50 protein-coding genes (1 of these 50 running past the window's edge) are annotated in these 57,671 nt (G+C 68.4%); 17 read left to right on the forward strand and 33 right to left on the reverse strand.

What is annotated here, in order from left to right; translation table 11 throughout:
• The 7 genes from EQ874_RS17665 to EQ874_RS17700 all read right to left on the reverse strand — a co-directional run.
• Positions 1-881, reverse strand: an 881-nt coding sequence (locus EQ874_RS17665; RefSeq protein WP_207213575.1) for a cbb3-type cytochrome c oxidase subunit I, incomplete at its 3' end; no start/stop codon positions are given.
• Between the two features lie 422 nt (positions 882-1,303).
• Positions 1,304-2,287: a TauD/TfdA family dioxygenase gene (locus EQ874_RS17675; RefSeq protein WP_129977600.1), complete on the reverse strand. Its 984-nt coding sequence runs from the start codon at positions 2,285-2,287 to the stop codon at positions 1,304-1,306.
• Between the two features lie 136 nt (positions 2,288-2,423).
• On the reverse strand, positions 2,424-3,149 hold the full coding sequence (locus tag EQ874_RS17680; RefSeq protein WP_129977601.1) for a hypothetical protein: 726 nt from the start codon (positions 3,147-3,149) through the stop codon (positions 2,424-2,426).
• A 145-nt stretch (positions 3,150-3,294) separates the two neighbouring features.
• Positions 3,295-3,807 carry a hypothetical protein gene (locus tag EQ874_RS17685; protein ID WP_064063153.1) on the reverse strand — a complete coding sequence of 171 codons (513 nt, stop codon included), beginning with the start codon at positions 3,805-3,807 and terminating at the stop codon, positions 3,295-3,297.
• A complete protein-coding gene (locus tag EQ874_RS17690) occupies positions 3,804-4,661 on the reverse strand; it encodes a ParA family protein (RefSeq protein ID WP_064063152.1) in 858 nt (285 codons plus the stop codon). The genes EQ874_RS17685 and EQ874_RS17690 overlap by 4 nt, the downstream gene beginning before the upstream one ends.
• Before the next feature lie 96 nt (positions 4,662-4,757).
• Positions 4,758-5,183 carry a hypothetical protein gene (locus EQ874_RS17695; RefSeq protein ID WP_242496796.1) on the reverse strand — a complete coding sequence of 142 codons (426 nt, stop codon included), beginning with the start codon at positions 5,181-5,183 and terminating at the stop codon, positions 4,758-4,760.
• A gap of 185 nt (positions 5,184-5,368) precedes the next feature.
• Complete coding sequence (locus tag EQ874_RS17700) at positions 5,369-6,565, reverse strand: hypothetical protein (protein WP_242496797.1); 1,197 nt, start codon at positions 6,563-6,565, stop codon at positions 5,369-5,371.
• 818 nt (positions 6,566-7,383) lie between these two features.
• Here EQ874_RS17700 and EQ874_RS17705 point away from each other — a divergent pair.
• On the forward strand, positions 7,384-12,861 hold the full coding sequence (locus EQ874_RS17705) for a carboxyl transferase domain-containing protein (RefSeq protein ID WP_129977701.1): 5,478 nt from the start codon (positions 7,384-7,386) through the stop codon (positions 12,859-12,861).
• An 84-nt stretch (positions 12,862-12,945) separates the two neighbouring features.
• On the opposite strand, the gene EQ874_RS17710 is transcribed toward EQ874_RS17705, so the two are convergent.
• Complete coding sequence (locus EQ874_RS17710) at positions 12,946-13,725, reverse strand: alpha/beta hydrolase (RefSeq protein WP_064063150.1); 780 nt, start codon at positions 13,723-13,725, stop codon at positions 12,946-12,948.
• A gap of 674 nt (positions 13,726-14,399) precedes the next feature.
• On the opposite strand from EQ874_RS17710, the gene EQ874_RS17715 reads away from it, so the two are divergent.
• The 3 genes from EQ874_RS17715 (at position 14,400) to EQ874_RS17725 (ending at position 17,739) form a co-directional block, all read left to right on the forward strand.
• A complete protein-coding gene (locus EQ874_RS17715; protein ID WP_129977602.1) occupies positions 14,400-15,233 on the forward strand; it encodes a 3-oxoacyl-ACP reductase family protein in 834 nt (277 codons plus the stop codon).
• Positions 15,234-15,279: 46 nt separating this feature from the next.
• Positions 15,280-17,163, forward strand: a complete 1,884-nt coding sequence (locus EQ874_RS17720) for a ketoacyl-ACP synthase III (protein ID WP_129977603.1) — start codon at positions 15,280-15,282, stop codon at positions 17,161-17,163.
• A gap of 189 nt (positions 17,164-17,352) precedes the next feature.
• Positions 17,353-17,739, forward strand: coding sequence for an excalibur calcium-binding domain-containing protein (locus EQ874_RS17725; protein ID WP_016694206.1), 387 nt, complete (start codon positions 17,353-17,355; stop codon positions 17,737-17,739).
• A gap of 83 nt (positions 17,740-17,822) precedes the next feature.
• Here the strand turns inward: EQ874_RS17725 and EQ874_RS17730 are convergent, their stop codons facing one another.
• From EQ874_RS17730 to EQ874_RS17745, 4 genes are read right to left on the reverse strand one after another with little or no spacing between them, the layout of a single operon-like run.
• Positions 17,823-18,536 (reverse strand): maleylpyruvate isomerase family mycothiol-dependent enzyme, encoded by a 714-nt coding sequence (locus EQ874_RS17730; protein WP_129977604.1) that lies wholly within the window; start codon positions 18,534-18,536, stop codon positions 17,823-17,825.
• A gap of 12 nt (positions 18,537-18,548) precedes the next feature.
• Positions 18,549-19,370, reverse strand: coding sequence for a fumarylacetoacetate hydrolase family protein (locus EQ874_RS17735; protein WP_016695623.1), 822 nt, complete (start codon positions 19,368-19,370; stop codon positions 18,549-18,551).
• 5 nt (positions 19,371-19,375) lie between these two features.
• On the reverse strand, positions 19,376-20,446 hold the full coding sequence (locus EQ874_RS17740) for a cupin domain-containing protein (RefSeq protein ID WP_016695624.1): 1,071 nt from the start codon (positions 20,444-20,446) through the stop codon (positions 19,376-19,378).
• Between the two features lie 58 nt (positions 20,447-20,504).
• Complete coding sequence (locus EQ874_RS17745; protein ID WP_129977605.1) at positions 20,505-21,362, reverse strand: IclR family transcriptional regulator; 858 nt, start codon at positions 21,360-21,362, stop codon at positions 20,505-20,507.
• A gap of 117 nt (positions 21,363-21,479) precedes the next feature.
• On the opposite strand from EQ874_RS17745, the gene EQ874_RS17750 reads away from it, so the two are divergent.
• The 4 genes from EQ874_RS17750 to EQ874_RS17765 all read left to right on the forward strand — a co-directional run bounded on the left by EQ874_RS17750 (position 21,480) and on the right by EQ874_RS17765 (position 26,384).
• The gene (locus EQ874_RS17750; RefSeq protein ID WP_129977702.1) at positions 21,480-22,667 is read left to right on the forward strand and encodes an aromatic acid/H+ symport family MFS transporter; all 1,188 of its coding nucleotides are present in this window, start codon (positions 21,480-21,482) and stop codon (positions 22,665-22,667) included.
• A gap of 84 nt (positions 22,668-22,751) precedes the next feature.
• Positions 22,752-23,948: an FAD-dependent monooxygenase gene (locus EQ874_RS17755; RefSeq protein WP_129977606.1), complete on the forward strand. Its 1,197-nt coding sequence runs from the start codon at positions 22,752-22,754 to the stop codon at positions 23,946-23,948.
• 171 nt (positions 23,949-24,119) lie between these two features.
• The gene (locus tag EQ874_RS17760) at positions 24,120-25,277 is read left to right on the forward strand and encodes a helix-turn-helix transcriptional regulator (RefSeq protein WP_129977607.1); all 1,158 of its coding nucleotides are present in this window, start codon (positions 24,120-24,122) and stop codon (positions 25,275-25,277) included.
• Between the two features lie 3 nt (positions 25,278-25,280).
• Positions 25,281-26,384 carry a glycosyltransferase gene (locus EQ874_RS17765; protein ID WP_129977608.1) on the forward strand — a complete coding sequence of 368 codons (1,104 nt, stop codon included), beginning with the start codon at positions 25,281-25,283 and terminating at the stop codon, positions 26,382-26,384.
• A 70-nt stretch (positions 26,385-26,454) separates the two neighbouring features.
• On the opposite strand, the gene EQ874_RS17770 is transcribed toward EQ874_RS17765, so the two are convergent.
• The gene (locus tag EQ874_RS17770) at positions 26,455-26,910 is read right to left on the reverse strand and encodes an SRPBCC family protein (protein ID WP_129977609.1); all 456 of its coding nucleotides are present in this window, start codon (positions 26,908-26,910) and stop codon (positions 26,455-26,457) included.
• A 74-nt stretch (positions 26,911-26,984) separates the two neighbouring features.
• Positions 26,985-27,785: a DUF5602 domain-containing protein gene (locus tag EQ874_RS17775; RefSeq protein WP_129977610.1), complete on the reverse strand. Its 801-nt coding sequence runs from the start codon at positions 27,783-27,785 to the stop codon at positions 26,985-26,987.
• 246 nt (positions 27,786-28,031) lie between these two features.
• Between EQ874_RS17775 and lhgO the strand changes: the two genes are divergently transcribed.
• Both lhgO and EQ874_RS17785 read left to right on the forward strand, forming a co-directional pair.
• Positions 28,032-29,228, forward strand: a complete 1,197-nt coding sequence (gene lhgO, locus EQ874_RS17780) for an L-2-hydroxyglutarate oxidase (RefSeq protein WP_129977611.1) — start codon at positions 28,032-28,034, stop codon at positions 29,226-29,228.
• 87 nt (positions 29,229-29,315) lie between these two features.
• Positions 29,316-29,975, forward strand: a complete 660-nt coding sequence (locus EQ874_RS17785) for an SDR family oxidoreductase (protein ID WP_064065110.1) — start codon at positions 29,316-29,318, stop codon at positions 29,973-29,975.
• Between the two features lie 70 nt (positions 29,976-30,045).
• Here the strand turns inward: EQ874_RS17785 and EQ874_RS17790 are convergent, their stop codons facing one another.
• From EQ874_RS17790 to EQ874_RS17825, 8 genes are all read right to left on the reverse strand, one after another.
• Complete coding sequence (locus tag EQ874_RS17790) at positions 30,046-31,944, reverse strand: FAD-dependent monooxygenase (RefSeq protein ID WP_129977612.1); 1,899 nt, start codon at positions 31,942-31,944, stop codon at positions 30,046-30,048.
• Positions 31,945-31,946: 2 nt separating this feature from the next.
• Positions 31,947-33,287, reverse strand: coding sequence for an MFS transporter (locus EQ874_RS17795; RefSeq protein WP_129977613.1), 1,341 nt, complete (start codon positions 33,285-33,287; stop codon positions 31,947-31,949).
• A 152-nt stretch (positions 33,288-33,439) separates the two neighbouring features.
• Complete coding sequence (locus EQ874_RS17800) at positions 33,440-34,372, reverse strand: LysR family transcriptional regulator (protein WP_129977614.1); 933 nt, start codon at positions 34,370-34,372, stop codon at positions 33,440-33,442.
• Between the two features lie 30 nt (positions 34,373-34,402).
• Entirely contained in the window at positions 34,403-35,752 is a 1,350-nt protein-coding gene (locus tag EQ874_RS17805) for a permease prefix domain 1-containing protein (RefSeq protein ID WP_129977615.1), read from the reverse strand.
• A complete protein-coding gene (locus EQ874_RS17810; protein ID WP_064065106.1) occupies positions 35,752-36,114 on the reverse strand; it encodes a PadR family transcriptional regulator in 363 nt (120 codons plus the stop codon). Before EQ874_RS17810 ends, EQ874_RS17805 begins: the two co-directional genes overlap by 1 nt.
• A 110-nt stretch (positions 36,115-36,224) precedes the next feature.
• Positions 36,225-37,118 carry a hypothetical protein gene (locus tag EQ874_RS17815; RefSeq protein WP_129977616.1) on the reverse strand — a complete coding sequence of 298 codons (894 nt, stop codon included), beginning with the start codon at positions 37,116-37,118 and terminating at the stop codon, positions 36,225-36,227.
• Between the two features lie 47 nt (positions 37,119-37,165).
• Positions 37,166-39,241: a hypothetical protein gene (locus tag EQ874_RS17820; RefSeq protein ID WP_129977617.1), complete on the reverse strand. Its 2,076-nt coding sequence runs from the start codon at positions 39,239-39,241 to the stop codon at positions 37,166-37,168.
• 221 nt (positions 39,242-39,462) lie between these two features.
• Positions 39,463-39,660 carry a hypothetical protein gene (locus EQ874_RS17825; RefSeq protein WP_016934832.1) on the reverse strand — a complete coding sequence of 66 codons (198 nt, stop codon included), beginning with the start codon at positions 39,658-39,660 and terminating at the stop codon, positions 39,463-39,465.
• Positions 39,661-39,869: 209 nt separating this feature from the next.
• Between EQ874_RS17825 and EQ874_RS17830 the strand changes: the two genes are divergently transcribed.
• Both EQ874_RS17830 and EQ874_RS17835 read left to right on the forward strand, forming a co-directional pair.
• Positions 39,870-40,775, forward strand: coding sequence for a hydroxymethylglutaryl-CoA lyase (locus EQ874_RS17830; RefSeq protein WP_129977618.1), 906 nt, complete (start codon positions 39,870-39,872; stop codon positions 40,773-40,775).
• The gene (locus tag EQ874_RS17835) at positions 40,772-41,731 is read left to right on the forward strand and encodes a glycerate kinase (protein WP_172506090.1); all 960 of its coding nucleotides are present in this window, start codon (positions 40,772-40,774) and stop codon (positions 41,729-41,731) included. Before EQ874_RS17830 ends, EQ874_RS17835 begins: the two co-directional genes overlap by 4 nt.
• A gap of 58 nt (positions 41,732-41,789) precedes the next feature.
• Here EQ874_RS17835 and EQ874_RS17840 read toward each other — a convergent pair whose 3' ends face one another.
• The 6 genes from EQ874_RS17840 to EQ874_RS17865 form a co-directional block, all read right to left on the reverse strand.
• Positions 41,790-42,797, reverse strand: coding sequence for a hypothetical protein (locus EQ874_RS17840; RefSeq protein ID WP_129977619.1), 1,008 nt, complete (start codon positions 42,795-42,797; stop codon positions 41,790-41,792).
• Between the two features lie 83 nt (positions 42,798-42,880).
• A complete protein-coding gene (locus EQ874_RS17845; protein ID WP_242496798.1) occupies positions 42,881-43,375 on the reverse strand; it encodes an LppA family lipoprotein in 495 nt (164 codons plus the stop codon).
• Complete coding sequence (locus tag EQ874_RS17850; protein WP_129977620.1) at positions 43,372-44,937, reverse strand: alpha/beta hydrolase; 1,566 nt, start codon at positions 44,935-44,937, stop codon at positions 43,372-43,374. Before EQ874_RS17850 ends, EQ874_RS17845 begins: the two co-directional genes overlap by 4 nt.
• 138 nt (positions 44,938-45,075) lie before the next feature.
• The gene (locus EQ874_RS17855; RefSeq protein ID WP_129977621.1) at positions 45,076-47,595 is read right to left on the reverse strand and encodes an FtsX-like permease family protein; all 2,520 of its coding nucleotides are present in this window, start codon (positions 47,593-47,595) and stop codon (positions 45,076-45,078) included.
• A gap of 11 nt (positions 47,596-47,606) precedes the next feature.
• The gene (locus EQ874_RS17860) at positions 47,607-48,368 is read right to left on the reverse strand and encodes an ABC transporter ATP-binding protein (protein ID WP_064064380.1); all 762 of its coding nucleotides are present in this window, start codon (positions 48,366-48,368) and stop codon (positions 47,607-47,609) included.
• A gap of 90 nt (positions 48,369-48,458) precedes the next feature.
• A complete protein-coding gene (locus EQ874_RS17865) occupies positions 48,459-49,220 on the reverse strand; it encodes an SDR family oxidoreductase (protein WP_064064381.1) in 762 nt (253 codons plus the stop codon).
• 115 nt (positions 49,221-49,335) lie between these two features.
• On the opposite strand from EQ874_RS17865, the gene EQ874_RS17870 reads away from it, so the two are divergent.
• Positions 49,336-50,103 carry a deoxyribonuclease IV gene (locus EQ874_RS17870; protein WP_064064382.1) on the forward strand — a complete coding sequence of 256 codons (768 nt, stop codon included), beginning with the start codon at positions 49,336-49,338 and terminating at the stop codon, positions 50,101-50,103.
• 102 nt (positions 50,104-50,205) lie between these two features.
• On the opposite strand, the gene EQ874_RS17875 is transcribed toward EQ874_RS17870, so the two are convergent.
• From EQ874_RS17875 to EQ874_RS17885, 3 genes are read right to left on the reverse strand one after another with little or no spacing between them, the layout of a single operon-like run.
• Complete coding sequence (locus EQ874_RS17875; RefSeq protein ID WP_064064383.1) at positions 50,206-50,817, reverse strand: TetR family transcriptional regulator; 612 nt, start codon at positions 50,815-50,817, stop codon at positions 50,206-50,208.
• Positions 50,814-51,569 (reverse strand): ABC transporter permease, encoded by a 756-nt coding sequence (locus EQ874_RS17880; RefSeq protein ID WP_129977622.1) that lies wholly within the window; start codon positions 51,567-51,569, stop codon positions 50,814-50,816. Before EQ874_RS17880 ends, EQ874_RS17875 begins: the two co-directional genes overlap by 4 nt.
• The gene (locus EQ874_RS17885; RefSeq protein WP_129977623.1) at positions 51,566-52,303 is read right to left on the reverse strand and encodes an ABC transporter ATP-binding protein; all 738 of its coding nucleotides are present in this window, start codon (positions 52,301-52,303) and stop codon (positions 51,566-51,568) included. Before EQ874_RS17885 ends, EQ874_RS17880 begins: the two co-directional genes overlap by 4 nt.
• A gap of 124 nt (positions 52,304-52,427) precedes the next feature.
• Between EQ874_RS17885 and EQ874_RS17890 the strand changes: the two genes are divergently transcribed.
• Positions 52,428-53,018, forward strand: a complete 591-nt coding sequence (locus EQ874_RS17890; RefSeq protein WP_129977624.1) for a hypothetical protein — start codon at positions 52,428-52,430, stop codon at positions 53,016-53,018.
• Between the two features lie 60 nt (positions 53,019-53,078).
• On the opposite strand, the gene EQ874_RS17895 is transcribed toward EQ874_RS17890, so the two are convergent.
• On the reverse strand, positions 53,079-53,822 hold the full coding sequence (locus EQ874_RS17895; RefSeq protein WP_051017539.1) for a helix-turn-helix domain-containing protein: 744 nt from the start codon (positions 53,820-53,822) through the stop codon (positions 53,079-53,081).
• A gap of 120 nt (positions 53,823-53,942) precedes the next feature.
• Here EQ874_RS17895 and EQ874_RS17900 point away from each other — a divergent pair, with 120 nt between their 5' ends.
• Together EQ874_RS17900 and EQ874_RS17905 are read left to right on the forward strand one after the other, a co-directional pair.
• The gene (locus EQ874_RS17900) at positions 53,943-54,758 is read left to right on the forward strand and encodes an SDR family oxidoreductase (protein ID WP_129977625.1); all 816 of its coding nucleotides are present in this window, start codon (positions 53,943-53,945) and stop codon (positions 54,756-54,758) included.
• Between the two features lie 30 nt (positions 54,759-54,788).
• A complete protein-coding gene (locus EQ874_RS17905) occupies positions 54,789-55,703 on the forward strand; it encodes an NAD-dependent epimerase/dehydratase family protein (RefSeq protein ID WP_129977626.1) in 915 nt (304 codons plus the stop codon).
• A 62-nt stretch (positions 55,704-55,765) separates the two neighbouring features.
• On the opposite strand, the gene EQ874_RS17910 is transcribed toward EQ874_RS17905, so the two are convergent.
• Positions 55,766-56,200 (reverse strand): nuclear transport factor 2 family protein, encoded by a 435-nt coding sequence (locus EQ874_RS17910; protein WP_129977627.1) that lies wholly within the window; start codon positions 56,198-56,200, stop codon positions 55,766-55,768.
• Positions 56,201-56,362: 162 nt separating this feature from the next.
• Here EQ874_RS17910 and EQ874_RS17915 point away from each other — a divergent pair, with 162 nt between their 5' ends.
• Positions 56,363-57,671: the 5' portion of an ABC transporter ATP-binding protein gene (locus EQ874_RS17915; protein ID WP_129977628.1), read on the forward strand. The gene runs 593 nt beyond the window's last position; 1,309 of the gene's 1,902 nt are visible here — the first part of the coding sequence; it begins with the start codon at positions 56,363-56,365; its stop codon lies beyond the right edge, outside the window.

The raw sequence follows: 57,671 nt of genomic DNA on the forward strand, positions 1-57,671 counted from the left end.
ACCAGGCCGCTGTATCCGAAGATCGGCTTGCGGGAGAAGACCGGGAAGATCTCCGAGACGATGCCGAAGAACGGCAGTGCGATGATGTACACCTCGGGGTGACCGAAGAACCAGAACAAGTGTTGGTAGAGGAGCACGCCGCCGGTGGCGGGGTCGTAGATGTTGCCACCGATCACGCGGTCGACGAAAGCCCCCATGAACGCCGCGGCGAGGAGGGGGAAGACGAGGAGCACGAGGATCATCGTGATGAAGATGTTCCACGTGAAGATGGGCATGCGGAACATGGTCATCCCCGGTGCACGCATACAGACCACGGTGGTGATCATGTTGACGCCGCCGAGGATGGTGCCCAGACCCATCACCGCCAGACCCAGGAACCACAGGTTGCCGCCGATACCGGGTGAGTGGATCTCGTCGGCGAGCGGCATGTAGGACGTCCAGCCGAAGTCCGCGGCACCACCGGGAGTGATGAACCCGAATGCCACGGTGAGCGCGCCGAACAGGTACAGCCAATAGCTGAAGGCGTTCAGGCGCGGGAAGGCGACGTCGGGAGCGCCGATCTGCAGCGGCAGGATGTAGTTCGCGAAACCGAAGACGACCGGCGTCGCATACATCAGCAGCATGATGCCGCCGTGGTTGGTGAACAGCTGGTTGTACTGCTCGTTCGACAGGAACTGCAGGCCGGGGACCGCGAGCTCCGCGCGCATCAACAGGGCGAGCAGACCACCGAACAGGAAGAACGCGAACGATGTGAAGATGTACATCAGTCCGAGCTTCTTCGGGTCCGTCGTGGTGATCAGGTCGTGAAGGACCGCCCCCTTGGAGTGCGCTCGCGGCGGATACGGCCGCGTGGGCTTGACGGGAGCGACAACCGCGTTCATCGGGCCTCCTCGAGCCGCCGTGCGGCGGCAACGGTGCGGCGCGGACGGGATCGGCGCGCGCGACGATCACCACCCGCGATGCTGCAGGTGCACCCAGAGTATGCGTTCCGTCACACATACGCACCGGGTTCGCGGACGGAAGTGCGACTCGGATATCCGCACGGGAACGGACCGCCGGAACTCCTCCCGTGTCCGGACGAGAACGTGTTCTACCACGTGATCGTCGTCGACGTCGCGAGTCCCGAGTGGCGGGCACTCGTCGACGGCGCCGGCCCGCTCGAGCCGTACCGGGAAAAGGGGCCGACCGATCCGTTCATGCCGATCTTCACCTCGACGACGCGACACAGCCGGCGCGAGGGGCGCGACACGGTCGTGGACGCGGGATGCTTCGCGCTCCGACGACCGTGTCGCGTTCCGGTGGCTCAGCGCTCGCCGAAACCGGGCAACCGCGACGGCTCCTCCACCACGGAGTACTCGCGCGCGTCGCCCTGCACGACCCGAGCCTGCGTGCCGTCGACGCCGACGGGGATGTCGCCGGCGAGAGTGATGCGCTGCAGCCGCCGGGTGTGGTCGCCGAAATCGGCGATGCCGTAGTGCTGTGTGGCACGGTTGTCCCAGATCGCGACATCGCCACTCTCCCACGACCACCGGAAGGTGTTCTCCAACTTCGTGATCCGGCTCTGGAGGAGCTGGAACAGCGCCGCGGTCTCCGACGGCTTCAGGCCGACGAACTCCTTCACGAAGTGACCGAGCAGCAGGGTGCGCTCACCGGTTTCCGGATGAATCCGCACGACCGGGTGGATCGTCTCGTAGGTGGTGCGGCGGAACTCGTCCTGATAGAGACGGCGTTCCTCGGTCAGTGCCGGATCCGAACTGCCCACGTCGAGCTTCTCGGCGTAGTCGTAGAGGTTGGTGTGCAGGGCCCACAGGTTGTCGACGAGCGCTTTCAATGCGCCCGGCAACTGCTCGTAGGCGGCGGTCGTGGACGCCCACGTCGTCGCACCACCGTACGGCGGCAGGGTCACCGCACGCAGGATCGACGCCTTCGGAATGCGGTCGACGAAGCTGACATCGGTGTGCCAGCTGTTGGCGGCACCCTCGATGGGCAACAACCGCGTGCCCTTCGAATGGACCGTGGGGTGCGACTGGGTCTGTGTTCCGAGCAGACCCGCGAAGGCCCACTGCTCCTCGTCGCCGAGATGATGCTGACCGCGGAAGACGATCGCCTTGTGCACGGCGAGCGCGTAGCGGACGGCCTCGACCGTCTCGGGCGACAACGACCCGGACAAGCGCACTCCGTCGATGCGAGCACCGATGTGCTGCCCCAGCCGGGTGACCGCGATACCCCCGGCCGCATAGACGGATTCGGCGGTGGTCGTGTCGCGATCGAGTTCGGTGATGGTCATGCGATCTCCCCTTCGGTGAGCTGAACCGGGCGTCGTGTACTGCGCCGGACCAGTTCACCGCCATCCGTCGTCCGAGTCGACGGTTGTGGTCACCGAGATCGAAACGAATCGCCCCCGTTGCCGGGAGCGCGCACTCTCACTTGAGGACCTCGCTGCGCCAGAAGGTGTCTCCGTCGGGCAGCGTCTCGTGGTCGTCGAAGAAGGCGACGAGCGCCCGTGCCGCGGCCGTGGCGTCGGGGAAGCGACGCCCCTCCATCGGCCCCCGGGTGATCTCGAGCGTCCCCGACGCCGGATCGACGCGCCCCTGGACGCGGTAACCCCCGATGTCGGCCACCACCGCGAGCCGCCCGTCGTCGGCCTCGGGTTCCGCGACCGCCGGTGCGGCCGGACGTTCCACGCGGGCGCCCGTTTCGGGCGCGGGCGCCGGGTCGTGCCCGGGATCCCTGGTCTTCGCGAGACCGAGCAGATCCCAGTGATCGCGACCGTGAAGGACGTTGCTGCGCTGGATCGGATGGCTACCGGTGGGTGTCCGGCCGGGACGGTCGGCGAGCCAGAGAGCGACCTCCTCCTCGATTCCCGCTTCGATATCGTCCGCGTCCACCACGAAGAACTCGGGTGCGGGAGGCGCGAGGTCGACGAACACCCAGTGCGACACCCCGGAGCCGTCGGCGGCGGGAACTCCGTCCCGGCGTCGCGCGAGCCACGGATCGCTCGCCGTCGAGCACACCCGCACCACTCGTTCGGAGCCGTCCGTCCCGCGCACGCGGACGTCCCGTTGCCCGGAAATCGGCTCGGCCCGGCCGCCGCGCGCCGATACCTCGGCGACGAAGGCCGTGACTCCCTGTCGGACGATGTCCCCCATGTAGGCTCCTCTTCTCGGTGCGCACATCGAGCGGTCGAGCGAGATCCGCGACTCGATGCACCCACGTCCTGCGGTCTCTGTCGAGACCGGAGGTCTCGACCGACCATACGTGGCTATGAACAGAACAAGAACCGTCTGTGACCTGTCACCGGAACACATCACCCTTCGTGGTGAGCGCCTTGACCCGTTCGACGACGCGGTCCTGGAGTTTGGACGGCGTGCGCCAACGCATCGCGAGCTTGTCGTAGTCCATGGCGTGCTCGGCGATGATGTCCTTGAGCTGCTCGACGCCGAGGGACGACAGCCTCTCCCGCAGAATCGCCTCTCCGTTCTCGCGGTACACCGCGAACGGATCGAATGCTCCGGGTGCACGCCGACTGCGGCGTGCGGGCGTCCTGGCTGCAGCGGCAGGAGCAGCAAGGGCGGGAACAGACACCGGGACCGCCGCGTCGGTGGTGACCGAGAGCGCCGTTGCCAGCGCCTTCGCGAAGCGCGGCGTGCGCGCCGCCTCGTCGGCGATCACCTGCACGAGGGCGACCAGTGCGCCCGCTGTTCCGGGGGCCGTCTCGTCGAGGCGGAGCAGCGCCGAACTCGCCTCGCCGATGCGCACCCGCAGACGCGCCTGTGCCATGTCGGTATCGGTGCCGGGATTCGTCACAGGTACACCTGCGCATTCATCATGATCGTCTCGGTGAGGATACGCAGGGCATCGTACTGGCCGGTGTTGCCGTACTTGCGCTTGAGCGTGCCGTAGGGCACGTACTCGGCGGACGCCGCGATCTGGTTGGCTTCGGGCACCCAGGCGGGAACGACGTTCGCGATGCGATCGTCGCGCTGGAGTTGTTCGATGATGGTGCGGTGCAGATTCGACGCACTGCGATATTTCGTGATGACGAGACCGATCTCCCGCACCGAGTGCCCGGTCCGCTTCGCAAGCTCCCGAATCTTGTTCTGCAACTGTGGAATTCCATAGGTGGACAGGATGTCGGGGATCGTGGGGATCAGATACCCGTCGGCGAGACGCAACCCGTTGAGCGTGAGGATGCCGAGATTCGGCGGACAGTCGACGAGGATGTAGTCGTATCGATCGGCGATGGGCCGCACTGCCGACAGCAGGATCTCGACGGGACGATGCGAGCCGGGATCGGCGTACTGCTGATGGGTGAGACCTTCCTGGATGTCCATGAGGTCCAGGGACGACGCGAGCAGGTCGAGATCACGCACCGTACGCACGGGCGAGACACCACGCTGGACGGCCTTCTCGATGTCGAACTCGTCGGCATCGGGATCGATCGCCTTCCGGAAGAGCGTCGCGAGGGTCCGCCCGAGTTCGTTCAGTTCCTGCCAACGCTCCTCCCCCACCATCATCGTGGTGAGGTTGGTCTGCGGGTCGAGGTCGATCAGGAGCACTCGCTGCCCGAACTCCGCCGCCATGAACTCGCCGAGCGCTGCTGTCGTCGTGGTCTTGCCGACGCCACCTTTCAGGTTGATCGTCGCGATTACCCGTGCCACCCCACACCTCTTCGGGAAAGTAAAGTCTTCACTCGTTGTTGCGAGAAAAACTACCCGAGAGCGGACATACAGGGCAGCCGGGTGCCGCCTACCGGATCAGCGCCCCCTGGACTCGACGGCGAGACGAGGAATTCCGGCGAGCGCATCGGGCGTGACGCTCGAATCGGAGGTCCCGAAGCCGCTCAGGTACAGCGACGGCTCGCGGTCGACGACCGCGCGCACGACCTGCTCCTGCGAGACGAAGACGATCAACCCTTCGGCATCGGCCCCCGGCAGGTTGCGCCAGGTCACGCCCGGCGTGTGCATCATCCGGTTGAGCTCGCTCATGAGCACCGGCACCCGGAAGTAGTACATCCGGTCCCACGACTCGATGCCCGCGGCGGCCGTGATCTCCCCGAGCGTGCGGGTCTGCCCCGAGACGAGGACGGATTCGAACTCGGCCTCGAGCCTCGGGTCGTCGACGACCGACACACTCGTCGACCCCGAACATCCCGAGACACTCAGCGCCACAGCGACAGCCAACGCAGAACCTGTACGCACGAACCGCGACGCCACCGCGCCCCCTTGTGGATCGACCCCCGACCGGACCCGAGGAAGCTACCACCGGTTCGGACAAATACACCAGTGAGGCGGGTCACGTCCCGCGACTTCGGGTATCCGCCCCGACCTGCAGCCGAATCGGTGTGAGCGGTGACAGTGACTCCGGGTCACTCCTTCCCGGTGAGCTCCGCGATGTCCGTTCGCAGGGCACTGCGGAGGGCGACCATCGACCCGGCCGCCGCCCCGAGCTGGTCGACCACGAAATCGGTGTTCTCCGCAGATAACTCGCGCACACCCGACCTTCCGATCAGATCGTCGATCCGCTCGTCGAGATTCGCGGTGCGCTGCGCGATGTGCGCGAGGTGCAGGTGGTCCTCGGCCCGCGTGAGGAGGTCTCCGATACGCGCAAGGGCTGTGACGCGCGCGAGAATCTGATCCCATACCGGCGCGAGCGCGGCCACCCGCGATTCGAGCCCGGAACGCGCTTCCGGCGCCGATCGGACGGCGGCCCGCAGCTCGTCGAGCAGATCGCGCAGGGCGACGGTGTCCACCGCGATCTGGGTGAGTTCCTCGGCGAGATCGAGCTGGGCTCGTTGAACCTCGAAATAATCCGAACGCCACGCCGCCGAGGCCTCGATGCGGTCGTACAGCGACCCGGCGAGGAACAGCAGAGTGTCGTAGCGGTCGACGAAGCGATCGTCGCCGGCGGGTCTCTCCTGCCCGAGCCGTTCGGCCACGCGGCGTCCGGCCTCGGCCAGCGGGGTGTGCTCGGACCAGCGGCTCACACGATCGACAGCGACACCGAGCACCATTTCGCGCGCCTGCTCCACCGGAGCGACCGGCAGGGGTGCGGGGGTGCGCTGCAGGGCGGCGAACAGCGCTTCGCGTTGCTCGATCTCGAGGTGCAGTCCGTCGCGCCGGTCGCGGCGCACGGCGCGGACCCCCTGGGCGTAGTGCAACGGCGAGTGCACGACGGTCTGCCGCGCCATCCGGATGCGCTTGCCGAGTTCGTTGGCCCGGTACTCGAGCGCGAGCCGCGCGGCGCCGGGCCGCTGACCGGCGATGCGCGCGCGGATACGAGCGTGGTCGTCGGAGAGACGGCGCAGTTCCCCGAAGCCGTCGAGCGCGGGCAGGCGGCGTCCGGCCCGCCGGCGGTTCGCCACTATCGCGCGTGCAGATTCGTCGAGGTGGCCGGCGGCCAGCGCGACGGCTGCGGCATCCGACAGCGGCGCGTGCCGGCCCTCGATGCTGCCGCTCTCGCACCATCGGCGGACCTGCCCGGCGATCCGGGCGCGCCGGTCCACCGGCGTGCCGTCGTGGTCCGGCGCGTCGTCGCGGTCGGGGATGTGGGGTCGATCGGGCACGGATCCTCCTCGCGGGCTCGTCCGCCGTACACGCTCCTGCGACTCGGGTCGCAGGCGCACACTTCCACTGTTCCAGATTCCGCAAGGACTCGGAGGGATGCCCGGAACCGGCCCGGAACCCGGACCGCCGACGCTCCCGATTCGGGGCATCGCCACGCGCGTCCCGGTTCGGTTGAAAGCTGCACGTTTTCGCATCTCGTGACGGATGTCACAGGACTTCCGGCCGAGTGCGGCACGATGTGCCCGGCCCCGGATCGCAGACCGGTTCAGGGCACCCGAAAAACTCTGCGTACCAGCGCAAACGAGGAGTCGTTCGAGGCGGGCCACGAACGGTCCCGCAAGTTACCGATGGGTGTTACTGCACAGTACCGGCCGCGCCCTCACGCGCGATGCCCCCTCCCGCGCCCCGCTCCCGACCGAAAGTCCCTGCGCCCGAGAGGCAGTGGGAGACTGCGGCCGAGGAGGCGCAGCGAGACCTCCCACCGGGAGGCGAAACGTGACAAACCCTCATGTTTCCTCCATGCTGTTATCCGAACGGAGCCTTCGCCCTGGGGGACGTGACCGCCGCAACCGGTGGCCGTAGCTGCGAAGATCTGTTCGAAACGGTCCTTCGGACACCGCGGATGCTGCCCGGTGGATCGACGACGAACACGCATGCCCATGCCAACCACGAGGAGCCGACCGCTACATGTTCCCGCTCGCGCCGCCAACACGAGACGTGGAACGTAGGACCGGTTAGTTTGTCCTCCTCATTGGGGTGGAGCTTCGAGACGCGCGCCCGATGCGTGCACAAACCATGGAGAACGGTGGCAACGAGTATGTTCAAGCGGATCGCAGTGGTCAATCGCGGTGAGGCGGCCGTACGCCTCATCCGGGCAGTCCGGGAGCTCAACTCCGAGCACGGCTACGACATCAGGACGATCGCTCTGCACACCGACGCCGAACGACGGGCGATGTTCGTCCGTCAGGCCGACGAAGGAGTGACCCTCCGCCCGTCGACCACGGCGGCGACCCCCTACCTCGATCACACCGAACTCGAGCGCGCTCTGCTCGAGGCGAAAGCCGACGCCGTCTGGGTCGGCTGGGGCTTCGTCGCCGAGGACCCTGCCTTCGCCGAGCTCTGCGCCCGCCTCGGCATCACCTTCATCGGCCCCTCGGCCGACGCCATGCGTCTGCTCGGCGACAAGGTCGAGGCGAAGATCCTCGCCGAGAAGGTCGGCGTTCCCGTCGCACCGTGGTCCGGGGGACCGGTCGAGTCCCGCGCCGACGCCCGCCGCCACGCGCAGGCCATCGGCTATCCGCTGATCATCAAGGCCCGCTCCGGCGGCGGCGGCCGCGGCATCCGCAAGGTCTATGCGGAGGACGAGCTCGAACTCGCCCTCGAACGCACCCAGGGTGAGGCCGAGCGTTCCTTCGGTGACCCCGTCGTGTTCATCGAGCGTCTCGTCACCGACGCGCGCCACGTCGAGGTCCAGGTCATCGCCGACAAGCACGGCAACGTGTGGGCCCCGGGGGTGCGCGACTGCTCGATCCAGCGCAAGAACCAGAAGGTCATCGAGGAGTCGGCCTCTCCCCTGCTCACCAAGGAGCAGTCGGACCACCTGCGCGCGGTCTCCGCGGATCTCGTCCGCGCGGCCGGATACGCCGGTGCCGGCACCGTCGAGTACCTCTACCAGCCCGACCTGAAGATCTTCACCTTCCTCGAGGTCAACACCCGCCTCCAGGTCGAGCACCCCATCACCGAGGCCACGACCGGCATCGACCTCGTCAAGCTGCAGATCCTCGTCGCCTCCGGCGAGAAGCTGCCCGGCGAGTGCCCCGGCGAGTTCGGGCACGCCGTCGAAGCCCGTCTGAACGCCGAGGACGCTGCCAACGGCTTCGCACCCGCTCCCGGCACCGTGCAGTTGCTCAAGTTCCCGCTCGGGTCCGGCCTGCGCGTCGATACCGGCATCGCCCAGGGCGACGTCATCCCGCCCGACTACGACTCGATGGTCGCCAAGATCATCGCGTGGGGCCGCGACCGTGACGAGGCGCTCGCCCGCCTGCGCACCGCTCTGCGCGAGACCACCGTCGTCCTCGACGGCGGCACGACGACCAAGTCGTTCCTGCTCGATCTGCTCGATCGCCCCGAGGTGATCGACGCCTCCGCCGACACCGGCTGGCTCGACCGCACCGGCGCCGGCACCGAGACCGGACCGTCCAAGGTCGCCGACGTCGCACTCATCGCGACCGCTGTCGACGTCTACGACACCGACGAGGCCCGCGAACGCGCCGCCTTCCTCGCCTCCGCCCGCGGTGGCCGCCCGCGCGCCGGCCACACCGTCGGACGCAAGGTCGAACTGAGCTACCAGGGACAGGCCTACGAACTCGTCGTCGGACAGGTCGGTCCGCACCGCTACCGGGTCGACACCGGCACCTCCGAGTTCGACGTCGACGTCGAGCGGCTCGGCGCCTACGAGTCGCGTCTGACCGTCGGCGGCCACCGCCACAACGTGGTGTCGATCGCCGGTCCCGCCCACTTCCTCGTCGAGGTCGACGGCATCAGCCACCAGATCAGCCAGGACGAGGCCGGTGTGGTGCGCACACCCGCCCCCGCCGTGGTGGTCGCGGTCCCCGTCGCCGTCGGTGACGAGGTCGAGGCCGGTCAGACCCTCGTCGTGCTCGAGTCGATGAAGATGGAGACCGCGGTCCGCGCCCCCTTCGCCGGGAAGGTCCGCGAAATCCTGGCCGTCGTCAACGCCCAGGTCGACGCGGGTGCACCGCTCCTGCGGGTCGACCAGATCGTCGAGGAGGTCGTCACCGAAGCCGTCGAGCGGGTGGAGTTCGCCGCACCGGCGCCCTCGCTGAGCGACGACGTCGCCGCCGACGCCCTTGCCCGCCTCGACTCGCTGGCCGCGCTGGTCACCGGATACGACGTGTCCGCCAAGCGCACCGCGGCCCTGATCGCCGACTACGAGCAGCTCTCCGGCGCCGTCGACTCGTGCGATATCGTCCGCGCCGAACTGGCGCTGCTCACGACGTTCGCCGACGTGTGCGAACTGTCGCGCAACCGCCCGACCGAGGACGAGAAGAACAGCGACGATCGGGTGCACAGCCCCCGCGAGTTCTTCCACGGTTACCTGCAGTCGCTCGACGTCGAGGTCGGAGGGCTGCCCGACAGCTTCCGTGCTCGCCTCGCACGGGCCCTGCGGCACTACGACGTCCTCGAACTCGATCGCACCCCGGATCTCGAGGAGGCCGTCTACCGGCTGTTCCTCGCACTCGAGCGCATCGAAGCCCATGTTCCCGTGGTCACTGCGCTGCTCGACCGCTGGATCGAACGCGACGACACCGAGGTGGGCATCTCCCACGAACTCAACGAGGTCCTCGACCGTCTGATCGTCGCGACCCAGGTCCGGTTCCCCGTCATCGGTGACACCGCCCGCAACCTGCGATACCGCTACTTCGAGGAACCCGTGATCCGCAAGGCCCGCGAGCAGGTCTACGACGGGGTCCGCGGTTCGCTCGCGTACCTGGCCGAGCATGCGCAGGCGGCGGACTACGCGCAGCGCATCGAGTCGCTGGTCGCTACCCCCGAGCCGCTGATCGACCTTCTCGCACAGCAGATCACGCGTCCCGAGACCGTTCCGGGTCCGTTGCTCGAGGTCATCACCCGACGGGCGTACAAGATCCGCACCCTCGAGGACGTCTGCTCGTGCACGGTCGCCGGGCACCAGTTCGTCACCGGCAACTTCGATCTGCGCGGCACCCGTCTGTACCTGATCTCCGCGGAGGCACCGCACGCCGAGTTCGCCTCGCTGCTCGCCGCCGTCGAGGAGTCGGCGGCATCGGTTCCCGACACGAAGAACCTGGTGATCGACCTGTATCTCGCGTGGGACGACGCTCCGGCCGATGCCGACGCCCAGGCGGACGCGCTGCGCACCGAACTCGCCGCCCGCACGGTGACGGGTGCGGCCCGACGCGTGACCGTGACCGTCTGCCACACCGACACCGCCGAAGAGCACGTGTTCACCTTCCGCCCCTACGAGACCGGATACGCGGAGGAGACCAACATCCGCGACATCCACCCGCTCACGGGTCAGCGTCTGGATCTGTGGCGTCTGAAGAACTTCGACGGCACCCGCCTGCCCGCCAATCCGGACACCTACCTGTATCACCTGGTGTCGCAGGACAATCCGTCCGACGAGCGATTCATCGCGCTGGCCGAGGTGCGCGACCTGACGCCACAGCGCGACGAGACCGGCAGGATCGTCGGACTTCCGGCCTTCGAACGCGCACTGGCCGGTTCGCTCGACGGCATGCGCCGCGCCCAGGCGAACCGCGGTGGGCGACGTCTCGACGCGAACCGCGTGGTGCTCTACGTGTGGCCCGTCGTCGATCTCGACATGGAGGACCTGCGCCGCATCGGCAACAACGCCGCGCCGCTGACCGTGGGTGCCGGCCTGGAGGAGATCACCGTCATCGGTTCGTGGCGCGAGCGCCACGACGAGCCGGTACGTGAGGTCGCTCTGCGCTTCTCGTACCGGTCCGGCGCCGGCGTCATCGTGCGGGTCACCGAGCCTCCGAAGGAGCCGCTGCAGCCGCTCGACGAGTACACCCAGAAGGTGCAGCGCTCGCGCGCCCGCGGCACCGTCTACCCGTACGAGCTGATCCCGCTGCTCACCGGCGGCGACGGCAGCTTCGTCGAATACGATTTCGACGAGCAGGGCGCACTCGTGCCGGTGGACCGCCCCTACGGCCGTAACACCGCCGGTCTGATCGTCGGCGTCGTCGACACCCCCACCCCGCGCTATCCCGAGGGCATGAAGCGCGTCGCGTTGTTCGGTGATCCCACCAAGGCGCTGGGCACCGTCGCGGAAGCGGAATGTTCCCGCGTGGTCGCCGCGATCGATCTCGCCGAAAGCCTCGGCGCCCCCGTCGAGTGGTTCGCCCTGTCGTCCGGCGCGACGATCTCGATGGGTTCGGGCACCGAGAACATGGACTGGGTGTCGCGCGGTCTGCGTCGCATCATCACGTTCACGCAGGACGGCGGCGAGATCAACGTCGTGGTCACCGGCATCAACGTCGGCGCGCAGCCGTACTGGAACGCCGAGGCGACGATGCTCATGCACACCAAGGGCATCCTCGTCATGACTCCGGACAGTGCCATGGTGCTCACCGGCAAGCAGTCGCTCGACTACTCGGGTGGCGTCTCCGCCGAGGACAACTTCGGTATCGGCGGATACGACCGCGTCATGGGCCCCAACGGCCAGGCGCAGTACTGGGCCCCCAACCTCAGCGCTGCCATCGAGACGCTGTTCGCGCACTACGCCCACGCCTACGTCGCACCGGGCGAGCGCTTCCCGCGCAAGGCCGTGTCCGCCGACCCGGTGGACCGGAACGTGTGCGTGTACCCGCACGTGCATCCGTCCAGCGATTTCACCACCGTCGGCGACATCTTCTCGTCCGAGACCAACCCGGATCGCAAGAAGCCGTTCGACATCCGCACGGTGATGCGCTCCGTGGTCGACCAGGACCACGCGGTGCTCGAACGGTGGGCCGACATGGCCGACGCCGACACCTCGGTCGTGTTCGACGCGCATCTCGGCGGTATCCCCGTCAGCGTCATCGGTATCGAGTCCCGCGCGATCCCGCGCAAGGGCTGGTTCCCCGCCGACGGACCGGATCAGTGGACGTCGGGCACGCTGTTCCCGAAGTCGTCGAAGAAGACGGCGCGGGCGATCAACGCCGCGAGCGGCAATCGTCCGCTCGTGGTGCTCGCCAACCTGTCGGGCTTCGACGGCTCCCCCGAGTCGCTGCGCAACCTGCAGCTCGAGTACGGCGCCGAGATCGGCCGGGCCATCGTCAACTTCGACGGTCCGATCGTGTTCGTCGTGGTCTCCCGCTACCACGGTGGTGCTTTCGTGGTGTTCTCGGGCGCACTGAACGAGAACATGGAAGTCCTCGCCGTGGAGGGTTCGTTCGCCTCCGTGCTCGGTGGCGCTCCCGCGGCAGCGGTCGTCTTCACCCGCGACGTCAACAAGCGCACCGCGAGCGATCCGCGGGTCGTGGAACTCGAAGCCCAGCTACGGGCCGCGGAGGACGGCGACAAGGCGCGTCTGGGTGTCGAACTCACCGCGCTGCGTACCGCGGTCCGGTCGGAGAAGCTCGGTGAGGTGGCGGCCGAGTTCGAGGCGATCCACAACATCCAGCGCGCGCAGCAGGTCGGGTCCGTGGACGCGATCGTGCCGGCGGTCGAGCTGCGGCCGCAGATCATCGCGGCCGTCGAGCGCGGCATGGCACGCACGCTCGCGTAACCCACGCAGACGGATCGAGACCCCACCGGGACACTTCCGGTGGGGTCTCGTCGTCGTGGGGGCCGGAGCGATGCTACGAGGTCGTCATTCGAGACGCGTACGGATCCACTCGACCAGGATCCGGGCCACCTCGTGCGGCGCCTCCGGCACGAGGGCGTGCCCACAACCCGGCACGACGGCCGTGGAGACGAGTTCGCTCCCGAACTCGTCGACGAGCTCACCTCGGGTCTCCGCGGGCCGGAAGACGTCCTCTTCCGCCTGTACGTCGAGCAGAGGTGACGACGCCACGGTCCACCACGATTCCTTGTCCGTCGCGGCCATCGCGGCCCGCTGCGACACGATCGCCTCGGGCCACCACCCGTCGAGCCACACCGCCGGATCGTGCCCTTCGGCGAAGAAGACGTCGCGCAGGTGCACGAGCCGTTCGCCGTCGGGAAGCGACAGGTCGGAGCACTTGGCGACACGCTCGGTCAGCGAAGCCGGGAATCGGCGGGCACCGGCGGCGAGCACGGCGACCCCCCGGACGAGGTCGGGCCGGTCGGCGGCGAGTACCCGGGCCACGTAATGCCCGAATGCGTGGCCGGCCACCACGGCGGGTGCGGCGTCGAAGTTCTCGATGACGCCGGCGACGTCGCCGGCGAGGTCGTGGAGGTCGAGGCCGGCCATGGGCCCGCGGCTGCTTCCGATACCTCGGGGTTGCGGTCGCAGAGCGGTGAATCCGGCTGCCGCGAGATCGCCGGCAATGGGATCGAATTCGTAGGAGTCGCGTCCCAGGGAAGGAAGCAGGACGACCGCCGGCCCTTCCCCGTCGACACGCACCTCGAGCTCCGCCACGGGTGTTTCGACAAGACGAGTGCTGCTCACGGGGCCATCCTCTCACCGCCGGACGAGCTGTGCTTCGACACAATCACCCACGGTAGTGTCGAGGATCACACCGGCACGGGTGTGGCTCGTTCTCGAACGGGGAATGCCGAGAGGCGCACGGCCGGCCGGACTCGGGCGGCACGCAGTGCGCCCTCCCCGAGCAATGGCCGGCGGCAATCCCCCCGGCCGAGCATCGTCTCCGAATCGATTCTGCCGAAACGCATTTCGGAACATTTCGTGAAGACCGATCACGTTCACGCCATGTGCACACAGTTGTGGCCGACTCCCCGGTAACACGGTGTGCCATTCCGGAACGGCCCGATTCGTGCAGGCTGTACGTCCAGGTCGGCTACGGACATTCAGCATGTTCGTACCGTGAGGTAACCCCGCATGAACTACATATCTCGTTGTCGCACAACATTGTTCGAGACATTCGGACAAATTGCCGAAATTCGAAGCTCGAATTGTTCCTGGTGACAACATGTTCGACGTGATGCATGATTGTTTCCGCAGGGAGATACGAGCCAACGAGGGCTCGTTTCACGGGGACACGCGTTCGAGTCAGGGGGATTCGAAACGTGCTCCTCCACAGGGAAATCAATGCGCAGGGGGCGTTTGTGCGACGTCGGCGACCAGCCGCGCCCGTCGCCCCCTCGCACAGCGAGGAGATCAGCATGACCAGCACCATCGAACCCACCTCACAGATCGCTGCCGGCGGAAACAAGCTCCGCGGACGCGTCGCCTTCGTCACCGGCGGCACGCGCGGCATCGGAGCGGCGATCAGCCGCAGCCTGGCGAGCCAGGGCGCCACCGTCGCCGCAGGTTACGGACGTAACACCGCTCAGGCGGACCAGTTCCTCGCAGACCTGAACGACAACGGCCGCAAGGACGTCCGCTACTCGGTGCATCGCGGCGACGTCGCCGACGCCGACGACTGCCGGCGCACGATCGACGAGGTCATCGCCACACACGGCCGCCTGGACATCCTGGTCAACAACGCGGGCATCACCATCGACCGCACGGTGCTGAAGATGCAGGACGAGGACTGGGACACCGTCCTCGGGGTGAACCTCTCGGGCGCGTTCTACCTGGCACAGGCAGCACTGCGGCACATGCTCGAGCGCGGCACCGGACGCATCGTCAACGTCTCCTCCGTCATCGGTGAGACCGGAAACATCGGTCAGGCCAACTACGCGGCGTCGAAGGCCGGTCTGTTCGGCCTCACCAAGACCCTCGCCAAGGAAGCGGCCTTCTACCTGGCCAAGAACGACAAGCTGGATCCGAACGGCATCGGCGTGACCGTCAACACCGTCACTCCGGGCTTCGTCGCCACCGAGATGGTCGAAGCCATCCCCGAGAAGGTGCTCGCACGCATCACGGACACCATCCCCGTGAAGCGACTCGCCGACCCCCAGGAGATCGCCCGGGTCGTGCACTTCCTCGCCGCCGACGCCTCCTCGTACATCACCGGTCAGGTGTGGGGTGTCAACGGCGGGTTGGACATGTGATCCGGCTTTCCCACCACAACTTCGAATCGAACGGTCCCTCTCGCACATGCAGCCCTTCGAGCTCAACCGGCACGGCCGAATCGTCTTTCCCTCCAATTTCGTTCCCGAACTCGACTTCTCCACGCTGAGCAGCGTCGAACATCTCGACGCCGTCATCCGCCGCGACTTCGACACCAAGGCACCCACGGTCTCGGAGATCCTCGCCCGGCACGAACTGGGTAATTACGGTTCGAAGTTCGAGATCATGCGGGACATGGCCCTCAACGTGTTCTGGGCCGACCGCTTCGCCCTGATGATGTTCGAGCGGCGGGTCACCCGCTGGGGCGACGTGCCCCGTAACCGTGACGACGTCTACATGCCCCGCCTGACTCCCTGGCCCGAGGCCGAGGAGCGGTTGGGGGCCGTCGAGGAGGCCTACCGCTCGCTCCCCCGCGCCTGGGACAGCGCCGCGGAGGATCACATCTTCGACCGGCTCTTCGCGGTCTTCGGCTCGCGACGTCATTTCGCCGGCGACCTGCCGAGCGTCAAACCCACTGTTGCGCAGCTGCTCTCCGATCCGGAGAACATCACCCTGCGTATCCGCCACTACGATCCGAACCACCCCGTGTTCGGATACGACGAGATCCTCGACTGCCACGAGGACGTCGCCGAACTCGAGGCCCTGAGCCGGTGGTCGATGGTGCTGCACAACCAGCAGCCCTGGGACGGAAACGAGATCGAACTCGCCCGGGTGGCGGATCTGAAGGACGACGACTACGTCGTGGTGTCGCACCCACGCAATCGTGAGGTGCAGCGGTTCATCAACCGGGTCGCCTCCGGGAAGACCCGCAAGGCCACCTCGTTCACGCGGCACGAACCGGTTGCCCCGTCGACGCCCTACCCGGCCGTCGACGTGCGCTCGGAGTTCCCGGTCGCACCGCGCATCGATGCGATCGCGGTGGCCCACGGCGATCAGGTGTGCACCAACGAGGACCTGATCCGGAACACCGCCTACAACTGGTCGCCGATGTCGGCCGACGAGATCACGGCGAAGACCGGGATCGAACAGCGCCGGTACACCTCGGGGACCTTCGAGGAACTGGCCCTGATCGCGGCGAAGCAGGCGGTCGCCCACGCCGGTATCGGTCCGCAGGACATCGGCGCGGTCATCACCTGCACGTGCACGAGCGGACGGCTGATCCCGTCGCTCGCCACGTGGATCTCGGGTGAACTCGGTATCGGTCAGACCCATGCCTCGTTCGACCTCATCGCGGCGTGCGCGGGCATGCCCTACGGCCTGGCCGAGGCGACCCGCATCCTGCAGCAGGTGAAACGTCCCGTCCTCGTGGTGTGCGTCGAGAAGTTCTCGGACAAGATCGGCAACGTCCGGCCGTCCCGCATGATCTTCGGTGACGGTGCCGCGGCGATCGTCGTCTCGCCCGCCGCCGAGGGCGATGCCCCCGATCTCGAGTTCTTCAACAGCTACGCGAGCGGTCCGACGAGCGAGGTCAACTCGATCATCTGGCCGAACCCGGACTTCGACAACTTCATCACGGTCTACGGACCGGAGGTGAAGACGCTTGCCGGTCGTTACCTGGCGCAGATGCTCGACGAGATCAAGGCCATCCCCTCCCCCGACGACGCCGAGCGGTCGCTGCTCGACGACATCGATCTCATCGTTCCCCACCAGGCGAACAAGACGATGGTCATCGAGCTCGCCGCGAACGCGGGACTCTCGGCCGACCAGTTGTACTTCAACATCGAGAAGGTCGGCAACACATCGTCGGCGAGCATCCCGCTCGCGATCCACGACGCCGTCCGCGACGGGGTGATCACCGAACCGGTGCGCATATTCGCCCCCGGCTTCGGTGCGGGAGCGGTGGCGGGTTACACCGTCATGCGGATCGACCCGAAGGTGGTCGTGCCGTTCGAGACGACGGACGCCGGCTGACCGGCGTACGACAGGCATCCGGGCCGTCCCCCGGCAGGCCCGGAGTACATCGGCCCGTTCGCGACATCCGGTCGCGAGCGGGCCGATCGTCGTCTGCGACCTGGCGACGTAACATCCGCGACATCCAGGCCGACATTTCGTTCGGATCCGGCACATCGGATCCGGACGAAGTACAGAAAGGCCTCGCGCATGAAGTTCCGCCGCATCGTCGCTGCGACGCTGGGGTGTGTGGCTCTGACGGTCGCCGCACCCTCGACCGCCAGCGCCTTCCCTCTCGTGGACCTGCTCCCGAAGGGCATCGCCGATCTCGTTCCGAGCGGATCGTTCAATCCGTTCGCTCCGCCGCCGGCGCCTGTTCCGGCTCCCCCGGCCGCGCCTGCACCTCAGGCGGCTCCGCAGGTCGCACCGGCTCCCCCGGCTCCCCGTCCGGCTCCGTCCGCACCGAGCGGCGGGTTCAAGAACTGCACCGAGGCATGGAACGCGGGCGCTGCTCCGGTCCACCGCAACGACCCCGGATACGCTCCGCGTCTCGACCGCGACAACGACGGGATCGGGTGCGAGCGCGATCCGCGCTGATCGGTCCGTCCGATGAACGGGCGAAGGCCCTTCCATCCTCCAGGGGACGGAAGGGCCTTCGCCCGTTCGTACGTGCAGGAACCTCAGAGCCACCGCGGCGGCGTGAGTTCTCCGCCGGCGACGCCGACGGCTCCGCGACCGGCCGCCCAGCGGACGACACCGGCGAGATCGCCTCGGACGGTGTGGGTGGTCTCGGCGTCGCCGTTCACGCGGACCGCCTCGCGTCCCTCGACCTCGAGCGCGATGCCCGCGCCGAGATCCTTCTTGCGCCACATTCCGACGATGTCGTCGAGCAGCGAGTCGAGGATGATGGGCGGGAAGTCGCCGAAGCGACCACCGTTGTCGAGATCGACCGCGTGGATCCACACTTCGCGCGTGCGCATCCAGGCGGTCTCCTCGGCCGGCACGAGCCGGCCCTGCGCAGTGCGCACCTGCGCCTGCCACGCAGTCTCCGGCAGCTGCCGCCACTTCTCGTCGAGACGGGCAACGGTGTGTGAGAACAGGTTCCGCAGAGCAGGGGGATTCAGCGTCGCGCCCTCGGCGATCTCCTGCGCCCGTTGCTCGGTGGAGGAGTACATCGGTGTCTCGACACCGGTCGCCGCCCAGTCCATGAGCCGGCACAGCGCTGCGGCGTTGTAGCCGATGTGCGCGACGAGATGCCGGCGCGCCCACCCTTCGAGCAGGGTGGGACCGTCGAGTTCGTCGTCGGTCAGCTCGGCCAGGCGCTGAGACAGGTAGGCCGTGCCCCGCCGGGCGATAAGGAGTCGCTCGGACAGGTCAAGATCGTTGAATCCCACGGTCGGCTTCTCCTACTTGATGATCGTCTTGTTCCGGACGGTGCCGAGGCCCTCGATGGTGACCTCGCAGACCTCGCCGTTGCCGATGTACCGCGCGGGCTTGCGGGCGTGGCCGACACCGCCGGTGGTGCCGGTGATGATGACGTCGCCGGGCTGCAGGGTCACGATGTGCGAGATGTAGTCGACGAGCTTGGCCGGGGTGAAGACCAGGTCGTTGGTGTTCGACGACTGCATGACCTCACCCTCGAGGCGGGTCTCGATGGCGGTGCCGAGCTGGTAGTCGGTGTCGAGGAAGGGACCGAAACCGCTGGTCTTCTCGAAGGTCTTGCCCTGATCCCACTGCAGCGTGCGGTACTGGTAGTCGCGCATCGTGTAGTCGTTGATCACGGAGTAGCCGGCGATGTACTCGGCGGCGTCGGCCTCGGAGACCTGGTAGGCCTGCTTGCCGATGACCACGGCGAGCTCGGCTTCCCAGTCGAGCTGCGAACCTGCGTAGGCGGGAACGACCACGTCGTCGTAGGGGCCGGTGAGGGCTTCCTTGAACTTCGAGAACAGGGTCGGGTACTCCGGCAGGTCGCGGCCCATCTCCTTGATGTGGGTCGCGTAGTTCAGGCCGACGCACACGATCTTGCCCGGGGCGGGGACGACCGGGGCGTAGTCGGCGGAGCCGAGGTCGACGGTCTTTCCGGATGCCTGCTCGGCGACCGACTTCCAGTTCTGATCGGCGAGCAGTGCGGACAGGTCGGCGTAGCCGTCGATGACGGTGGCGCTGGAGTCGCTGTCGACGCGGACGGCGGCGGTGCCGCCGTCGAGGCGGAGGGTGGCGAGACGCATGGGGTTCAGGCTCCTTCAGAGATGATGGTGCGGTTGAAGTGCAGACGTTCGACGATCGGCGCGTCGGAGAAGGCGAAGAGATCGACACCCTTGTCGGTCTCGAGCGACCACTCGACCCAGGACGGGACGACGATCATGTCGCCCTTGGTGACGTCGTGACTCTTGTCTGCGAGATGGAAGCGGCCCTCACCGTCGAAGACCTGGAAGACCACGGATCCGACGTCGCGGCGGGCGCGGGTGTGCGCGCCGGCGCGCAGTCGGTGGAACTCGGCGCGGATCGTCGGCATGACGTCGCCGCCGGTGGTGGGGTTGGTGTAGCGGACTGCGGCGTGGCCGGGTTCCGGGGTGGCGGCGTAACCCTCGTCCTCGAGGGCGAGCTGCTCGTTCAGCGCGCGGTCGGTGTGCTCCCAGCGGTAGCACGCGATCGGCGAGCTGGTCTTGCGGTCGAGACCCACGAGCGGGCGCAGACCGGGGTGGACCCACAGTCGCTCGGACCGGGAGATGTCCGGGGTGCCCTCGTCGGTGACACCGTCGGAGCCGAACTCGAAGAACCCGGTGTCGGTGTAGTGCACGAACGGGATGTCGAGGCCGTCGATCCACGCCATCGGCCGATCGGTCTCGTTGTGGTGACCGTGGAAGTTCCAGCCCGGGGTGAGCAGGAAGTCGCCGCGGCGCATGGCAACCGGGTCTCCGTTGACCACGGTCCACACGCCCTCACCCTCGACGACGAAGCGGAAGGCGTTCTGGGAGTGCCGGTGCTCGGGAGCGGTTTCCTTCGGGCCGAGGTACTGGATCGCCGCCCACAGCGTGGGGGTGACGTACGGGACGCCACCGAGACCCGGGTTCGCGAGCGCGATGGCGCGACGCTCACCGCCGCGGCCGACCGGCACGAGATCTCCGGCGCGCTGGGCCAGCGGGTACAGCGTCGACCACTTCCAGACGAAGGGGACGGCCTTGGACGTCGGGACCATCGGCATCAGGTCGCCGATCTGGGTCCACAACGGGTTGAGGTGTTCGGTCTCGAAGTCGTCGTACAGCTTCTGGAGCTCGGGATCGACAGGCTCGGTGGCAGTCATGAAATCTCCTTGTCCGGCGTTGTCTCCAAACTAGGGGCGCCGGAACCGGGGAATCCATCTATTTCTGCACAGTGGAATTCGGGACGTCCGGACCGGCGATATCGGCGACGTCGACCTCGATGCCCCGCACCGCCGCCTGCATCTGCGCGACCAGCCTTCCGCGCAGATGCTGCCGGTAGCGGGTGACCGGCACGGCTACCGTCAGGGCACCGATCGCAGTGCCCCGGCCGTTGCGGATCGCCACCCCGATCGCCGCGACACCCTCCTCCGTCTGCTCGACGTTGACCGCGAAACCCAGCTTGCGTGCCGCCTCGAGTTCGTGCGCGAACTCCTCGAACTCCCCGATGGCCATCCGGCGGTCGGTCTCGTAGGCGGGGCTCGGCCCCTGACTGATGTGGGGCTCGTCCGCGGGTCGCAGATAGAGCTGTTCGAGCACCGCACGGGGAAGCTCGGCGAGCAGGATCCGTCCGCCCGCGGTGAGCTCGGCGGGGAGCACCTGACCTCGGCGATCGCCCACACGCAGGATCGATGCCGCCTCCGCCGTCCACAGGAAACGCGCCTGCGAGCCCACCCGGATCACGAGGTTGACGGTCTCGTCGGCGAACGTGGCGAGAGCTTCCATGTGCGGGCGACAGAGGTCGGTGAAGTCCCGCGTCCACCCCTGACTGGCCGGGCCGACGCCGAGCGCCGGCCCCGGGTGGTACATCCGTTTCTCGTCCTGCACGGCGAAGCCGCGATAGACGAGCATCGCCAGCAGACGGTGCGCGGTGGACGGCGCCGTGCCGAGTTCCGCGGCCGCGTCCTTGAGCCGGATCGCACCCGCATCGCGGAGCAACTGCAGCAGCCGCAACGCGTTGTCGACCGACTCGAGCATGTAGGTCGGCTTGCGGATCGTGCCCATCGGCTTATTCTGCATAGCAGAACTTTATTGCATCGCCGGGCGGCGCGCGCCCACCGTTGAAGAATGCATCTGGAGAACGAGGCTTCACCGACGCGGGCCGGAGGCAACATCACACTCCCCCGTGCTCACGTCATGGCGGTGATCGTCTGCTGGCTGTTCGTCGTGTTCGACGGCTACGACCTCATCGTCTACGGCAACGTCATATCGAGCCTCCAGGGCGAGTGGGGCATCAGCGCCTCCACCGCCGGTACCCTCGGAAGCCTGGCGTTCGTGGGCATGATGATCGGCGCGGTCCTCGCCGGCCGGCTCTCCGACGCGATCGGACGCAAGAACGCCGTCATCGGCTGCGTCGTCGTCCTCTCCGTCTTCACCGCCCTGTGCGCGGTGGCACCCGGGCCCGTGATCTTCGGTCTCCTGCGCCTCGTCGCCGGTATCGGACTCGGCGGACTCGTACCGACGTCGAACGCTCTTGCCGCCGAACTGGTGCCGGACAAGTGGCGCGCCGCGGTCGCGACGATGATGATGTCGGGCGTCCCGATCGGCGGCTCGATCGCCGCCCTCATCGGCATCCCGGTCATCCCCAACTGGGGCTGGCGCCCGATGTTCGCTTTCGCGCTGATCCCCCTGCTCGTCCTCGTCCCGCTGGCGATCAAGGTGCTGCCGAAGCACGCCGTCTCGAACGCCCATCCGGACAACTCCGCGGGTGGTTTCAAGGAACTGCTCGGCTCGCGTTTCCGCACCATCAGCATCATGTTCGCGGCCGTCACCGTCGTGACCCTGCTCGCCTGGTACGGCCTCGGCACCTGGCTGCCCAAGCTCATGCAGGGCGAGGGCACCGATCTCGGCAACGCCCTCACGTTCTCCCTGGCCCTGAACCTCGGCGCCGTCGCCGGTTCGTTCATCACCGCCTGGGGCGGCGTCCGCTGGGGTTCGGTCCCCACCAGCATCATCGCCGCGCTCATCGCCGGCGTCGCCCTGCTGACCCTGCTGCTCGACCCGCCGGTCGCCGCGGTCTACCTGATCTTCGTCCTCGCAGGTGTGGGCACCCACGGCACGCAGGCACTGATCATCGCCGCGGTCGCGTCCTACTATCCCGACCACCTGCGCGGTACCGCCCTCGGCTGGGCCCTCGGCGTCGGACGCATCGGTGCCGTCGCGGCCCCGCAGATCGGTGGCTGGCTGCTCGCCGCCGGCCTCGGTGCCCACTCGAACTTCGTCCTCTTCGGTGTCAGCGCCCTGATCTCGTCGCTGCTGCTGACGGTGATCTGGAAGAAGTTCCCCGCACGCCACGAATCGCTCCGCCCGGTCTCCGCTCACTGATCACACCGCGGTCGATCGCGCCGCGATCGATACGCGCTGACCGCGCCCCGTTCCCCTCTGCTTCACACGATCCGAAGGAGTGTCATGTCCGATCTGAAGGACGCTCGAGTTCTCATTGCCGGTGGCGGCATCGGCGGTGTCGCCAATGCCCTCGCTCTCGCGCAGAAGGGCGCCCAGGTCACGCTGTTCGAGCGTGCCCCCGAGTTCGGTGAGGTGGGCGCAGGACTCCAGATCGGCCCGCACGGCTCGCGCATCCTGCAGTCGCTCGGTGTCTACGACGAGGTCATCGCGAAGGGCGTGCTGCCCAAGAACCTCGTCTTCCGTGACGCCGTGACCGCGGAGATCCTCACGAAGGTCGATCTCGGACGCGACTACCAGCAGCACTACGGCGGTGTGTACTTCGTCGTGCACCGCTCGGATCTGCACTCCGTGCTCGTCGAGGCGGCCCGCAAGGCCGGAGCGGATCTGCGGACGAACTCCACGGTGACCGACGTGGTCACCGAGGGCGACACCGTGCGGGTGATCCTGGAGAACGGTGAGGAGCACGTCGGCGACGTCGCGCTCGGGATGGACGGGCTGCACTCGCGTCTGCGCCCGAAGCTCTCCGACGACAAGCCCGTCGGCTCGGGTTACGTCGCCTTCCGCGGCACCTTCCCGATGAACGAGGTTCCGCTCGAGGAAGAGATCGAGGACGTCGTCGGTTACATCGGCCCGCGCTGCCACTTCATCCAGTACCCGCTGCGTCAGGGCGAGATGCTCAACCAGGTCGCGGTGTTCCAGTCCCCGGCCTTCCTCCGCGGTGAGGAGATGTGGGGCAGCCCCGAGGAACTCGCCCACGCTTACGACCACTGCCACGAGAGCGTGCAGGCCGCACTGAAGTACCTGTGGACCGATCGCTGGTGGCCGATGTTCGACCGCAACCCCATCGACAACTGGGTCGACGGCCGGATGATCCTGCTCGGCGACGCCGCGCATCCGCCGCTGCAGTACCTCGCATCCGGTGCCGTCATGGCGCTCGAGGACGCCCGGTGCCTCGCCGACTACGCGGCCGAGGATCTGCAGGGCGATACGAAGAACTGGCCGAAGATCCTCCAGGACGTCAATGCCGAACGCGCACCGCGCTGCAACCGCATCCTCACCACCGGCCGTATGTGGGGCGATCTGTGGCATCTCGACGGTGCCGGTCGCGAGGCCCGCAACGAGCTGTTCCGCATCCGCGACACGTCGAGCTACAAGTACACCGACTGGCTCTGGGGCTACAGCTCCGACCGCAACCGCTGAGCGGCGATCACGCTAGGCGAGCGCTGATCACACAGCGGCGCAGAGCAATTCGTCACTTTCCGGACAATGCCGTCCCCAATCCACGGATCGGGGACGGCATTCGCCGTATATGCGGCGTTCGTCCCGCGCCCAAGGGTGTCCGAACGTCCGTGACCAGCACATAATGAAAATATGACCGCGGCACGGCAGACGTCGATGCTCCGCAGGGAGGTTCGGGACATCGCTCTCGGAACCGCCGATCCCGCCGAGTTCCGGCACGCCGTCCTCGACACGATCCGGCGGCGCATCCGCTACGACATCGGATGCGTCGCCCTCGTCGATCCGGCGAGCATGATGTTCACGGGCGTAACCATGCTCGATGCCGACGACCCCTCCGGTCGCGCTGCTGAGACGGTGGCGCACATCGAGTACGGCACGTCGTGTTTCGCGAACACCTACGGCAGGCTCGCCCGGACACGAACCGGTGTCCAGACGATCCGCGAGGCCCTCGACTGCGACATCCGCGATGCCCTGCCCTACAACGAAATCCTCGAACCTCAGGGGATGGACGACGAAGTGCGACTCGTCTTTCGGGGTCGCGACTGCCGCGTCTGGGGCGGAGGCACTCTCATGCGCGGTCCCGGCCGTCGCTTCGACGCCGAGGAGGTGGCGACGCTCGCGGGATGCGTGAGCGAGATCGGTGACGGACTCCGGTTGTCGCTGTTGCGCGGATCCCCTCTACTCGCATCCGACGAATCGCTTGCCGGTTCCGGACCGGCGGTCGTGGTCGTGGGAGCGGACAACGAGACCGAATCGGCCACTCCCCAGGCGACGGAGTATCTCGAGCGTCTCGGCTACGAAGGTTCCTTCATGCTCCTCGCCGTGGTGATCGCTGTTCGATTCCGATACGAGGGCACGGCAGCGCGTGCCGTACGTGCCCGCACGCAGGACGGTCAGTGGCTCGTCCTCAGGGCCGGGTCGCTGGACGGCCGAGGAGAATCGGCCCGGATCGTCGTCGCCATCGAACCCGCACAACCTGCTCAGCTCGTGGCCCTCACGGCCGCGCTCCACGGCCTCACCGAGCGAGAGACCGATGTCCTCGCGCGCGTTCTCGCGGGAGAATCACGCACCGAGGTCGCACGTGGACTGTTCATCAGTCCGTACACCGTGCAGGACCATCTGAAGAGCATCTATGCGAAGACCGGTGTGGGCAGCCGTCAGGAACTCGTCGCACGGTTGTTCTTCACCCACTGTCTCCCCCGGATCGGTACGACGGTCGGACCGGACGGGTGGTTCGTCGAGAAGCCGGACCCGAAACACGTCCCGGTCGATGCGCAGCGGAAGAGGTGAAACGTGGCACGCATCCTGATCGTCACGTTGGAGGGTGGCGGGAACTACCCGCCCGAAGCAGCGCTCGGACGCGAGTTGCATCGCCGCGGACACCACGTGCGGGTGCTCGGACACGAATCGCAACGGAAGGTCGCGGAGGACGCCGGTCTCGTCTTCTGCAGCTATCGTCACTCACCGACCTGGACCCCGCACGTCGAGCTGAGCACTGCGAAGGTGCTGACCATGGCCCTCGCCATGACGACGGACCCCGCGGTCGCCCGGGACGTTCACGACGAGATCACCAGGGAACCGACCGATCTGGTGATCGTCGACTGCATGTTGTTCAACGCCCAGGACGCGGCGGCGCGCACCGGAGTGCCGCACGTAGTGCTGTTCCACACCTTCTTCTCCGCATTCGACGGTTCGTTCCGTCACGGGCCGTTCGGGATCGGCGCGCGTCTGCGCGGCCTGGGTCCGAAGCGGCTGTGGGAGCAGGCCGACATGCGGTTGGTGTGCTCGGATCGGGTGCTCGACCCGGCCGGGCGGCGGCACACGAACGGTTCGCTGATCTGGACGGGTGCTATCCACGACGCGAAGGCCGCCGCGGTCGGACGAACACCGCCGCGAGTACTCGTCAGCCTGAGCACGGCGGGTTTCCCGGGCCAGCGCCGTACCTACCAGAGCATCTTCGATGCGGCGGCGGAGATGGACGCCGAGTTCGTCGTCACCACCGGACCTGCGATCGATCCCACCGGATTGCGCGTACCGCCCAATGCGGCCGTCCACCGGTACGTTCCGCACCACGAGTTGATGCCGACCTGCTCGGTGGTCGTGGGGCACGGTGGGCATGCGACGGCCTTCCGGGCACTGGCCCACGGTCTTCCGATGCTGATCATGCCCATGTCCGCAGTGACGGATCAGGCGATGATCGGTCGCGAGGTGGCGAAGGCCGGTGCGGGCATCCGCCTCCGGAAGACCGCGTCGCCCGAGCAGGTGCGCGCTGCCCTGAACAGTCTGCTGACCGAGGACGGGTATCGCACGGCGGCAGGGGAACTCGGCGCTCGGCTCCGGCGTGTCGACGGGGCATCGGCAGCGGCCGATCGAGTTCTGACGCTCGTCGACCACTGACGAACAGACCACTGACGAGTGCACGCGAAGCGACCGGCACCCCCTGACAGGTGCCGGTCGGGACTTCATGTCACCCTTCGTCCGCATCCCCCTCCTCCAGGAGCTGTTTCGCGTGTTCGAGGTTGTTCCGCACATCGCGTGCGTACAGTTTCTCCACCACGGGCTGAGTGAATCTGCCGAAGAAGCTTCCGACGTCCTCGGTGTCCTGGTGGAAGGTGACGCGGGTTCCCGTCTCCACCGGCGCGAAGCGATAGACGGTCTCGTACCGGATCGGGCTCTTCACGCTGCGGCGGTGCTGGGCTCTGCCGGGCTCGACCCGAGCCAGTTCCTCGGTGAGTTCGATTTTCCGTCCGGCGACCTTGACGATGGCACGCGCGAGCGATCCCTCCTTGCCGCCTTCACCCGAGACCAGTTCGTAGTCCATCACATTCGTCATGTACACCGGAGCGCTCTCCGGGTCGGCGAAGAACGCGAAGACCTCGTCGACAGGTTTGTCGATGACGACGGATTCCTCGGTTACGGGCATGACATTCCTCCGTTCGGATTGATTTCGCACTGAACGATTCCTGTGTCTCCGCAGGGTTCTCACGGACATCGCGATCAGGACGCCTGACGCGGAACCATCCCTTCGAGGGCGATGTCGTATTCCTGTGCCTGCTCGTCGAATCCGACGCTGTAGACGGTGGGATAGTAGGCCGAGTGCTGATAGGCGGCCGGCAACTTGATCTGTTCGCGGATCGCCGGACGTGTGAGCAGCCACTCCCGTGTCATCATCGGTTCCATGAATGTGTAGTCGCCGTCCCACGATCCGTTGATGAAGGTCTCGGTGAAGTTGTAGACGCCGGGGACCATTCCCTCCGTGACGTCGAGCCAGTGCACACCCATGAGCGGTACCGCCAACTGGGAGGCGAGCATGCCCGGCGGGGTCACGTAATCGACGGGCATGTACTTCGGGTCCGGAAGCCGTGCCGCGCGGTCGGCGTAATCGGGTGTGGCAGGGTCGATCCGTTCGATCGACGCCATGTCGGTCATGTAGAAGTGCACGTCGAAATGCGGCTTGCCGAACAGCACGGTCGGGTCGTGTCCACGCGGATTCCAGTTCAACATGACGTGGTCGAACACCGTGTCGGACGCCTGAACGGGCAGGTGCAGCATGTACATCCCGTCGGCATCGGGCAGTCCGTCGAGGACAGTCGGCGAGAGACGGATGCCGACAGCAGTCGGAGCGCCGTTCGCGTCGAGAGTGGCATACGCACGCGCAGTTCCGTCGCCGACGCTCACGGCCTGACCGAAATGCAGGTGGGCAGGAGCGGGCACCGCCGAGGCCACGCCTGCCATCGCCACGGCGAGGCAGGTCGCCACGAGCAGAGCAATGGAACGACGTGATCGATATTTCTTCATGGTGATATCCGATCGACGAGGGTTCTCGATGAACCCCTCTCTTCCGTGAATTCAGTGTCGGCCGGGGTCGGGTGCCTCGACCATCCCTCACTCGGGGGATTTCGCCGAGTGTTCCGGTCAGAACTGCTTCGAACAGTGCCGTTTCCCCTACCCGGATCGTGCTCGTCGGCGAGGCGTCGCGGCATATACTCGCCGAACTGCAGGCGGACGTCACGATCCGCGGAGAACAGGGAGCGGTCCTCGAGTATGCGCAATCTTCGCGTCGCGGTGGTCGGTGGGGGCATCATCGGTGCCGCGACCGCCCGGCAACTCGCCCTCTCGGACGCCGACGTCACTCTGTTCGAGAAGGAGGACCGGCTCGCCGCGCATCAGACGGGGCACAACAGCGGCGTCGTGCACGCCGGCCTCTACTACACGCCTGGAAGCCTCAAGGCCCGGTTGTGCAGGCGCGGAGTGGAGTTGTTGCAGGCATTCACCACAGAGAAGGGCCTGCCCTACGACGAGTGCGGCAAACTCGTCGTCGCCCTCGCCGAATCGGAACTCGGCCGGCTCGACGCGATCTTCTCGCGGGCCACGGCGAACGGGGTCCCCGGTATCGGACGTATCGGCGCCGACGAGATCACCGCGATCGAACCGCACTCCGTCGGGATCGCAGCCCTGCACTCCCCCCACACCGCGATCATCGATTTCGTCGCCGTCACCCGTGCGCTCGCGGACGACGTCGCCGCCGCTGGGGGCACGGTGCGGACCGGCACCACCGTGACGGCGATCCGCGAGACGGGTGAGCAGGTCGTCGTCGACATCCCGGACGATCAACTGGCCTTCGACCTGGTGATCACGTGCGCGGGGCTGCAGTCCGATCGACTCGCACACACCTCCGGCGACACCCGCGACCCGCGTATCGTCCCGTTCCTCGGCGACTATCTGCTGCTCGAACCCGAGGCGGCGACGAAGGTGCGCGGGTTGATCTATCCGGTGCCCGATCCCCGCTACCCGTTCCTCGGAGTGCACCTCACCCGCCGCATCGACGGAGAGGTGATGGTGGGGCCGAACGCCTTTCTTTCCCCCGGTCGCGAGAGCTACCGCGGCCGGCGCGGATCGTGGCGGGATCTGCGCGACGCCGTCGCCTGGCCCGGTTTCTGGCGGTTCGCCGCTCACAATCTGCCCGCAGCGGGTCGGGAACTGCGCACGGCCGTCAGCACTCGACGGTTCGTCGCCGACGCAGCCGCGTACATGCCCGGATTGACCATCGACGACGTGCGGCCGGGACCGCGCGGCATCCGCGCCCAGGCGATGAACTCCGACGGAGGTCTCGAGGACGACTTCGTCGTCACGGGGCACAGACGGGTCGTGCACCTGCGCAACGCTCCGTCGCCGGGGGCCACCTCGTCGATGGCGATCGCCGAGTATCTCGTCGACCGCGCACTCGAACGTATCGGCTGATCATGCGGTTCGCCGTGGACGTCACGGTTCGCGGTGGCCGGTTCGGGGCATGCAGCACGGGAACCATTCGATCGTCGGGAGGTCTTCATGGCACGAATCGCACTCTTCGGAGGACACGGCAAGGTCGCACTGCATCTCGAGCGGCTGCTGGCCGCTGCCGGTCACGAGACCAGTGCGTTCATCCGTAATCCCCATCATGCCGACGATGTACGCGCTGCCGGTGCCACCCCCGTCGTGGCCGACGTCGAGAAGATGGACATCGCCGAGATGACCGAGTTGCTGCGCGGCCACGACGCGGTGGTCTGGTCCGCAGGTGCGGGCGGAGGGAATCCCGAACGTACCTATGCGGTGGACCGGGACGCGGCGATCGCCTCGATGACCGCCGCGCAGGAGGCCGGGGTGCGCCGGTACGTGATGGTGTCGTATTTCGGAGCCCGCCCCGACCACGGCGTCCCCGAGGACAACAGCTTCTACGCCTATGCCGAGGCCAAGTCGGCGGCGGACACGCATCTGCGGGGCACCGACCTCGACTGGACGATCCTCGGTCCGAGCGCGCTGACCCTCGATCCGCCCACGGGCCGCATCCAGATCGAAGGGCACGGGGCGAGAGACAAGGGGCAGGTCTCGCGCGCCGACGTCGCGGCCGTCGCCGCAGCGGTACTCGAGCGCCCGGAGACGGTGGGTCGCACCATCGAGTTCGACAACGGTGACGTCCCGATCGACGAGGCACTCGACGCGCTGAGGTAGTTCCCCGTCCAGCAGTCCGCCCCCGGTAGCAGGGGGCAACCGGGGGCGGACATACGAGCGATCCGATCACTCAGGCCTGCGGGGCGAGTTCCTCCACGCGCAGCGGCGAGGTGTCCGCGGCGGCCGCGATGGCCTCCTCGAACTGCCGGCGTTCGACCTGCGAACCGAGCACCAGCGCCAGTCGCGCCAGGAAGCCCTCTCGGTCGTCCTCGGCGGCCTGGTCCAGGGCGGTCGACAGACCGAGCCAGACGTTCTCCCGTCGCTGATCGTCCTCGGTGACCTGCTCGGCGGGCCGGGCCGGGAGTTCCGCACCGACAGGAGCGGCACCGGAGCGCAGGGACGCCGCGACACCGTCCAGGTCGGCGACCGGCACGCGGCACAGCAGCAGACCGTCGGGGCGGATCACGAAGACCTCACCGGCCCTCGCGCCGAGTGCCTCGACGAGATCGGGCGCATCGAGGAGCGTCACACCGTCCACCTCTGCGCTGCCGACGGCCAGGGCAGCGACGCTCTCGGGGGCGAGCGCCTGCGCCAGGCTCGTCGCAGCGGCAGCGAGTGCGGCCGAACCCGCGGTGTCGAGGTCCACACCGAGTACCGCGAATCCGGTGCCGCGCGCGTCGTTCAGCGACGTCTCGCGACCGGCGATGCGGATCCGGCGGTCCTCGACGGGATCGCCCGGCAGCACACCCTCGGTTCCGGGGGCGACCGGCCAGGTCAGCGGCGACAGGCGGGCGTGCGTGGCGCTGGACTGACGCGGGTTGATCAGGTGCCCGAACTCGGGGCGTCCCACGGCGAGCGCGAGGATCGCGTCGCGCGTGGTGCGGTAGCCGTGGCTGCCGGGGCTCATGATGAGCGTGGACTTGCCGGCGTTGGCGATGTTCTGCTCCCACGCGTTGTGGCGTTCGGACGAGTACGCCTTCAGCAGGGCGGGTTCGGCGTTGCCGTTCACGACCGCGGCGAGTTGCCACGCGAGGGTCTCGGCGTCCTCCATACCCGAGTTGAGGCCGCGCACACCGAAGATCGGCACGAGATGCGCTGCGTCACCGGCGAAGAGCAGGCGATCGTGGGTGAACTCGTCGAGGGCGAGCGCGCGGGCACTGTAGAAGCCCTTCCACTCCAGGGTCCACGGCAGGTCGTTGCGCAGCCAGTCGAGGTGTTTGGCGATCCGGGTGCGGATCGCGTCCTCCTGAGTCTCGATCTCGGCGTCCTCGGACGGGTCGAGCTGGTAGTCGATGCGCCAGATGTTGCCGGGCTGCTTGTGCATGATGATCGTCGAGCCGGGGTTGCTCGGCGGGTCGAACCAGACCATGCGCTCCGCGGGAAGATCGGACTCCCAGTGGATGTCGGCGATGACGTAGCGGCCCTCGTAGCTGGTGCCCTGCAGACGCAGTCCCGCGAGCTCGCGCATGCGGCTACGGCCGCCGTCGGCGGCGACGACCCACCGTGCCCGCAGATGGCGCTTGCCCGCGGCGGTGTCGATCTCGAGGGTGACCTCGTCCTCGCCACGCAGGATCCCGGCGATCGGCGCCTGCCAGTGCAGTGTGACGAGCGGGTTCTGCTCGATGGTGTCGACCATGATCTGCTCGAACTCCGACTGGGAGACGTTGACCATGGGCGGGCGGACGTCGAAATCACGCTGCGGCATCTGGAAGTGCAGGACCTGCCGGTCGCGGTAGAAGCTGCGGCCACCGACCCACGGCAGCACGATCTTCTCGAGTTCCTCACCGAAGCCGAGTCGTGCGGCGGCCTCGAGGCTGTGGCGGGAGATGCAGATGGCCCGCGAGCCGAAGGACACCTGGTCGGCGGCTTCGAGGATCGTGACGGGCACACCGCGCTGGGCCAGACCGAGGGCGACGGCCATGCCGACCGGACCGGCACCGACCACGACGACGGGCAGCGTCTCGTCGGCGGGAGTCATCGACTCGAATTCCGACGCGGGGTACGTGGGCGGTTGGTAGTAGGTCGACATGGTCAGGCACCTTCCTCGGGAGAACGGCGGGAGTCGGTGGTGTTCGCGTGCCCGGCGGACGGCACGCGCAGCAGCAGGATGCTCATGAGGCTGATCAGCGCGATCAGCACGAAGTAGCCGGTGATGGACATCGAGGTGCCGGTCGCTGCGAACAGGGAGGTCGCCACCATCGGTGCGAGACCGCCGCCGAGGATCGCGCCGACCTGGTAGCCGAGCGACGCACCGCTGTAGCGGATCTTCGCCGGGAACAGTTCGGCGAACAGCGCCGACTGCGGGCCGGCGCAGCAGCCGAGGGTGAACCCGAGACCGACCATCGCGAGGAGCATGACCGGAAGGAGTGCGGTGTCCATCAGCGGGAAGAACAGGGCGGCCGCGACGACCAGTGCCGCCGACGACCTGATGTAGACGGTGCGGCGTCCGACCAGGTCCGAACGCCATGCGCTGAAGGCCATGCCGGCCATCCAGAACGGGCAGGAGGCGATCAGCAGCGTGAGCATCGTGGTCTTGCCGAACCCGAGCGTGGCCTCGCCGTACTTGAGGACGTAGACCATGTAGGCGTAGGCGATGCCGTTGGTGGCGATGAAGGTGCCGCCGGCGAGCAGCACGGTCTTCCAGTGCTGCGTGAGCACCTCGAGGATCGGCATCTTCTCGTCGACCGGTGCGGGTGCATCCTTGGCGGCCTTGAATTCCGCGCTCTCCTCGAGACCCAGGCGGATCCACATGGCGACGAAGACGAGGATCGCCGAGGCGAGGAACGGGACACGCCAGCCCCACGCGTCGAACGTCTCCTCGCTGAGGAAGGCGGTCAGCGGCAGGTAGACCAGGTTCGCCAGCAGCACGCCCGCAGGGACACCGAGCTGCGGCGCTGCACCGTAGAGTCCGCGCTTCCCGGCCGGGGCGTTCTCGGTGGCGACGAGCACCGCTCCGCCCCACTCGCCACCCACGCCGAGGCCCTGGACGAAACGCAGGGCGACGAGCAGGACCGGGGCCGCGACGCCGATGGCCGCGTAGTTCGGGAGCAGGCCGATCGCGACGGTCGCGAAGCCCATCAGCAGCAGCGAGACGACGAGCATGGACTTGCGGCCGATGCGGTCACCGAAGTGCCCCATCACGACGCCGCCGATGGGGCGTGCGATGAACCCGACCGCGAGCGTGGCGAAGGCCGCGAGCGTCCCGGCCACGTCGGACGAACCGGGGAAGAACTGCGGGCCCAGCACGAGTGCCGCTGCCGTGCCGTAGATGAAGAAGTCGTACCACTCGATGGCGGTGCCGACGAAGCTGCCGAGTGCGGCTTTGCGTGCGGCTCTTGCCGACGTCTGCTGCGTCGAGTCAAGGACGGTCATGTTCGTGCCCTCTCCGGCGGTCGATCCGAGGCATCCGATCGACGAGCGTTCGGACGCAATGGACCAATCATGAGAGCGGTCACATCGTTTGCAAAGCGCACAAAGTCGGTGAATATTCACGGAAATTCCGCGAATACGGACATTCGTCCACGTCAGAGGGCCTGCACGGTCCGTGCGACATCCACGACGAAGTCGGTGAACGTCTGGGCCACACGGCTCGGGAGGGCGTCCTTGCGCCACGCGAGCACGACCCGCACGGGTTCCGGAGCCGGATCGACGACGGGCAGCAGGACGAGTGTCCGGCCCTCGTAGGTGACGTCGACGGCGGGTCGCTGCACGAGCAGGGTCCACCCCAGTCCGCGGCCGACGAACGATCGCGCCGTCTCGAAGGTCTGGGTCCGGTACGCGACGGACGGGGTGAAGCCCGCCTCGGCGCACACCCGCAGGGCGTGCCCCGAACTCGGCGGAGCGTCGAGGAGCACCATCGGTTCGTCGGCGAGGTCGCGCAGGCGCACGTGCGAGGCCCCGGCGAAGGGATGATCCGCCGAGACGAGCACCATCGGCTCGCGCACGTCGAGGGTGACCGTCTCGAGTCCCGGTTCGAGATCCAGGTCGTAGAGGAAGGCCACGTCGAGTTCGTGCGAGTCGAGCAGCATCCGCAGACGAGTCTGGGTGTCCTCGCGGAAGTCGACGTCGGCCCGGGGATGGGCGCGGGTGAACTCGGCGATGAGCGCGGGCAACAACGTCGGAGCCAGTGAGAGGTAACACCCCACCGCCACCGGGCCGACGACGTCGCCCGCCTCCGAGCGCGCATCGCTCTCGAGTTCGCTCGCGTGGTGCAGCAGCATCTTCGCCCGTTCGAGCACCGCGTGACCGGTCGGCGTCAGCTTGACTCCGCGTGCGCGTTGCCGGACGAGGAGCTTCACCACCAGAGCCTTCTCCAGATCGGTGATCGCGGACGACAACGCCGAGTGCGAGATGTGCATCGCGTCGGCGGCCGCGGTGATGGTGCCCCACTCGGCAACGGCGACGAAGGCCGCCAGTTGCCTGATCGTGTACGTGGGCACCGCGTCCGTCCTGCGCATGCTCCTACCGTAGCCCCGGGCCGAGGACGCTCAGACGAACCGGAAGAGGGGTGGAATCACGACGACGGCCAGCACCGCCCACCCGCAGTAGACCGGCAGGTACCGCATCTGCCACCGCTCGACGGCCGCGAAACCGGAGCGTCCCCGCAGGAACGAGACACCGAGCCGGCCCGCCCACACCAGATTCACCATCAGGACGAGGTTCAGGCCGAGCGCGGTGACCTTGTTCGCGGTGAAACCGAACTCGGCGATGCGCGTCGTCATCGCGGTGAGCATCAGCAGATCGACAGCGAGCGCCGCGGCGATCAGCACGACCTGCAGCAGATCGAAGACGTCCGGTGCAGCATGCGGGTCGCGGGCCGAGATCGAGTACAGCAGGAGCCCGAGGACCAGCACGAGGATCAGATCCATGAGGATCAGCAGGCCCCGGTCGACGTCGACGACACTGTGGGAGGCGACCACCGCGACGAACAGTGCGACCAGCATGACGATCGTGACGGGTGTGAACACCCGGGTGAGAACGGGCGCGATGTTCTCCACGACCTGCTGTTTCGCTTCGACGAGCCATGCCGCGACGACGATGGCTCCGGCCGGCGCGAACGGGGCGATCCACTGTTCGAAGAACGGTTCGAGGTCGATCTCCAGGGCGCTGAAGGCACCGGCGGTCAGCCCCATGAGCACACCGCCCCCGAGCGCGAGCAGCGCCAGGTACACGGCCCATTCCCCGGTGAAGCGCACGAAGTCCATGCGTCGGCGATGGGACCGCCATTGTCCTGCGACGTAGGCCGCGCCCACCACGAACCACAGGACCACCGGGGCGTGGATCGCCGCGATGATCTCGGTGGCACCACCCGGTTCGAACGGGAACACGTTGAGCACGACCGCCGAGAGGACGAACGGAACGGCAAGAAGCGCACCGCTCTTCGGGCTCATCTCCCGTTTCCACGCGAAGTACAGCGCGAGGAACGGCAGGACGAGCACGGCGGCGTTGCGCAGGAGCGCGGCCTCGGGAAGCCATTCGAGCCCGGCCCGGACTGCCAGTCCGGCACCGAGCGCGCAGGCGAGGACGACCGCGAGTTCCCTACGGCGACGCGGGGTTCCGGATTCCTCCCCGCCGCGGCGGGTGAGGACGAGTTGCTTCCACAGCCGGTCGGAGTGCTCCTGGGCGAACTCGCGGGAGATCTCGTCGAGACCACCCATCCTGCCGACCGCGACCAGGAACGCCTCGTCGGCCGTCAATCCGACCGACACGAACTCCGAGATCTGTTCGCGAAGATGGTCTTCCATCTCGTCGATGTCGGAGGACGAGATCACGCGACGGTCGGCGACGTAGCGGCGCCAGCCGGCGATCCGGGATTCGAGATGCGCGTCGAGTGTCATCACGACCACCCCGGCGCGGCCGCGGGAGGCAACTGGGCCGACTGCCACACCTGGTGCAGCGCATCGGCGACGACCGTCCACTGCGCCGCCCGTTCGGCGAGAACCTCGCGACCCGCATCGGTGATGGCGTAGTGCTTGCGGCGGCGCCCGTTGTCGGCGACCCGCCAGGTGGCGGACACGTGCCCCGCCCGCTCGAGGCGGTGCAGGAGGGGATAGAGCATCCCGTCGGTCCATTGCATCCGGCCCTGCGACAGCTCGTTGACGCGCTTGATGATCGCGTACCCGTACGACTCGCCCTCGGCGAGGATGCCGAGCACGAGCGGGGTGGCGGAGGCGGCCACCAGATCCTTCTCGATGAACATGTCGCCCTCATACCTAGAAGTTCTATGGATAACGGTGACCCTAGCAGATCTAGGTATGCGAATCGCGCGGTCGCCCATCAACGGTGCCGGGACTTCTTCTACTGCTCGTTCTACTGCTCGCCGCGGGACTCGGCAGCGGGCGCAGACTCGTCGGAGCGACTCCACGTCTCCGTCACCCGGGCCCGGCCGCGTTCGAACACCTCGCCGAGGACTCCCCCGACCGCCTTGAGCGGACTGCTCATCGAGTCCAGCGCCTCGGCCACCACAGGGTCCTCGTCGTCGAGCCAGCCGGCCTCGTCGGCACGGCACGCCCACCGGAAGTCGTCGATGTCCCGGCGCAGACCGGCGAGCACCTTCGTGGTCCGTCCCGACGACAGGCGTCGGACGACCTCGATCGGGGGATCCTCCGCGAACCGGGCCAGTGCGGCGCGGGCACGACGGAGTAACGCCGCGTCCTGCGTGAAATGGTCGGACAGAACCTGCCGTGCGGACGTCAGCGCGTCGGTCAGATCCTCGTCGCGCGTGCGCGCCAGGTGCACGCGATGCCACAGGAACAGGCAGTCCTCGACGATCACGAGCAACTGCAGCGTCTCCCCCAGCGCTCCTTCCGCCGCAACCTTCTGCAGCAGTTCGATGTGCTCACCCACCGCCGCGTCGAGCCCGAGATCGTCCAGCGACGACGAGACGTGACTGCGCAGACGCATCACCGTCTCGGCGAAGACCGGGCCCACCTCGGCGACGACCGACCACTCCCCGTCGGGCAGGCCGCCGGTGTGGTCGACGATCGATGCCGCCCTGGTCAGGATGTTGTGCGTGGCGACGATGTCGCCGGCCGGGGGCGCCCCGGCCAGGTCGAGCACACGGTCGACGGTCCCGGGCGCCGCATCCTCACCTTCGAGCCGCACGACGGCGGCCTCCACCGACGAGACGGCTCCCCGCAACGCCTCGAGAACCGCGTCGAGGGCGGCGGGGACTGCGGCGGTGGGTTTCGACGTGTCGGCCATTCCTCAATCGTGCTACGTCCGCGGTCCGGATGCATCACGTCTCCCGGTCAGTTCGAGACGCGCACCCATGCCTGCTCGAGCAGCGCGACCACCTCCGTCTCCCGGCGGGCGCGATAGGCCGACAGGATCCGACGCGGACGCGACTCCCCGTCGAGGCCGAGGGCGGAAGCGAGTGCCGCCGCGATCCGTTCCTCGGGGACGGTCTCCGGTTCGGTGTGGCCGATGAGCGAGAGCGCCTTGCGCAACGGTTCGGCGTTGTCGGCGACAGTGCGCAGCGGCAGGACGTCGAACCGGCCGTCGGTGCGGATCTCGAGCAGCAGCTCGTTGTCCTCCTCCACGCCGACATCCTCGAGGAAACGGCGGATCGAGGACAGGCGCGGCGCCGGCCCCGTCCAGCGCAAAGTCTGCCCTCCCAGCCGGGACGGCAGCACCACATGGCCGCCCGGCGCGCAGTTCGCGATCGTCGCGACAGCGGACGGAACCGTGAACTCGGCTCCCCGAAGGTGGTCGCGCGTCGCAGGGATCCGCAGCCGCCAGGAGTCGCCCAGCCGGTACAGCCGACGCGTGCGCTCGGGCACGGCGATGGGGACGTGCGAGCGGTGACGCCGCCGGACGCGACCGTCGACGACCTCGAAATCCCCTCCACCCGTAAATGTTCGAGCGGAGTCCTCGGAGATGCCGAAGCGGTCGACGAGCGCGGCGACCACCATGTCGCGATCGGCGCTTCCTCCGCGGGCATCGACCAACCGCGCAATGCGGTTGCGGATCGCGATGACCACGTCGACGTCCCACTCGGCCAGCGCCCACCGCTCGCCGTCGGACGTGAAGCGCTCGTCGTCGGCGAGCTCGGAGACGAGCGTATGGACGTCCGCGTTGACACCCATCCGTGCGACGAGCGTGTCGGCGGTCAGCGGATCGCCGAGCACCTCGAGGACCTGTGCGGCACGACCCGCGAGACCGTCCGGCGGGGACAACAATCGGCGTTCGAAGGTCGTCGTGCCGCAGTACTGCGTCCACGCCTCGAACTCACCGTCGGGAAGCGACCACACCGCCTTCACCGCGGCCGGCTCCACCACACCGTTCGGCGACTCGAACTCCGAGAGCAATCCCCGCGTCTGCTTCTCGGCGTCGGGCAGATCCGGTACGGCGACCCACCCGTCCGCGACCTCGAAGCGATCGTCGAGCCGGTGCAGCACTCGCCACAGGGGCACGTCGAAACCCGGCACGGTCCGGTTCAGCACCGGATGGGCGCGCACCACCCGGTCGAACGACGCCACCGGCTGCACGTCGACGCGCAACGCCGCCAGCAGGTCTCCCACCGCCGTGCCGAACGGGAAGGTGGAGGGCCCGGCCGGGTCGTCGACGTCGTCGTGGACGCGGCGCCGCAACGCCGCGCGCTCCGCGTCGGGCAGTCCCTGCAGGTACTCGGTGAGTTCGGTGATCGGATCGGACGGCGCCACCACCGGGAGGTCGCGGGCGGTGAGCGCCCGCAACCGGGCCGCGGCGTCCTGGATCTCCTCCGGCGCGCCGTCGTCGATCACGGCCTGCAGAAGGGGGGCGTCGTCCTGACCGCACACTCTGCGCCACCGCGCCAGCGCGGCCAGGTCGTCGAGGAGCAGCGCCACGGCGGGCACCCGCGCGGCACGCGGATCGGCCCCGAGAGTGGACGGCTCGCGGAGGACCGTCGTGACGAGCGCGGCACAGACGATCTCCTCCACCGCCTCGCGGTCGGCGCCGCGGACCCCGAGCAGGTCGGCCGGACTGCGGCTGAACAACTCGGCGGTGGTGGGTGCGTGGGGAAGGCGTGCGACGAGGGTCGCGGCGGCCGGACCGAGATCGAGTGCGGCCACGGGCACTTCGTCCTCACGCAGCAGACCGTCCGCGAACCGCAGATCAGGGTGATCGGTGACGTAGATGTGGGCGAGTTCGGCACACAGCTCGGGGATCTCGGTGTGGCCGGAAGTCTCGGCGGGCGACTCGTTCTCCCACCATCGCGGGGACGACACCAGCGCGCCGAGGGCGGCGGTGCGGGCCGAACCGTAGCGATCGAGCCACGGCATCAGATCCACCCAGCGACGGCTGTCGAGTTCGTCCACCGACATCGCACGAGACCACAGCGACACTGACCGTTGCTCCTCTTCCACGCCCGGCGGAGGCCGCGGGCCCCCTGTCCGGCGTCGACGCCGCGCTCGTGCAGCGCGTCTGCGCGAGGCGCCCTCGACCCGGACGCCGTTCTCACCCTACCGTCCGACCGCACCGTTCCCCGTCAGGTGACGGCAGTGTCGGAGGCCGTCGAGTGACGGCAGTGTCGGAGGCCGTCGAGTGACGGCAGTGTCGGAGGCCGTCAGGTGACGGCGATATCGGACGCCGAGTCGTCGCGCGCCTCCGGGCGGAGGCGCAGCAGGACGAGTCCCGTCACCGAAGCCACGATGAGGGAGGCCACCAGTCCGTTGACGTGGAGCGCCCAGACGGCGATCACCGCCCCGGCCAGTCCCCCCACCAGAGCGATCCAGAGCAACACTTTTCCCAGGACCGAAGCCATGTCCGCGCACCTTCCGGCAAATCACGATCAGAACGGTGAGGATAGTGTCATCTGTCACAGACTTCGCGAAAGCCCTCCGGTGTGTCGACGAATCGTGCCCGCACGGTGACCGGGGCATACTGGGGCGGTTCGCGACGGCGGGGCCGGGCAGGAACACGACGGGAGGCGGATCAGTGGCGGGACCGACGAGTGACCGAGCACGCACGGACGTGATCCTGCGCGACGTGACCCTGCGCGACGGACTTCAGCTGACCGGCAAGCTGCTGCCCACCGCACGCAAGGTGGAGATCGTGCGGGCGCTGCTCGCGGCCGGAGTCCCCGAACTCGAGATCGGATCCCTGGCCCGTGCCGACCTCGTGCCCCCGATGGCGAACACCCTCGACCTCGTCGCGGCGCTGACCGAGGAGGAACTCGACCGCTGCTGGATCTGGGTTGCCACACCGCGCCACGTCGAGAAGGCGATCGCGGCCGGGGCCCGCCGGTTCCAGTACTGCTTCTCGGTATCCGACGCCCACAACCGCGCCAACATCGGCCGCGACACCGAGGACAGCCTCGCCGCGATGCCCGCGGCGATCGAGCGTGCCCACGCCGCCGGCGGGAGCATCCAATTGTGCCTGGCCACCTCGTTCACGTGCCCGTTCGACGGTCCGGTCGATCCCGACCGGGTCGTCGAGATCGCGTGCGACCCGCGCACCGACGGGGCCGTCGACATCGTCGTCGCCGACACCCTGGGGCAGGCCGTGCCCGGACAGGTGTCGTCGCTGGTCGCGCGACTGGCCGCCGAATCCCCCGACCGGCGGATCGTCTACCACGGTCACGACACCTGGGGTCTGGGTGTCGCCGACAGCCTCGCCGCGATCGAGGCGGGCGCGACCGTCGTCGACGGTGCGCTCGCCGGCCTCGGAGGATGCCCGTTCGCGCCGGGTGCGAGCGGCAACACCGCGAGCGAGGACCTGCTGTTCGCGACGCGACCGTCGTGGCTGGACCCGGAGATCTTCGGCGCCCTGGTCCGCCTCGGTGAGGACATCGTCGCCGAACTGGACGAACCGAACCGGTCGCGTGCGCGGCAGGGCGCCCGCTCCGAGGCCGAGGCCTTCGCCTGGGTGCTGCGGTGACCCGCATCCTGATCGTCCCCGACAGTTTCAAGGGCACCTACACCGCCGTCGAGGTCGCCGATGCGATCGCGTCCGGCGTCGAGAGCGCCGGGCACACCGCGATCCGGATGCCCGTCGCGGACGGCGGTGAGGGCACACTCGACGCGCTCGCAGAACCACTCGGCCTCGCCCGGATCGAGGTCGAGACCGTGAACCCGTGGCGCGCACCGTGCCGCGGGCTGCTGGGGATGTCGCCGGACGGGACAGCGGTCGTCGAGCTCGCCACGGCGAGCGGCATCACCACCCCGCACGACGGTCCGCGCGACGCCGTCACCGCCGATACCTACGGCACCGGCATGGTCATGGCGGACGCCGTCCGGCGTGGAGCACGGCATCTCGTCGTCGCCGCCGGTGGATCGGCGACGACCGACGGCGGTGTGGGCGCGATCGCCGCCATCGACGAGCGGGGTGGACTCGGCGACGCACGCGTGACCGTGCTCTCCGACGTCACGACCCGCTACACCGATGCGGCACGGATATTCGGGCCGCAGAAGGGCGCCGATCCGGCCGCCGTCGCGCTGCTCACACGCCGCCTCGAGGAGACGGCGTCGACTCTCCCGCGCGACCCGCGGGAAGTGGACGGCACGGGTGCGGCCGGTGGCTTCTCCGGCGGCATGTGGTCGCGGTTCGGTGCCGAACTACGCTCCGGCGCCGACTTCGTGCTCGACGCAGTGGGTTTCGACGACGCCGTGCGCACCGCCGATCTCGTGGTCGTCGGCGAGGGACGGCTCGACGGCCAGTCGCGGGCGGGCAAGATCGTCTCGGCGATCCTCGCGCGCTGCGGCGAGGTACCGGCGGTCGCGGTGGTCGGTTCCGTCGGCGACGATCTCGGCGACTACCGTGCCCGGTTCGAGAATGTCGTCGTGGCGTCCGATGCCGCGGCGCTCACACGCGCGGGTCGCGCACTGCGCCCCTGAGCGGCGCATCGGAGCACAGTGCGCCCCTGAGCGGCGTACACGAGCGACCTGCGAGGGATCACGGCGCAGTGGGCTGTGCGCTGCCGCACGGGTTTTCGTTGGGCGTCGCCTCGGGCGACGGCGCCGGGTCGACGGCCGGATCGGAGGCGCGGGCCGGCCACGAGGCCGGTCGTGCCTCGAAACACGGGTCGGCGACGGGTGCCCGATCGGGCGACGGCACCGGCGACGGCGGTGGTGCGACCGCGGTCTGCAGTCCGGGGGCGGAGCGCTCCGCTTGCACACCGCTGCTCACCGCGACCGCCAGTCCCCCACCCAGCAGGGCGACGAGCGCGACGAGCGTGGCCAGCAGGACGGTGCCGCGACGACGACTCGGGGGCGTGGCGACGACCGTCGGGGCACGCCGGGCCGCTGCGACCAGCGCCGCGCCGGTTGCGCGATGCCAGGGCACCCCGTGGGGAGTCACGAAGGGGACACCGAGAACCGTGGCGAGTTCCCGGGCCGGACGGGCGTCGCCGGGACGCAGATCGAGAAAGACCACGGCGTGGGGAGAGATTCCGGCGCGGGCGACCGCTTCGTCCATGGCCTCGGGCAGGGACTGTGTGTAAGGACCGAACTCGTCGCCGTCGGGGCTGACCGTGGACAGCACCGCGCGCGAGGGGACATCGACCATCGATGCCGATTCGACGCCGTAGGTGCGGGTGTGCAGGGCCAGGACGGGCAGATCCGCCAGCTCGGGCGCACCGGCGAGGAACGCCAATCGTGCGTCGTCGAGCAGGACCGTGTCGACGTCGACGCCGAGCACGGCCCGGACGGCCTCGGTGACCGGGTCGGCGTCCTCGTCGTTCTCGGGACCCGTCACCACCGCGGCGGCGACCAGGGTCAGCGATGCTGCCGACGCGCGTTCGGCCATGGCGGAGGCCGCAGCGGCGGCGGCTTCGGCCGGTGTGTCCCCGGGTGCACCGAAACCCCGCTGGGAGTCGAACGGACCGAGACTGGGCACGTCGGCGTCGACGAGGACCGCGCATACTTCACCGTCGTCGACGGAGATGCCGAGCATCGGGCGCATCTGTTCGTCCCTCCACGGCTGCCGACACGAATCACGACGACCCGAGCGGCCGTCGCTCGGACGAGCCTAACCGACGCCGGTGCCTACTTCCGGTAACAACCGACGGTGAGTCCCACGGTCGCAGCGAGGTAACTTCCGAAGGTGATGTACGAGCCGTCGGCCGCGAACATCCGGAGGGCGAGGCCCGTATCGGGCGGAAGTACGTGCCGGCCGTGGAAGCCGGCCCGCGCCGCTGTGTCCTCGAAGATGCCGGCGGCACGATCGAGTTCGTCCACCGGCACCGGCCGCGCCGAGCCGTGGATCGGAAGGTGCACCGTCAGACCCGAGGTGCCGTCGGGCAGCGTGCATCCCGCGGTGGTGCTCGAGTACTTCTGTTCGAATCGGACCCCGGGGAACTCGGCGGACAGTGCGGTGAGGACGTCGCGCTGCACAGCGGTGTAGTACTCGACCGCACCCGCGCTGGTCGCGGCGATCGGCTCGGGCATCGCGACCGGTGACACCGTGGTGGTGCACGCCGCCACGAGCGGCGTCAGCAGCGCGATGCACAGCCCGGCGCGGATTCTCGGTGTGGCGGTCACGGTGTGCTCCGTTCTGCGGTGCCCGCGACGACACCGGCGATGTGGTGGGAACTCGACGTTCCGGGGACGAGATACGAGCTGTGGCCGGTGATGCCCGCGAGCGGGGCACCGGTGGTGGTGGTGCCGGGACCGGCAGGAAGATGCGTCAGGCCGTCGAGGAAGCTCGGGTCGCCGCCGAAGGTGCCCGCGTCGGCGACGATGTCGCGGTCGGCTTCGACGAGATAGGCGGAGCCGGCCGGGATCCGCAGGTCGGTCACGTCGGCGGTCCCGATTCCGGGAGCCCCGGCGAACACTGCGGCGTCGACCGCGCCGGTCTCCCTCAGCGCCAGTCCGGAGACCACGGCCCCATAGGAATGCCCGACCGTGGTGATGCGCGGGTCGTCGGGACGCGACGCAGTGATGCCGTCGAGGAAACCGGCCAGCCGGGGTGCGGCGATCCGGGCGGCGAGATCGGAGACGGGACTGCGTTCGGTGAAGGCGAGACCCCAGCCCCATTGAGGGGCCTGGTAGTTCAGCCAGGTGACGGCAGCGACCGCGGGTTCGTCGCCCGGGTCGTCGGTGAGGAGGAGCCGAGCGGAGTCGCGCAGGGCCGCGACCTGGGTGTCGTAACCCTCGAGATTGCCCTGCACGGTCGAACCCGCGCCGGGGACGAAGACGGCCACGTGCTCGGCGGTGTCGACGTCCCCGACTGCGACGGCCGCCATCGCCTCACGTCCGGACAGGTCGAGGGCGAGCAGTTGCCGGTCGCCGTGGGCGAGGGTCGCGTCGATCGCGTCGAGGGCTTCGATCTTCCGCAGCGTCTGCTCCAACCCCGCGTCGGCGTCGGTGAACAATCCCGTGACGCCGGGGAACATCGTGTCGAGTTCGGCCTGCAACTGCGTCGCGACCGATCCGAGCCGGCGGCGTTCGTCGTCGAGCAGAGCGCGATTGGCGAGATCGCGAGCGGTAGCCGGGATTCCGTCGAGCGCGCCGATCTTCTCGGGATGTTCGGCGGCCAGCACGGTGCGTACCGTCTCGTCGAGCCCGTGCCACCATCGCGCGACCTCGACGGGGTCGGTGGCCGGATCCGGCAGGGCCGGCAGCGGCAGCGGTCCGGATCGTGGGAACGCGGTATGGATACCGTCGCTCTCTCCCGGAACGGTGTCCGTCGAGGCGGATCCGTCGCGCAACCGGGCGGCGGCCTCCCGGTCGAGAGCATCGGCGCGCACGAGCAGGGCGCGTAACGGCGCCGCGAGCAGTTCGTCGTCGTCGACCACGCGACCCCGTGCCGCGGCCCGGGACTGCAGGTGGCCCAGTTCCGCGCGCAGCTCCAGCAGTCGCGGTACGACGAACCGCGCGCACTCGGCCGCCTGTCGATACGACTCGGCTTGCACCCCGAGATCCCGGCTGTGCGAGAACGATACGGACCGTGCACTGTCGTGCGCCGCACCGCGCCAGGCACCTTCGAAGGATGCCCACCGCAGGACGTCGCCGGACACTGCGTCGACCGCGTCGGCGCACAACGCGAGTTCGGCCCCCAACCGTTCGAGCGCATTCGGGTCCCACCCGGCCAGATCGTCCACCCGCACACCACCACCCCCTGCCGCGGAAGCATAGGGGGCACCGACGACGACCGGCCCGCGGAATGCTCCGCGGGCCGGTCGCTGTGGACAACTCCACTGCCTGTGGACAACTCACGTCCACACGGCACTTCTCGCTGTCTACATGTCGCTGATCGCCTCGAGTGGCGGTGTCTTCGCCGCCCGCTGCCCGGGCCACAGCGCCGCGAGCACACCGATGATGCCGGACGCGACGAGCATGCCCACGACCTGCGACCACGGTACCGAGATGATGTCGAGCCCCTGATCGGCGAGCGTACGCACGAAGGCCCAGCCGAACGCGAGACCGAGCACGACACCCACGACCGCACCGAACACCGCGATGAGCAGCGATTCGAGATAGATCGTGCGGCGCACCTGGGCGCGTTGCATACCGACCGCGCGGAGCATGCCGATCTCCCGCCGTCGCTCCACCACCGACAGTGCCAGGGTGTTGACGATGCCGAGGATCGCGATCACCACGGCGAGGGCGAGCAGGCCGTAGAGGATCGCGAGGATCGTGTCGATCTGCTGTGCCTGCTGTCCCTTGAACTGTTCGCGGTCGAGGACCTGCACGATCACGTAGTCCTTGACGGCACCCTCGATCGCCGTGCGTACCTGCTCCGACTCGTCGACGGTGTTCATGAGAACCACGAGCGCCGAGCGGTTGTTCGGAGGCGTGAACTGCTCGAACAGTTGCTGCGAGATCACCCACGGGCCGATGAGCTGGTTGTCGGTGAAAATGCCGGCGACGGTGGTGTCGACGGTGTCGCCGTCACGGCTGGTGAGCGGGACGGCGGAACCCACCTGCCAGCCACGATCGTTCGCCGCGGTCTGCGAGACCAGGATCTCGTCGGCGGACACATCGCCGGTACCCGCGGTGATCTGCAGGTCGAGGACGTCCTCGAGCGGCCCTCCTGCGGCGGCTCCGAACTCGAAGTCCTGGTCGATCTTCGCCTGGACTCCGTAGACGGGCACGACCTCCTCGACGCCGTCGACGGTGCGCACGGCATCCGCGGCGGGCGTCGGAACGCCGAACATCTGCGGCCCGGTGAGCATGAAGTCCGCCTCGACGCCGTTGTCGACGAGCGAGTCGACACTCGCCTTCGCCGACGAACCGAACACGCCGATGACGGAGACGAGCATCAGGCCCAGGGTGAGGGCGAAGGCCGTCGCGGCGGTGCGCCGGGGATTGCGGGTCGCGTTGGTGCGCGCGAGCCGGCCGATGGATCCGAAGGGTCGGGCGAAGACGGCACCGAGCGCGTTCACGACGGGTCGGGACAGCGCCGGCGCCGCGAACAGGACCGCCAGGATCAGCAGGAACGCGCCGATGCCGACGGTCGCGGCCGCGCCACCGCCGACCTGCTGGGCGCCCACCACGACCAGGGCCGCACCGACGATCGCGCAGAGCACACCGATGATCGTGCGCAGCCGCAGCGATTCGACCGTCGCAGTGGATTCCTCGCGCATCGCGGCCACGGGCGGAACGTGGGTCGCCCGCCGGGCCGGGGCGTAGGCACTGATCATCGTCACGACCACGCCGACGAGCAGCGCGACGATCACGGTGCGCGGGGACAGCTGCAGCGGGCCGGACGGCAGTCCGAGATCCGCGGCGTTCAGCGCCGCGCGCAGGCCGTAGGCGAGGGCGACACCGGCGGCGATGCCGATGACGCTGCCTATCAGGCCGACGACGAAGGCTTCGAGGGTGACGGACCGGCCGACCTGCTTGCGGCTCGCGCCGATCGCGCGGAGCAGAGCGAGTTCGCGCAGTCGCTGGGCGACGATCATCGAGAAGGTGTTGTAGATGATGAACGTGCCGACGAGCAGCGCGATCGCGCCGAACGCGAGCAGGAAGTAGTTGAGGAAGTTCAGTGCCTCGGCGACCTGCGACTTGGTCTCCTCGGTGACTTCGGCGCCGGTCTGGACCTTCAGATCGGGCAGCGCCGCCGCGATCTCGTCGCGCAACTCGTCGGGCGAGAGCGACCCGTCGCCCGCGACGTCGAGGAAACCGACGTGCCGGCCGTCGGTGAACAGCTGGGACGCCTGCTGTTCGGTGAACAACGCGCCGATATAGCCGCCCGTATCGGTGTCGAGCTGGTAGACGCCGCTGACGGTCACCGGCACCATGCCCTGGGAGATGGTGAGCACCGTCGTGCTGTCGCCGACCGAGAGTCCGCCGCGTTCCGCGGCGCTCTCGTTGAGCGCGATCTGCCCGTTCTGCGCGGGCGGTGCACCGGCGACGAAGATCTCCGGTTCGCCGACGAGACGGTCGGGCGGGATGTAGGCGTAACCCTCGGCGGGCGCGCCTCCGGTCTGGATCGCGGCGCCCTCGGAGTCGAGGACGATGATGCCGCCACCGATCGTCGGAGAGACGCGGTCGACGCCGGGGAGGGCTGCGACCTCGTCGACGGCCGCGATCGGTACGCCGCTGGTGCCGTTCTCCTCGGTGCCGACCCGGACGTCGACGCCCTGGGCGACGTCGCCGAAGATGTTGTCGAAGGTGCGCTGCAGCGTGTCGGTGAAGACGAACGAGCCGGTGATGAAGGCCGTGCCGAGCACCACGGAGAGCACGGTCAGGGCGAGCCGCACCTTGTGGGCGGCGAGGTTGCGCAGGGCAACTCTGCGGATGGGATTCCCACTCATCGCGGTGTCTCCTATTCCGCCACGGGTGCCGCGGAGGCGGGATCGAACTGCTTCATCCGGTCGAGCACACGGTCGGCCGTGGGTTCGCGCATCTCGTCGACGATGCGTCCGTCGGCGAGGAACACCACGCGGTCGGCGTAGCCGGCGGCACGCGGGTCGTGGGTGACGATCACGACGGTCTGGTCGAACTCGTCGACGGCGGCCCGGAGGATGGAGAGCACCTCACCGGACGAGCGGGAATCGAGATTGCCGGTCGGCTCGTCGCCGAAGATGATCTCCGGTCGGCCGGCGAGGGCACGCGCGCACGCGACGCGCTGCTGCTGTCCGCCGGACAGCTCGCCGGGGCGGTGTCCGAGGCGGTCGGTGAGGCCCAGACGGCCGACCACGGTGTCGAGCCATTCGCGATCGACCTTGCGGCCCGCGATGTCCACCGGCAGGGTGATGTTCTCGAGCGCGGTGAGAGTGGGGACGAGGTTGAAGGCCTGGAAGACGAACCCGATGCGGTCGCGCCGCAGCTGGGTCATCCCCTTGTCGGACAGGGTCGTCAGGTCGGTGTCGCCGATGAAGACCGCTCCGGAGGTGGCGCTGTCGAGACCTGCGAGGCAGTGCATGAGGGTCGACTTGCCCGATCCGGAGGGACCCATGATCGCGGTGAACTCACCGGCGGCGAAGTCGGCGGTCACGCCGTCGAGGGCGTGTACCGAGGTTTCCCCGCTGCCGTAGATCTTCTTCAGGTCCTGGGCGCGGGCTGCTGGGGCCGAGTGCAGTGGCATGCACCCATCTTCCCGGTGCGGGGACCCTCGCACCATCGGGGAGGACCCCGATCTTCGACTCGGGGATGCGGGCGTATGCCGGGCGGGGGCTCAGGCCCAGCGGGCCTGCCCTCCGTCCAGCGGGAGCGTCGCGCCGGTGAGGTACCGCGCGTCGTCGCTCACGATCCAGGCCACGGCGCGGCCGATGTCCTGTTCGGGGTCGCCGATGCGGCGGAGCGGGATGGACTTCACGAACGCGGCGGCCTCCTCCGGGTACGTCTCCGTCCACTTCTTCAGGCCCGGGGAGAGGGCGTGGGGGGCGACGGCATTGACGCGGATACCGTCGATTCCCCATTCGGATGCCGCGGTGCGCGTCAGCGACCGCAGTGCCTCCTTGGTCGAGGCGTAGCCGCCGTACCCGCTGGTGTCCCACCGCACGGCGGCGGAGGTGACCATGTTGACGATGGACCCACCTCCGCGGGCCTTCATGATCGGGTGGACGAGTTGCATGGCCTGCAGCGCCGCGAGCGGACCCGAGCGGTACGCCTTCTCCAGCACGGCCGGCTTCAGGTCGAGCAGCGGGCCGAGCGGATTGAAGCTGGCGTTGTTGACGAGGATGTCGACGCCGCCGAACAGCTCGACCGTTCGATCCACCGCGGCCGTGATCTCGTCCGGATCTGCGATGTCGCACACCACCGGCTCCGCGGTGCCGCCGAGAGCGCGGACTTGCTCGACGGTGTCCACCAGCTTCGATTCGGTCCGGCCGGTGACCGCGATCGCCGCGCCTTCGCGGGCCAGCGCGAAGGCCACGCCCTGGCCGATCCCCTGCCCCGCTCCGGTGATCAGCGCGACCTTGCCGTCGAGTGTGCCCATGCGTCGTCGTTTCCCGTCGTTCGTCGTGTCGTCGAGTGCGACGAGTCGACCAGATTCCGGGCAGGTCCGGGTGTTGTGGTCCCGGTCGCCGGGACATCCCCCTACCCTGTGGGACATGCGGATAGGTGCGCACGTCCGGCAGGACGACGATCCCATCGGTCAGGGCGAACATCTCGGCGCCGATCTCGTGCAGGTGTTCCTGTCGGACCCGCAGAAGTGGACGAAGCCCGGTGTGCATCCGCGCACCGAGCAGATCCTCGCGTCGGATGTCGACGTGGTGGTGCACTCGCCGTACGTCGTCAACGTTGCGAGCCTGAACAACAGGGTGCGGATGCCGTCGCGCAAGGCCGTCGCCGATCATGCCGAGGCGGCCGCGCGGATCGGCGCTCTCGGGTTGGTCGTCCACGGTGGGCACGTGCGCGCGGGTGAGGACGTCGCCGCGGGAGTCGAGAACTGGCGCAAATTGTTCGAACGGCAGGAGGACAAGGGCGGGTTCGGGGTGCCGATCCTCGTGGAGAACACGGCTGGTGGCGATTTCGCGATGGCTCGCTATTTCGACGCGATCGGCCGCCTGTGGGACGCCATCGGCGATCACGGCCCCGGTTTCTGCCTCGACACCTGCCATGCCTGGGCGGCCGGGGAGGATCTCGTCGGTGTCGTCGAACGCGTGCGTGCGGTCACCGGCCGGATCGATCTGGTGCACCTGAACAATTCCCGCGACGAGTTCGATTCGGCCCGCGACCGGCATGCCAATCTCACCGATGGGCAGATCGATCCGCAGTTGCTCGCGGAGATCGCGGTGCAGGCCGACGCACCGATCGTGCTCGAGACCCCGGCTGAGGGACTCGCCGACGACATCGCCTTCCTCCGCGAGCACTCCTGACGACGCACTCCGTTCCACGGGTGCACCCTGCGCGGACGGATGCATCTTGTCGACAGCGCGCCTCTGTCTCCGGACGGAGCACACGTTCCGCGAAGGCGGAGGTCATGCCCCGGGCAGCTCGCCCGTGAGATACCGCTGGATCGTGGGGGCGACGATCTCGACGAGCTGCTCGGACTGCATCGACGCGAGCGGTTCGAGTCCGAGGATGTAGCGCACCAGCATGATTCCGGTCATCTGGGTGGCCACGAGCTCGGCGCGCAATCTGCCGGTGCCCACGGGACGATCGATGCGCTCGAGCAGGGGCGCGAGCGCGACCTCCAGTAGGAACGACCGGATCAGTCCGCTGTCGCCGCCGGTGATCTGCGCACGGAACATCGCGACGGCGGCGTCGCGGTGCGGGGAATCCCACACGCCGAGAAGGGCGGTCGCGAGAGCCCGGCCGAGTTCCGCGCACGGGGCCGCGTAGACGGGGGCGAGGACGTCCCGCGGATCGACGGGCAGCGCGACGGACGCGGTGAACAACTGCAGTTTGGTGCCGAAGTAGTGGTGCACTAGCGCCGGGTCCACTTCGGCGCGGGCCGCGATCGCACGTACCGTCGCCTTGTCGTAACCCTCGACGGCGAACAGTTCCCGTGCACTCGCAAGGATCTCGTCGCGAGCGCCCGAGTGTCCGGGACGGCGTCCGGGACGCCGGGGCCCGGCCGGGTCCGTCACGGGGTGCGGCGGCGCAGTGTCGCCGCCCCGAGCGCGAGTGCCGCGGCAGCGAACGTCGCGACGACGACCAGGTCCCGCACCATGACCCCGGTGACACCGGGGTTCACGGTGATCTCCTGCAGGGCCTCCACGGCGTAGCTCAACGGCAGCGCGTTGCTGATCCAGCGCAGCCAGTCGGGCAGATCTTCCCGAGCGACGAGCAATCCGCACAGCAGGAACTGCGGGATGACGATCACCGGCATGAACTGCACGGCCTGGAACTCGGTACGGGCGAAGGCACTGCACAACAACCCCAGGGAGACACCCAGCACCGCGACGAGCACCGCGACGACCAGCACCCACAGCACCGACCCCGCACTGGTGACGTCGAGCAACCAGAACGCCACCGCGCACGCGAGGCCGGCCTGGACGGCCGCCGCGAGCGAGAAGGCGCTGCCGTAGCCGGCGAGCAGGTCGAGTTTCGTCAGCGGCGTGGTGAGCAGCCGTTCGAGAGTGCCCGAACTGCGTTCGCGCTGCATCGCGATGGAGGTGACCAGGAACATCACGACGAACGGGAGGATCCCGAGCATCGTGACGGCGATCCGGTCGAACAGCGAGACTCCTCCCGGTCCTGTGGGGGCGTTCTGGTACATGAAGTACAGCAACGTCATCAGCAGACTCGGGACGAGCACGATCATCGCGACGGTGCGACGGTCCGCCCGCAGCTGACGCAGGATGCGTGTGGTCGTGGTGGCATAGACGACGGTGCTCACGGTCGTGCTCCCGTCCGGTTCCGGATGAGTCGGAGAAAAGCGTTCTCGAGGCCCGTCTCCCCTGTCTGCTCGCGCAGTTCGGCCGGGGTCAGCCGGGCGACCAGCCGGCCCTCGCGCAGCAGTACGAGTGTGTCGCAGTGATCGGCCTCGTCCATGACGTGACTCGACACGAGCAGTGTGGTGCCGCGATCGGCGAGCGATCGGAAGTGCTCCCACAGCTCGGCCCGCAGGAGCGGGTCGAGTCCGACGGTGGGTTCGTCGAGGACGAGGAGTTCGGGATCGCCCACCAGCGCGCACGCGAGCGAGACCCGCCCGAGTTGGCCGCCGGACAGGGCCGACGTCCGGTCGTGAGCATGGTCGGTGAGCCCGACCGCCGCGACGGTGTCGGCGACCGCAGTTCCCTTCCGTCCGTAGAGCGACGCGAAATAGGACACGTTCTCGGCGACGGTCAGGTCGGGGTAGACGCTCGGCGACTGGGTGACGTAGCCGATGCGGCGGCGCAGTGCGGCGCTGCCCGCAGGCAGGCCCAGCACGGTGACCGTGCCGGATTCGACGATCTGGGTGCCGACGATCGTGCGCATCAGGGTGGTCTTCCCGCAGCCCGAGGGCCCGAGAAGGCCGGTGATCGAGCCGCGCGGGACGCGCACGCTCACATCCTCGAGGGCTCGGTGGCTGCCGCGCCGGACGTTCAGGTCGCGGATGTCGACGGTAGTGGAGGTGTGGTCGATGTTCATGATCCACTCGATTCATCGAGTGTCGAATTCATCCTCGGACGAATTGTGCGCCTCATGTCTCGATCCGGTCAACCCCCGCGAGCGTCGCCGGGCCCGCCGGACGCTCCGACGTACCATGAGCCCCATGAAGCACACGCGTCTCGTACTGGCCGTCACCGCAACAGCACTGGTCCTGGCGGGATGCTCCGCCGGCGGCGACGAGCCCGCACCCTCCCCCGCCGTCTCGGTCGACACCCCGACGTCCTCGGCTCCCGAGCCCACCACCTCCGCCGAGGTCCCGCGCGATGCGCGCGACAAGGTCTCCCCCGCCGGACAGGACGCGAAGCTCACCGTCGTGGACATCCGCACCGGACGGCACGAGGGCTTCGACCGCGTGGTCTACGAACTCGGCGGCGAGGGCACGCCGGGATGGCGGGTCGGTTATGTCGACGAGGCGATCCAGGACGGCAGCGGCAAGGAGGTCCCCGTCACCGGCGACGCCGTGCTGCAGGTGCTCATCGACGGCTCCGCCTACCCGTTCGACAGTGGGGTCGAGCAGTACGACGGCCCGGATCCCGTGCTTGCCGAACCCGGCGGATCGGTGGTCGAGGTCAGCGGGTCCGGTGTCTTCGAAGGTGTCACCCAGTCGTTCATCGGCGTCGCCGCGCACGGCACCCCGTTCTCGGTCTTCTCCCTCACCGGACCGACCCGAGTGGTGATCGACGTGGCACGGTGACCGCTGCTGCTGTCCCGGCACCGGCCCGGAGGTGACGTTCGGGGCCGACATGGGCCACCCTCACGACCGGACTGCGGCACCGTTCCCGTGCTGCCACGTCCTCGCCACCCGTCCCGTCGGTGGGGACGCCTGGATACGTCGCCAGATCTCCGCCGCCGCACTCTGCGCCGACGCCAGCAGGCGTCTGTCACCGATCCGGGCGGACGGCCCGAAGACCGAGAGTGCGGCCGCCTGTCCGGTGTCGATCCGGCCGATAGGCACCGCAGCGCAACCGAATCCTTTCCTGCACTGTTCCTGGTCGTAGGCCAGACGGGTCTGCCGGACACGTTCGGCTTCGGGAGAATCGCTGCCCAGCGCAGCCAGAAGCGCCCTGCCGATGGTCGACGACGCAGCCGGGAGTCGTTTGCCTGCCCGTGAATTCGAGACAGCCGAACCCTCGTCACCGATCGCCTCGAGATACACCGCGTCGTCCCCGTCGAGCACACCCAGGTGTACGACGCACCCACTGATGCGGTGGAGCCGGTGCAGAGTGGGCAGAGCGGCTCGTCGCACCATGTTGTGTTGTGCGGCCGCAGAGCCGAGTTCGATCATGCGCAACCCCAGCTGGTAGTCCATTCCGTCCCGATGGACCCACCGCAGCTCGACGAGTTGTTCCAGTGCGCGATGGACGGAGGTACGCGACAGTCCGGTAGCAGCCACGATCCGGGACAGGGTGAGGCGTTCCGCGTTCTCCAACGCGGAAAGGATCAACGCGGTGCGCTGGATCGTTCCCTTCGGAACAGTCTGCGGGTCGTCGATGTGCATCCGGTCTCCTGTGTCGTCCTCACGGTCTTCGTAGCACCACGGCAGAGCACCGTCGGGCAAACTTCCGGACACCGGGAACAGACCTGTCGAGGACGACCACGGTTCCTGTGTACTCGACCCATGGCCCACCCCGTCTGCTCGCGCCCCGAACCTCTGCTGCAGGGCCGGCGTGCCCTGGTGACCGGCGGTGCCGGAGGAATCGGGGCTGCGGTGACGACAGCGTTCGCCGCACACGGTGCCGATGTACTCGTCGTCGATGTCGACACCGGCGCCGAGTTCGACTTCGACCCCACCGCAGGCGGTTCCGTCCGGATCATGGAATGGGACGTCCGTTCGGCGGTGTGCGCGCCCGAGATCGTCGACCACCGGCCGGACGTGCTCGTCAACAACGTCGGCCACTATCTGCGGCCCCCGCACCGCTTCACCGACAACGACCCGTCACTGTGGGACGAACTGCACGAGATCAATCTCGGCCACGTCCTGCGTCTGACGCACGCCCTTCTCCCCGGGATGGCCGAGGGTGGAGGGGGATCGATCGTCAACCTCACCACGGTCGAGGCGCACCGGGCGATTCCCGGCCACGCCGTCTACTCCGCGTACAAGGCGGCCCTGACGCAGTTCACCCGGTCGCTCGCCGCCGAGGTCGGACCGGACGGCATCCGGGTCAACGCGATCGCCCCCGACCTCGTCGATTCCGTACAGGTTCCGTACGACCGACTCGTACCGGAGCAGGATCGGGCACTGTGGCCCACCTGGTCGCCTCTCGGTGGCCCCGGACGCCCCGAGGACGTCGCCGGGGTGGCCGTGTTCCTGGCGTCGGACCTGTCGCGCTTCGTCACCGGCGGCACGATCCACGTCGACGGTGGTACCCATTCGAGCGGAGGCTGGGTCCCGAGACACTCCGGCGGGTGGACCAATCGCCCCCGGCATCCCTGACCTGTTCCACGACAACGAAAGATGCAGCACATGAAGATCCTTCTCGTCGGTGGTACCGGCATGATCGGCGCACACGCGGCACTGCTCCTCCGCGAGCACGGTGACGACGTCACGGTCGCCGCTCGGGGAGCGTTGTCCGACGATTCTCCGGTCGCCGGGTTTCCGCTCCTGGTCGGCGATTACACCGTTCCCACCTTCACCGCGGAACAACTCCGGGGGTTCGACGGTGTCGTCTTCGCGGCCGGACAGGATCCGCGGCATCGCACGGACGGGGGCGACGACGAAGCGTTCTGGGAGACCACGCAGAGCGTCGGGGTGCCCCGCTTCGCCGCCCTCGCCAAGCAGGCCGGGGTGGCTCGCTTCGTGCAGATCGGCAGTTACTACCACCATCTGCAGCCGGCCTTCGCAGACACCAATCCCTACGTCGCGGCGCGCCGGGACGCCGACGAGGGCGCACGGGCGCTGGCCGACGACTCGTTCACCGTGTGCACTCTGAACCCGCCCTCGATCATCGGGGCGGTACCGGGTGCTTCGGCCCGGCGCTACCGGCGCATGGTGTCCTGGGCGGCCGGTAAGGAACCGGCCTTCCCGGACTTCGCTCCCACGGGAGGCACCAACTACATGTCGGCGTACTCCCTGGCCCAGGCGATCCACGGCGCGCTGCATCGGGGAGAATCCGGCAAGGCCTATCTCGTCGGCGACCAGAACCTGCTGTACAAGGAGTTCTTCCAGCTCATGGTCGATGCCGCCGGTGGCGATCGCACCATCCCCGAGCGGGACGAATCGCATCCCTTCCTGCCCGACGCTGCGATCGTGCAGGGCAGAGGCAACCGCCTGTCCTACGAGCCGGCGCCCGAAGAAGTGCAGCTCCTCGGATACGATCGCAACGATTGCGCCCGGGCCGTCGAAGAGCTCGTCGAGGTCGTTCTCGCGTCCGGTCGCTGACCGATCCCGGGCAGTCGGTTCGGGACGGGACCCGACCGAACCGACTGCCGGTACGGGGCAGTTCAGGCCGTGGGCACGGTGACGGGACGATCGTCGACGATGTCGACGATCAGTTCCCGGCGGGCGATCCGCCAACGACCGTCCTCACGCCGGTAGGCATCCCGGTAGCGGAGGGTGATCGCGCTGTCCCGCATCCCGTTCCCGCTCCGGTACAGATGGTGGGCGAGGCAGTACACCCATCCGGTGGCGCTGTCGCCGTCCACGTCGATCACCCGCTGATGCACCGCGTGGTGGGTGGCGTGCAGGTGCGCGGTGCCGTCCAGCACCATTGCGACGATCGCATCCCTGCCGACCGTGATCGCCGCGCCGCGACCACGGGTCACGGCGGGAGGCCGGACGAATTCGGCGTCGACGGTGAACAGGGCAGCCAGCGCAGGCCGGTCACGGGTGTCGACCGCCACCGAGTACCGGCCGGCCAGATCCGAAAGGTCGTTCATTCGCTGCAGTATCCGGTCTCGGACCGTGTGGCCGGTGCCGGAGTCCACTGAACGGAATCGCCATCCGAGCGTCGGCGACCCGTCCCTGGACATCACACCTAGGCTTGACCTCGAGCGCACTCGAGGTCCTAACCTCGGCTGCGACCCGAGGAGGCCCGCCCCATGAGTATGGAAGTCACCGCGTGGAACGCGATGTACAACGCGATGCACGCCGAGAGCGATCGCAGACCGTTCTCCCGTGCGAGCCTGCGGCGGATCGCCGCCTTCGCACACCCGCACCGACGCAACATCACCTACTACCTCGTCCTGAGTGTGATCATCGCGGCGCTCGGTGTCGCCACCCCGGTGCTCGCCGGCCGCGTGATCGACGCGATCGTCGACGATGCGGCGGTGTCGGTGGTGATTCTGCTCGCGGTGATCATCGCCGCGATCGCGCTGATCGAGGCCGGTCTCGCCATTGCCAACCGCTGGCTGTCGGCGAGCATCGGTGAGGATCTCATCCTCGATCTGCGCACCACGGTCTTCGACCATGTCCAGCGCATGCCGGTCGCTTTCTTCACGAGAACCCGCACGGGTGCGCTCGTCTCGCGGCTCAACAACGACGTCATCGGTGCGCAGCGCGCCTTCAGCGACACCCTGTCCGGCGTGGTCGGCAACATCGTCACCCTCGCGATCACCCTGGTGGTGATGATCGGGATCTCCTGGCAGATCACCCTTCTCGCCCTGCTGCTGCTCCCGATCTTCGTGGTTCCCGCCCGGCACATGGGCGCTCGGCTCGCACAGCTCAGCCGGGAAGCGGCCAACCACAATTCGATGATGAACACGCAGATGACCGAGCGGTTCTCGGCTCCGGGCGCCACGCTGGTCAAGTTGTTCGGCCGTCCGGCGCAGGAGTCGAGGGAGTTCGCGGTCCGGGCGAAACGGGTCCGCGACATCGGGGTGCGCACCGCGATGCTGCAGGGCGTGTTCGTCACCGCTCTGACACTCGTGTCCGCGCTCGCGCTCGCACTCGTCTACGGCCTCGGCGGTTTCTATGCCCTGCGCGATCAACTCGATCCCGGTTCGGTGGTCGCGATGGCGATGCTCCTCACGCGCCTGTACTCGCCGCTGACCGCGCTGGCCAGCGCCCGCATGGACGTCATGAGTGCGATGGTGAGTTTCGAGCGGGTCTTCGAGATCCTCGATCTGAAACCGCTGATCGAGCAGTCGCCCGACGCCCGGCCGGTTCCCGACGGTCCGGTCTCGGTGGAACTCCGGGAGGTCGGCTTCGCGTATCCGTCCGCCGACAAGGTCTCGCTCGCCTCCCTCGAGGAGGTGGCGGTCCTCGATTCGCGGGGCGGCGAAGAGGTGCTGCACGACGTGTCGTTCCGCGTGGAGCCGGGCCGGATGGTCGCCCTGGTCGGCTCGTCCGGGGCAGGGAAATCGACCATCGCCCAACTCATCCCGCGACTGTACGATGTCGATTCGGGCA

Source organism: Rhodococcus sp. Q1 (assembly GCF_004153645.1).
Lineage (GTDB): Bacteria > Actinomycetota > Actinomycetes > Mycobacteriales > Mycobacteriaceae > Rhodococcus > Rhodococcus gordoniae.

Excerpts from the sequence above, each read along its gene's own strand:
- EQ874_RS17680 (WP_129977601.1), bottom strand. The coding sequence starts at position 3,149 with ATGGGGGACATCGTCCGACAGGGAGTCACGGCCTTCGTCGCCGAGGTA.
- EQ874_RS17715 (WP_129977602.1), top strand. The coding sequence starts at position 14,400 with ATGACCAGCACCATCGAACCCACCTCACAGATCGCTGCCGGCGGAAAC.
- EQ874_RS17770 (WP_129977609.1), bottom strand. The coding sequence starts at position 26,910 with ATGCCCGTAACCGAGGAATCCGTCGTCATCGACAAACCTGTCGACGAG.
- EQ874_RS17735 (WP_016695623.1), bottom strand. The coding sequence starts at position 19,370 with ATGCGTCTCGCCACCCTCCGCCTCGACGGCGGCACCGCCGCCGTCCGC.
- EQ874_RS17870 (WP_064064382.1), top strand. The coding sequence starts at position 49,336 with ATGCGGATAGGTGCGCACGTCCGGCAGGACGACGATCCCATCGGTCAG.
- EQ874_RS17905 (WP_129977626.1), top strand. The coding sequence starts at position 54,789 with ATGAAGATCCTTCTCGTCGGTGGTACCGGCATGATCGGCGCACACGCG.
- EQ874_RS17840 (WP_129977619.1), bottom strand. The coding sequence starts at position 42,797 with ATGCGCCCGATGCTCGGCATCTCCGTCGACGACGGTGAAGTATGCGCG.
- EQ874_RS17885 (WP_129977623.1), bottom strand. The coding sequence starts at position 52,303 with ATGAACATCGACCACACCTCCACTACCGTCGACATCCGCGACCTGAAC.
- EQ874_RS17895 (WP_051017539.1), bottom strand. The coding sequence starts at position 53,822 with ATGCACATCGACGACCCGCAGACTGTTCCGAAGGGAACGATCCAGCGC.
- EQ874_RS17755 (WP_129977606.1), top strand. The coding sequence starts at position 22,752 with ATGTCCGATCTGAAGGACGCTCGAGTTCTCATTGCCGGTGGCGGCATC.
- EQ874_RS17855 (WP_129977621.1), bottom strand. The coding sequence starts at position 47,595 with ATGAGTGGGAATCCCATCCGCAGAGTTGCCCTGCGCAACCTCGCCGCC.
- EQ874_RS17860 (WP_064064380.1), bottom strand. The coding sequence starts at position 48,368 with ATGCCACTGCACTCGGCCCCAGCAGCCCGCGCCCAGGACCTGAAGAAG.
- EQ874_RS17775 (WP_129977610.1), bottom strand. The coding sequence starts at position 27,785 with ATGAAGAAATATCGATCACGTCGTTCCATTGCTCTGCTCGTGGCGACC.
- EQ874_RS17785 (WP_064065110.1), top strand. The coding sequence starts at position 29,316 with ATGGCACGAATCGCACTCTTCGGAGGACACGGCAAGGTCGCACTGCAT.
- EQ874_RS17825 (WP_016934832.1), bottom strand. The coding sequence starts at position 39,660 with ATGGCTTCGGTCCTGGGAAAAGTGTTGCTCTGGATCGCTCTGGTGGGG.
- EQ874_RS17815 (WP_129977616.1), bottom strand. The coding sequence starts at position 37,118 with ATGGCCGACACGTCGAAACCCACCGCCGCAGTCCCCGCCGCCCTCGAC.
- EQ874_RS17795 (WP_129977613.1), bottom strand. The coding sequence starts at position 33,287 with ATGACCGTCCTTGACTCGACGCAGCAGACGTCGGCAAGAGCCGCACGC.
- EQ874_RS17910 (WP_129977627.1), bottom strand. The coding sequence starts at position 56,200 with ATGAACGACCTTTCGGATCTGGCCGGCCGGTACTCGGTGGCGGTCGAC.
- EQ874_RS17740 (WP_016695624.1), bottom strand. The coding sequence starts at position 20,446 with ATGACTGCCACCGAGCCTGTCGATCCCGAGCTCCAGAAGCTGTACGAC.
- EQ874_RS17720 (WP_129977603.1), top strand. The coding sequence starts at position 15,280 with ATGCAGCCCTTCGAGCTCAACCGGCACGGCCGAATCGTCTTTCCCTCC.
- EQ874_RS17760 (WP_129977607.1), top strand. The coding sequence starts at position 24,120 with ATGACCGCGGCACGGCAGACGTCGATGCTCCGCAGGGAGGTTCGGGAC.
- EQ874_RS17865 (WP_064064381.1), bottom strand. The coding sequence starts at position 49,220 with ATGGGCACACTCGACGGCAAGGTCGCGCTGATCACCGGAGCGGGGCAG.
- EQ874_RS17675 (WP_129977600.1), bottom strand. The coding sequence starts at position 2,287 with ATGACCATCACCGAACTCGATCGCGACACGACCACCGCCGAATCCGTC.
- EQ874_RS17805 (WP_129977615.1), bottom strand. The coding sequence starts at position 35,752 with ATGACACTCGACGCGCATCTCGAATCCCGGATCGCCGGCTGGCGCCGC.
- EQ874_RS17800 (WP_129977614.1), bottom strand. The coding sequence starts at position 34,372 with ATGCGCAGGACGGACGCGGTGCCCACGTACACGATCAGGCAACTGGCG.
- EQ874_RS17890 (WP_129977624.1), top strand. The coding sequence starts at position 52,428 with ATGAAGCACACGCGTCTCGTACTGGCCGTCACCGCAACAGCACTGGTC.
- EQ874_RS17900 (WP_129977625.1), top strand. The coding sequence starts at position 53,943 with ATGGCCCACCCCGTCTGCTCGCGCCCCGAACCTCTGCTGCAGGGCCGG.
- EQ874_RS17810 (WP_064065106.1), bottom strand. The coding sequence starts at position 36,114 with ATGTTCATCGAGAAGGATCTGGTGGCCGCCTCCGCCACCCCGCTCGTG.
- EQ874_RS17725 (WP_016694206.1), top strand. The coding sequence starts at position 17,353 with ATGAAGTTCCGCCGCATCGTCGCTGCGACGCTGGGGTGTGTGGCTCTG.
- EQ874_RS17745 (WP_129977605.1), bottom strand. The coding sequence starts at position 21,362 with ATGCAGAATAAGCCGATGGGCACGATCCGCAAGCCGACCTACATGCTC.
- EQ874_RS17705 (WP_129977701.1), top strand. The coding sequence starts at position 7,384 with ATGTTCAAGCGGATCGCAGTGGTCAATCGCGGTGAGGCGGCCGTACGC.
- EQ874_RS17790 (WP_129977612.1), bottom strand. The coding sequence starts at position 31,944 with ATGTCGACCTACTACCAACCGCCCACGTACCCCGCGTCGGAATTCGAG.
- lhgO (WP_129977611.1), top strand. The coding sequence starts at position 28,032 with ATGCGCAATCTTCGCGTCGCGGTGGTCGGTGGGGGCATCATCGGTGCC.
- EQ874_RS17750 (WP_129977702.1), top strand. The coding sequence starts at position 21,480 with ATGGCGGTGATCGTCTGCTGGCTGTTCGTCGTGTTCGACGGCTACGAC.